This window comes from Endozoicomonas sp. OPT23, from assembly GCF_009653635.1.
Classification (GTDB): domain Bacteria; phylum Pseudomonadota; class Gammaproteobacteria; order Pseudomonadales; family Endozoicomonadaceae; genus Endozoicomonas_A.
The window spans coordinates 1-57,671 of record NZ_PPFD01000010.1 but is presented as its reverse complement, the minus strand read 5'-3'; the positions used below and the strand labels follow the sequence as shown (position 1 = coordinate 57,671).

The following is a 57,671-nucleotide window of genomic DNA, read 5'->3' as shown; positions in this document are numbered from 1 at the left end:
GATTACGAACGACAGATTGAACACTGCCAAAAACCACCTGTTCAACAGCTTCTTTCTTGCCTAAACCCGCACTGAAAATCGATGCCTTCAGGTCGTAGCTTTCATATTTGGCGTGGTTCTGTTCTACCAGTTCTTTTACATGAGCCAGAACCAGCACCCGGCCTCTGGCAATACGACCAAGCTCGCTGATCACCAGACTTTTACCCGCCCCGGTTGGCAGAACAATAAGAGCAGGATCGTCGGACAGACGAAAATGGCTGATAACGCTGCGAACGGCATCTTTTTGATAGGGGCGCAGCTGAAAAGGAATGTGTTTAGAAGGCATGAAGCAGATTATATCTGCCGAGAGGTATGAGCGGGAAGGGCAAAGCAGAGCTTAGGCAATACTACCTGGTGCTCTGCTTCGTGAAGCTAGGTTGCCTGCTAAACGTCAGGCAAGTTCCAGTTCATTCAAAAGGTTTGGCAGTAGGCTGGAAGCTCCAAAGCGGAACTGCTCGGACGTAATCCAGTCTTCTCCCATAATACCGGTGGCCAGAGTCAAATAGCGGTGTGCCATTTCAGCATCACGAACACCACCTGAGGCTTTGAAAGCGACACTTTTATCCTTTTCACTGATGACGGTCAGCATGACTTCCGCGGCTTCCAGTGTCGCATTTTCAGGTGTTTTACCGGTGGATGTTTTAATGAAATCAGCACCGGCATCGATGGAGATTTCGCTGGCTCTGCGAATCAGTTCCGGAGTCTTTAGTACACCGGATTCAATAATGACTTTCAGGTCAGCATCACTGCCACAGGCTTCTTTACAGGCTTTGACCAGTTCATAGCCAATTTTTTCATCACCGGCCATCAATGATTTGTAGGGGAAAGTGACATCTACTTCGTCGGCACCATAGGCAACAGCAGCTTTGGTTTCTGCAATGGCAATGTCGATATCAGGGTTACCGTGTGGAAAGTTGGTAACGGTGGCAATACGGATATGCTCGGCACCGATTTCTTTCAGAGTCTTACGAGCAATAGGGATGAATCTAGGGTAAACGCAGATAGCGGCAGTGTTTCCAGCCGGACTTTTAGCGTCATGGCAGAGTTGAATAATAGTGTCGTCAGTATCGCTATCATTCAGTGTGGTCAGGTCCATCAAATTGATGGCTCGTTGTGCAGCAGCTTTATAACTACTCATAACCTGTCTCCCGGTGTGTACAAAAAGCTTTGTAAGAACCCAAACATACAAATTCAAAAGTTGGACTCGCTGATGGCGAGCAAACAGCCTCTAAATATTTGATGAAGTGTGTCCGCACACTTATGAATCGGGTCCCAAAGCTTGATGCGGATTTGATCATGTCATAGTCTCCCTCGACAGCCACAGACCCGATAAGTTGATATATAACAGATGTCCAAATACGAGCAGCTTGCTCATGATCTGAAAGCCCGAATCGAGCAGGGCGTCTGGCAGGGCGGCGATAAGCTGCCTTCGTTGAGGCAGACATGCAGTGACTACGGCCTCAGCCTGATGACTGTTATGAATGCCTATCAGTTGCTGGAAAGTCAGGGTGTGATTACAGCAAGAGAGAAGTCAGGCTACTTCGTTGCGCCAGGGCACGAAACTCTGACCTATCCACAACACCATGATCGTATGTATCTGTCAGACAGCACCGACATAAACGACTTTGTTTTTTCAGTGCTGCAGTCAGCAAAACAACCGTCAATTATTCCCTTTGGTTCAGGTTTTCCCGACCCCACTCTTTTTCCACAACAGGATATGGCGCGTTCATTGGCGAAGGCTGCTCAAAAACTACCAACAACCTTTGCTGCGGATAACCTGCCACCCGGCAATCTGGGTCTTCGAAAAGCAATATCACAGCGATACGCCAAAGTAGGGCTGTCAGTCTCCCCTGATGAAATATTGGTGACCTCAGGGGCAATGGAATCACTGAACCTTTCTCTGGAGCTTCTGACCAAGGAGGGGGATTATGTTGTTGTAGAGTCACCTGCTTTTTATGGGGCGCTTCAGGCCATAGAGAGGTTAAAACTGAAAGCCATTGCAGTTGCTACTGACCCTCAGACAGGTATCGACCTGGATGCCCTTGAAGAGGTGCTGAAAAACTATCCGGTGAAAGCTTGCTGGATTATGAGTCGCTATCAGAATCCGCTTGGCTGCAGTATGTCGCGAGAAAACAAGGAGCGGCTCTATCGTCTGGTTCAGCAATACGATACCTGCTTGATAGAAGACGATGTGTATCAGGAGCTTTACGAAAGCAACAGTGATGGCGTGCCGGTTAAATACTTTGATGAAGATGGGCGAGTGTTGCATTGCAGCTCATTCTCCAAAAGCCTTATAGCGGGTTATCGAGTTGGCTGGGTAGCGGCAGGCAAATACGCCGTAGATCTGCAAAAACTTCAGCTAATGTCGACGCTTTCAACTAGCGCGCCTATGCAGCTGGTGATTGCAGACTTTATTCAATCCGTAAAATATGAGCGCCACCTTAAAGGCCTGAGAAAAAAGCTGATTGAGCGGAAAGAGGTCATGTATCAACAACTCAGAGCACGATTGCCTGACACTGTTAAGGTGAACTACACAGCAGGTAGCTACTTTCTATGGCTGGAGTTACCAAAAAATGTGGATGCCACCAAACTCTATTTTCAGGCAATTGCCAAAGGTATCAGCCTTGCACCAGGAAACATGTTCAGTACTGAGCAGCAATATAATCACTATATCCGGCTGAATGCTTCCTACCCATGCACGGATGAAATAACAGACGCTATTGATACAATCAGCGAGCTCATTCAGGAAATCACCAAAAACCATGTAACTTGATGATGGTTTCCTGAGACTGATTGGTTAGAGTAACTGCCAATAAACAATAATAAAAAGGCATTGAAGCGTATGGCTAGAGTTGAAATCATACTTCCTGAAAGTTTTTCCTTTGAGACTGATGTTGAAATCCAGATTACCCAGATTAATCTGGCAAAGCATTTAGGCAACCATGATTTGGTTGGAATCCTGAATGAGGCCAGAACCCGGTATTTCCATTCAATTAATTATCAGGAAACAACGGGGCGAGGGCTGATCAATGCAGATCTTGCTGTCGTCTACAAAAGTGAAGCGAAATACGGTGAAACTCTGAAAATTAAGATAGCGACAAGCGACTTTCAGAAATACGGCTGTGATTTTGTCTATAGAGTGTCTGATAAAGCTACAGGAAGGCTGGTGGCTGAAGCGAAAACAGCCATGCTGATGTTTGATTATGAAACAGGCAAGCTTGCCGAGGTTTCTGCAGGTTTCAGAGACATATTCATGGCCGGTCAATAAGCCCTGCATGTATACTGGCTGGCTTTTAACGCTGAACTTTTCGAAGAAATATGTCTAACGCTTTTGCTCGTCGATTCCAGCTGGTTGTGGATCAGCTGGCCCAGGGAAACAAAAAGCAGTTTGCCGAACTGACGGGTAAATCTGCTTCCCATATTTATAAAATCTGTCGTGGCATTAGTCGACCATCCATGACGTATCTGGAATCACTGTACGACGGTTATAAGGTAGACCTGAACTGGCTGCTGACCGGTGAGCAGAGTGAAGGCGGGCAGGTTGCCGGTTCGGCTCCGGGCCGTGAAGTGGTCTATGCGCCTATGTTTGATGTGCAGGCCAGTGCCGGTACTGGTGCTTCTGTCAGCTCGGAAGATATTTCCGGTTACTTCACCTTTGATAAAGTCTTTCTATCCCGTCAGCTCGGTGTTTCCGGTGAGGATCTGGCCTTTGTGACCATCAGTGGTGACAGCATGCTGCCTACGTTTCAGGATGGTGATCAGGTGCTGGTGGATATGTCAGCCAGAGAGGCTAATTCCGAAGCAGCTTACCTGCTGAAGACTGACGATGGTTTGATGGCGAAACGACTGAAGCAGAGTAATCATAAACTGAGCGTAAACAGCGATAATCCGGACTATCCATCCTGGACCATTAACCTGAAAGAACAGGAAGATAACCCGGTATTGGGGCGTATTGTCTGGTGTGCCAGGTCTGTTTAATGAAGCTCTCCCTCTGTTAATGTCAGACTCATTGATAGAGGACCTATTTGAGGGGTTTGACCAGGCTCAAAAATGATGGTTCTGGAAAGTTTCGCTGGTGGACCATCATTGAACTGCACTGCGCTTACAGCACCATCTAATGGCGACATAAAAGTCAGCGTTGCTTCCAGAGAGTGAGTGACGGTTACAGTATCACCATTGCGAGTGACAGTGACTCTCTTACTTTGGTTAGCAGGAGAGGGAAAGCCCCATTCGGGTATAGTCTGTTGAAGGCTATTGGTGAGGCCTATAGACATATCCAGTTGCTCGATCTGGCTGAGTCTGGCAATAATCTGCATTTGTTGTTCTGGCTCCAAACCTTGAAGAAAGCCTGTGACTTTTCCTTCCTGAGCATTCGCAATCATATTTCTCTGCTCTGAAGATACTTTCCCCATGTCACTCAGCGTATTCATACTGATTAAAGCAGGCTTTGTGTCGTAGGTTTGCTTTTCCCCATTAACAAGGCTTATAGGTGTTCTGAGAATGTCGCTTCTACTCTGTGTGGGAAAACTTATTTTTCCTTGAGTGGCAAATTTACTGCGCATTTCATCCAGCTCTTTATTAAGTTTGCTTTCAGTTTCGAGTCGCTCTTTTGTTGTTACTTCTTCTGGAGGAGGAGGCAGATGAATTTCCTGATTAGGAGAAACCATTTGTCTCAAAGCCATATCTTTACAGAGCTGGCCGAAACTCTCCTGTGATAAAGAGTCATCAAATAATTCTGTACTTTCCTTCGCTTCCTTGTTGAACATCATCCAGCTGGATATTTTGTCTGTGGCGAGGCTGCTGGATAATCCTGCTGATGCCATCTGATAAGTTTCATTTGGCATGTGTTGAGTAGCCATTACAGCAGCAGTATCAACCAGATAAAGAATTAGGCTTTCAAGTTGAGCGTGATTTACTGAAGGAGACAGTTGTTCATTTTCTAAGGCTTGCTTGAGAGATGTATACAGCTGGATAGATTCGTGAAGAGAGTCTCTGGATGGTCCAGCCAAGTCAGATAGTTGTTTGATCTCAATAAGTGATGATGAAATGCTTTTCCAGTCAGATGGAGTATAGGAACCTTTTGCATTGTTATCTTCAAGCTTTCGCTGAAGAGAACCTGACAGTTTTTTACGCTTCGCTGCAGCCTTTTTTTGCTCAGGTGTTTTGGTCTTGGCTGTAACTTTTTCTTGCTCTGGAGTATTTGTGTCCGTAAATGAAGTTTCTTCTTCACTGCTAAATCCGCTGTCATATGATTCTGACTTGAGGAAAGAGGAAGGTTTATTGGTTGAAGCTATCCGGTCTCGAAGATTGGTTTTTCGAGTTTTGGATGGTTCATTGGAGGTCTGTGGTCTTCGGCCTTTAGAACTGTCCTTTCTTGAGGGTGAAGGTGGTGTTGTAGGTGAAGGCGGTGTTGAAGATCCAATTCGATCGCTTCCAGACATGATATGTCTCCCTGACATTTCTTTATATCTAGTTTAGAAAACTCTGGAATAGTTGATCGAAAATATAAAAATGATGAATTTCTGACGGTTTAAGTTGATTCAGATACTGCCTTAAACGCAGCTTAAGGGTTTAAGTATGCAGGTGTTGCCAGAGTCTAATTGTCATTCACCCACGTGCGGCGGGAAAATGACATATAAATTATGTTCTCAGCTATGCGTGCACATGATCTGCAGGATAAATAACACCAATACGCTGTCTGGCTTCAGTAATGATTCTGCTAACCTCACGTGTTTTTTCCAGATCTTCATGGTTGAATTGGCCACTTCGAATCAGGTCAGCAAAAACATCCGCTTCATAGCGCATCACATTTTCCGGTTGATGAACCGTAAGGTTCTCTTCCGGCTGGTTGCGTAACTTAAGGTTCACTCCCTTGAACTCTGAAATAAAGTCGATGATCAGGGAGCCATTCTCACCTTGTATTTCGCTGGGAATAAATCCGTCACTGACTTTTGAGTGAGTAACGATCACCTCAAAATCAGAGTATTGCAATATTAGAGAACCATGGGCATCAACACCGGATTCCAATAGTTTGCCGTTCGCAGAAAAACTGGAAGGTGCACCAAAAAGCTCAATAGCGGCACTCAATGGATAGATTCCGATGTCTATCAGGGAGCCGTTGGAAAAATCTGGGTTGAATGTGTTCGGATTTTTACCGTCCAGATATTGTTGATAACGGGAAGAGTACTGGCAGTATGAAAAATAGACTTTGGTTAACGTGCCGAGTGAGGGCAAAGCTTCCTTAGTGCGTTCGAGATTAGGCAGGTAGCGGGTTTTTAATGCTTCAAAAAGAACCACATTCTGTTGTTTTGCAAGTGAGATCAACTCATCAAGTTCTGTGACATTAGACGCCATAGGCTTTTCGCATATAACGTGCTTGCCCTGTTCTATGAACAACTTCGCCTGAGATGCATGCAGCGAATTAGGACTGGCTATATAGACGGCATCAATACCACGACTCTTTGCCATTAACTCCAGATCATCAAAGCACTGAGTTACCTGATATTGACTGGCAAAAGCGTGTGCCGATTCCAGTGTTCTTGAGTAGACCGATACCAGCTGTAACTTTTCGGTGTCGTGGGCAGCCTGACAGAAAGAGTGACTGATCCAGTTGGTTCCAATAACGGCAAATCGAATCATGTTTATCCTGTCTGAACGAGAAGAATGAGGGACGTTAAATAGCCTGACGAAGGTGGCTGACTAACTTGATAAAAAGAAACAGTGAGTCAGACACTATATAGGTGATGAAGCCTGCTGTGTCTGACTCACTGTTTCAAAGACGGGGGCCTTTGCTACGTTGTCTGATTATGACTGTTCGAGAGCAGTACAGGCTGCTTCGGCGTTAAGCCCGGCGAGCAGGTGTATCAACTGGCCATTGATCATCATGGCTGAGTCAAAACCGGTACCGGCCAGATATTGGCTGATGTCTGCAACAGGGGCTTTAAGCTCAACTCTAACCCGGGTATAAGCACAAGGTTTAATACTGGCAATATTATCCTTACCACCTAGTAAGGAAATGACTTTAGCCGTATCAAAAACAACAGGTGTCGCTGTTGGTTGCAGCAGGGGCTCGCTGGTTTGTGATGTTACAACGGGCTGTTCTGCTTCATTCTTACCAAACAGTTTGCTGAAGAATCCCATTATTTATCTCCCCAGGTTTTAGCCAGTACACGAACATCGTCCGCACCATCAAGTGTCAGTGCTTTCTGAGCCAGTTCCTTACACGCTGTAAGGTTCAGTTCTCTTACTTTGGCTTTCACTTCAGGAATGGATAGTACGCTGACGGACAGTTCATCAACGCCCAGTCCCAGCAGCATAGCGACTGCATCGGTATCACTGGCGAGACCGCCACAAACACCGACCCACTTACCTTCAGCGTGAGCAGCATCAGCCGCAAGACCGATCAGGTTCAGAACAGCAGGGTTCATGGCATCAGCACGTGAGGCCATTTTAGGGTGACCTCGGTCCATGGCCAGCGTGTACTGAGTCAGGTCGTTAGTACCCACGGAGAAAAAGTCGACTTCCCTGGCAAACTGTCGAGCCATCAGAGCAGCCGATGGCACTTCAATCATGATGCCCAGCTCTACGGATTCAATACCGAGGTTTTCCTGCTCTTCCTGCACCAGTTTCTTAACGGCACGGAATTCATTCAGGCAGGCAATCATAGGCAGCATGATACGTACACGACCATGCTTTGATGCTTTCAGGATGGCACGAATCTGACGACGGAGAATGGATGGACGATTAATACCGACACGAATACCACGTTCGCCCAGAAACGGGTTTTCTTCTTCCGGCAGAGGCAGATACTGGAGAGGCTTGTCACCACCGACATCCAGAGTACGAATAATGATCGGACGATCAGGGCCCAGCACCTTAACGATTTCGCTGTAAACGTCAGTCTGCTCGTCTTCAGAAGGTTCGGTGGCACGATCCATATAGAGGAATTCGGAACGCAGCAGGCCAACACCTTCACCACCCAGTTCGATGGAGTCTCTGGCGTCTTTGGCGCTGCCGATATTGGCAACTACTTCAACATTGTGGCCATCAACCGTCGTGGCTGGTTGATCAGCTACCGTCAAGTCAGAAGCTTTTTTGGCTTTGGCTGCTTCCTGCTGGTTGTGAATACCGGCAATCATTTCATCGGAAGGCTGCAGGCGAATGCTGGCCTTATTAGCGTTCAGAATGACTCGCTCGCCGGTGTTGATTCGATCAACCTGCTCACCAAGACCCACGGTGTAAGGCAGGTCCATAGAGCGGGCAATAATAGCGGCATGAGAAGTAGAACCACCCTCACGGGTTGCCACACCGATTACACGGCTCATGTCCAGAGTGATGATATCGGAGGGTGTAATATCATCGGTGATCAGAATACAGCTTTCAGGCAGCTTACGATCCTGATCACTGATTCCCAGCAGATGTTTCAGAACACGGTTACCGACGTCTTCCAGGTCGATGGCACGGCCTGCCAGCAGCGGGTTATCCAACCCTTTCAGCGCTGCAGACTGTTCTGCAATGCTGCTGTGCCAGGCGAAAGATGCGCTCTTGCCACGGACAATCATTTCCATGGTTTTATCGGTTACTTCCGGATCTGAGAGCAGACCAAGATGTGCTTCAAAGATTTCTACCTGGCTGTCATGACCTTTAGTGGTCAGGTCAGACTTCAGGGTTTCCAGTTCAGTGCGGGCAGAAGTCAGAGCCTTGTTCAGACTGTCTACTTCAACACTATCGCCTTTGCCCTGTTCAGGAATATCAGGACGACTGTTGTCTACTTTAAAGACTTCACCAATCGCCAGACCACCTGCGGCTTTAACGCCGGTCAGAACCATTGGGTCAGTATTGTGCTGGCCTATCAGCGGCGCTTCTTCTGCAGAGGCTTGCTGAGTAGCAGACCCTTTTTCTGCAGTGACAGCAGAAACGTCTTCACCGAGGCCATTTTTGATGGCTTCAAGTACACCAGCCAGAGCTTTCTCTGCATCATCACCTTGAACGGTAACAGTTACGATACTGCCCAGCTTTGTGTTCAGCCCAAGCAGGCCGGTAATGCTGGTGGCTTTTGAAGATTTACCATTCAGGGAAAGCGTTACTGTGCTGGTGTAGCTGCGGGCAACACTGGCCAGAACCGCTGCAGGGCGGGCGTGAAGGCCAACCGGGTTAGGAATGGTGATATCTTCAGAAACAGTGATGCCAGTATTTTGAACTTCTTCAATGCTGTCATTACTGACGGTATCGTCACCCTTAAAGCTGACATTCAGAATGGTACTTTTGGCGGCTTCTACTGCGCCACTCTCAGGTTTGATGATCAGATCTTCATGCTGGCTGGTGATCACCATCATAGTGAGCAGGCTGATGGCGTTTTGAGCGATATAATCAGCATCAAATTCAATCAGTTTCTGACCTGCAGTGACTTTGTCGCCTTCTTTGACCAGTGGTTTGAAGCCTTCGCCTTTCAGCATCACGGTATCGAGACCGATGTGAATCAGCAGTTCGAGGCCGGTTTCGTGACGCAGCGTCAGAGCATGGTGAGAATCATGAAGCTGAGTGACTTCGGCAGAAAACGGAGCAGTCAGTACAGTATTGACCGGATCAATCGCAATGCCGTCACCCAGCATCTTCTGGCCGAAAACCGGGTCAGGCACATCGGTGATTGGGAAAACAACACCGCTTAGAGGGGCAATAAATTTCATAGGACTATTCACTAACTCCTGAAAAATGTTTTCACTGAAACTGTCGTCTGGTCAGTGGCAGTGAAAGCACTCTTTAAAAAATTAAATGAGAGCCGCATCAGCAGCTCTCACTGTTACTCATACGATCAGGCTGGAACGGCTGTAGCTGCTGCTCCGGAGTTGATCAACTCCTGCATGTCTGTCTTGATGTTGTCAGATTTAGGACCAAAGATGGCCTGCATGTTCTGACCCATCACCAGTACGCCGGCAGCGCCCAGAGACTTGATGCGGTCCTGATTAACCAGCTCAGGCTTGTTAACAGTGACACGCAGACGAGTGATACAGGCATCCAGGTTCTTGATGTTGCCAGCACCACCGAAGGCAACGATCAGATCGCTGGCCAGACCGGAAGAGGTTTCAACAGCAACATTCATTTCGGTTTCGTCTTCACGACCTGGTGTTTTCAGATTGAACTTGCTGATAGCGAAGCGGAATACAATGTAGTAAACAGCGGCGTAAACCAGACCCAGAGGAATCAGCCAGAAGGACTTGGTACCGATGCTGGAGAACAGGGTGAAGTCGATCAGACCGTGGGAGAAAGAAGCTCCCATTTTGATTTCCAGCAGGTTGGTGATCATGAACGCCAGACCAGCCAGTACAGCGTGTACGGCATACAGAACCGGAGCAACGAACAGGAAGGAGAATTCGATAGGCTCGGTGATACCGGTCAACATGGAAGTCAGGGCTGCGGAAATCATGATACCGGCAACGCGCTTCTTGTTTTCAGGCTTGGCACTGTGCCACATGGCGATGGCTGCAGCAGGCAGACCGAACATCTTGAACAGGAAGCCGCCAGCCAGGAACCCGGCAGTCGGGTCACCAGCGAAGAAACGTGGAATGTCGCCATTCACGATATCACCAGTTGCAGTAACGAACTCGCCCATTTCCATCTGGAAAGGTACGTTCCAAACGTGGTGGATACCAAATGGAATCAGCATACGTTCAACCAGACCGTATACGAAGCCCATGGAAACCGGGTTACCGTGAGCAGCGTAGTCACCGAAAGAGTCGATAGCGCTACCAATTGGAGGCCAGATGAAGGCCAGAATAATACCCAGAACGATGGCACCGAACGCTGTTACGATAGGAACAAAGCGTTTGCCAGCGAAGAAACCCAGGTATTCAGGAAGCTTGATCTTGTAGTAACGATTGAACATCACGGAAGCCAGAATACCGGCCAGGATACCGCCGAACACGCCGGTGTCGATGGAAGTGATGCCCATGATGGACTTGGTTTCAACGCCCAGCTGGCCTGCCATAACGCCCATAGTGCCGAGCATTACAACGTAACCAACGATGGCCGCGAGAGTGGACACACCGTCGTTATCAGTCAGGCCAAGAACGGTACCAACAGCGAACAGCAGTGGCAGGTTGCCAAAGACTGCACCACCGGCTTGAGCCATGGTCTGGCTTAACAGTGTTGGCATCCAGCTGAAGTCTGCTGCACCTATGCCCAGCAGAATACCTGCCACCGGCAGGATGGCCACAGGGAGCATAAGCGCCCGGCCTATTTTTTGTAGCAATCCAAAGAGATTCATGTGGTAGTTCCCCCAGAAAAAAGGTCAGTAATACAAGTCGTTAAACGCTTTATTTAAATCGACTGAGTCGCTGGTCGGACGTCATCAGTCGGATATTTCAGTACTGTCTAGTGGCTCGCTTTTATAGCGGTAGCCAGCTGTTTCGCTGCCTGTTCGGCACTGACAGTTGGATGTTTGAAGAAGTAATCCAGTACTTCGAAAAAACTGCGTTGCACCCTTTCATCCACAGCCATTGAGTGCACCATGCTGGGCACCAAGGTGGCTTGTTGATCGCTTTTTTTGAATGCGGCCATACTGGCCTGTGCGCATTGGTCGAACAGTGCGGATGAAATGTCCTGCCTGATGGGGATCGAGCCTTTTTTCTGGTTAAAGGCTGTCTGGAATTCAGCTTCCATCATGGTTTTGGCAAATTCATTTTGGGCTTTGACTTGTTTTGAATCCGTAGAGGGGAACATCACCATGGTGTCCACGGTGTAAATGAAAGCATTGACTGTCTGAGGGGCTGGCAAACACAGGATGTCTGTACCTGGTTGCTTGCCGTAGTAACTTATTTCGCCTTTGACCCAGTCTCCGGAAAACTGGATGGCAGCAGTGCCATCAATAAGCTGGCGGGTAGCGGAATCCCATTTGCGGTCAGCAGAGTTTGGCGGTAAAAATGCGCGAATTTCTGACAGCAGTTCGAATACATCAACCATCTTTTTGCTTGAAAGTGCATCGTCGTTCAGTTCTACCAGAGCTTTCCGATAATAGTCGGCGCCCTGTGTAGCAAGCAGAACATTTTCAAACAGCATGCTGTACTGCCAGTCTTCATTGCCCAGAGCCAATGGCTGGTAGCCTTTCTTCTGCAAAAGAGAAGCAGCGTCAATGAGCTGCTGCCAGGTTGCTGGAACAGGCTTGTTGATAGCGGCAAACGGTTTCGGGTTTACCCACATCCAGTTGATTCGATGAATATTCAGAGGGGCCGCAACGTATTTGTTATCGAACTTCAGGCTGCTCTTGAGCGACTCGGGCAGTAAAGCATCCCATTGGTTACTTTTGGCTATCTGATCGACATCAGCAATCAGATTCAGGTTGCTCCATTTCTGGATAGTCGTGCCTTTGATTTGTGCTGCTGCAGGGGGGTTGCCGGAGATAATTCGGGACTTGAGGACGTTAATGGCTTCACTGCCACCACCGCCGATAATGGCGAAGTCTTCCCACTGATAACCTTTGTTATCCATCCGGGTCTGCAGTTCAGCCAATGCCTGCTTCTCACCGGGGGAAGTCCACCAGTGCAGCACTTCCAGCTCCGATGCGCTGGACTTTAGCCAGGGCATGAGCAGAAAAGGTACTGTTAAAAGAAGTTTGGTTGAGGCTTTCATTTTGCTGAAGCTCCTGAAAAGAAGCTATAAATCCATGAATAATCAAATGTGACGAAATCTTATCAGTGGTTAACATCCGAAGGGGTAAGCTATTCCATCAAAATGTAACAAAGTCTATTGGGTGTTTTTGAAGCTAATTTTATGCAGTTTAAATACCTCTTTCTCCTGAATAGACGTCCAGGGCAATGGATTGAGGACATAAGAGTTGAAGTAGCTGAAAGTCAGTTGTCTGACACCTGCTCTGTGCGAGACTTTGTTACATTACCTCTGATTGATTCTGTGATTAATTCTGAGACTGAGTGCATTGGGTGAATAATTGATCTATATCGAAATAACACCAGATGAGCATAGTTTAACGTTTAAAATATTGTATATTCCGCCCGAACAACCAATGACTGGAAGTACTTGATGTCTGAAAAGGGCAAGATCTTTGTAGTGGACGATGACGACTCTATTCGTGATCTGTTGTCCGGCTACCTGCGAAAAAACGGCTTTGAAGTTATCGGCTTTGCTGATGGTGAGAGTTTTCTGGAGGCGTTCCCCAAACAGCAAGGTTATCAGCTGGTGGTTCTGGATATCATGATGCCTGGCATCGATGGTTATGAAGTGGTGCGCAAGCTCAGGGAAGTATCAAAGATTCCGGTCATTATGCTGACAGCCGTTTCCGATGAGATAGATCGAATCATCGGTCTGGAAATGGGGGCGGATGACTACCTTGCCAAGCCGTTTAACCCCAGAGAACTGCTGGCTCGAATCAAGGCCATTATGCGACGGGTTGAAACTCAGGAAGCGCCCGCCAGCGAAAGCCAGAGTCAGCGTTATTGCCATTTCAATGGTTATTGTCTGGACACGCTTACGAGAAACCTTCACCGACCTGAAGAACAGGTAGAGAATCTGTCAGGTGCTGACTTCAACCTGCTGATGTTGCTGGTAGGGCGTGCTGGTCAGGTGGTCAGCAGGGAAGATATTGCTCGATTGACCCGCAGCCGTGAAGTGCAGCCAATGGATCGTTTTATTGATGTGCAGATCAGTCGTCTGCGTCATCAGTTAGGCGATGATGCACGACATCCGGTGGTTATCAAAACAGTTCGGGGCAAGGGTTATGTGATGGCGACAGAAGTAGATTTCAGTAATGCTGTCTGACTTCTACCGTCGTGTAGCTACAAAATACGCTCAATCTTTTATGACCCGAACTCTCGGGCTGGTGGCCGGCAGTGTACTGCTGGCACAGCTGATTGTCTGGGGAATCTGGCAGGCGGAGTGGCGAGCAGAATCTTCCATGGCGCTGAGAGAAGTAGCGACCAATATGGCGCTTCGAGTCTCGGCAACAGTGGATTATTTCAACTCCCTGCCAGCGAAATACCGCCATATCGTGCTCGACCAGCTGAGGGAAATGAGAGGAGGCAGTTATTTTGTTACTTTGAACAGAGAGTACATTGAAATAAATCCTCTGCCGGAGAATGATGCCAGAAAACTGGTCATTGAAAGCTTCTCCAACGTCCTGCAAAAAGATTCCACGGTTGCCAGAGAGCTGAATATCCAGTTTGCTGACCCTGAAACACTCCATGTCTTTAATAACAAAACCCTGCTGAGAGATTTGCCTAATTACTGGGACACTCATACTCAGCTGATACAGCCTTACAACCTGCCAATACTGGTACTGCAGATTCCTATCAGTGAAAAAGAGTGGCTGTATATAGCAACAACGGTTCCCAGCTCACTTCTGTTGGGGGAAGTTGCTAGAGAAAGCCAGAGATTAAGGGTTTTTGGTGCTATTTTGTTGATTCTTTTGCTGTATTTGACGGTTCATAGAGTCAGGGAAATCATCAAGCCATTCTCAAATCTGGCAAAAGCGGCTGCAGCTTTTGGGCGAGACCTGAAACCAGTACCTCTGCCGGAAAAGGGCAGTATGGAAGTGATAGAAGCAATCCATGCCTTTAACCAGATGCAGGACAATGTTCGTCAATACATGAACGACAGAAAGGCACTGTTCAGCGGTATTTCTCATGATCTGAAAACACCTTTAACCCGGCTTCGGCTCAGGGTTGCCATGATGGACGACGATGATGAACGGGAAGCCATGGAGCAGGATCTCGATTACCTCGACCTTATGGTGAAAAGCGCTCTGCAGACAGTGCGGGATACTGAAGTGCATGAAAACTCCACCCGTATTCGTCTGGATACAGTTCTGAAAGATATTGTAGGAAGCTATCCGGAAGGTAATGAGCTGGTTTCATTGAATGCAGCATATAGTTCTAATTCTCAGCCAGAAATAGTCGCCAAGCCATTAGCTACCAGAAGGTGCCTTGAGAATGTGATTGATAACGCAATTCGTTATGGGAACAAGGCAAGCATTAAGCTACGGCAAGAAGGTGATTTCTGGGTTATCTCCATTCTTGATGAAGGACCAGGTCTGCCTGCAGGTATGGAGAAGGAAGTGTTCAAGCCTTACGTTCGCTTAGGGCATGGTAAGAAGAGCAACCCTGATGGGAGTGGATTAGGGTTAATGACTGCACGGCACCTTGCCAGAACCCATGGGGGGGATCTGGTGCTGGTGAATCATACAGAAGGTGGTTTGGAGGCTAGGCTATTGTTTCCGGTCTTGATGTGAACCTTATCGAGAGTCTGGCTTTCTGATTCCAGGCAGTTGATGGATACAGGCCCTGACCAATATTTGGTAAGGGCCTGAAGCTGTTACTGGTAGGTTGGGTAATCGGTGTAACCCTTGTCAGTGCCACCGTACATAGTTGCAGGATCCACATCATTCAGTGGGTGGTTGTGCTTGATACGCTCAGGCAAATCCGGGTTAGCAATAAACGGACGACCGAATCCAAACATGTCGCCATGACCTGCTTTCAGAACTTTTTCGGCTTTTTCCGGGGTGTATCTTCCAGCATAGAGAATACGACCGCTAAAGTGTTCACGAGCACCCTGATAAAAATCCTGTGGTAAATCCGGAGCATTATCCCAGTCGGCTTCGGCCAGAGAGAGGTAAGCAATACCGGCATTGTTCAGCAACTTGATAGCTTCGATGTAGGTTTCGTAAGGGTTGCTTTCAACCAGTCCCAAATAAACACGCAGTTCGTCTGTGCTCTCGAATAAAGGCGCAAAACGTACGCCAACCTTATCTTCTCCAACGACTCCGGATACAGCTGCAACAATTTCTTTCAGGAAGCGAAGACGGTTTTCCAGACTGCCGCCGTATTCGTCAGTACGCTGGTTGGTGTGTTCGGAGATAAACTGATTTACCAGGTAGCCATTGGCACAGTGGAGTTCGACTCCGTCGAAACCTGCTTCCATGGCATTTCTGGCAGCCTGAGCATAAAAGCCAACGAGTTCTTTTACTTCTTCTGTCGAGAGAGCTCTTGGCTCAGTTGGATCAGCCAGATCACCCTGTCCCGGAGCAATTTCAATAAATGATTTCACTGATGCGGGCGCTCTAATGGCTGATGGTGCAACCGGTGCACCACCATCTGGCTGTAGAGACGAGTGAGAAATACGGCCAACATGCCAGAGCTGAGCAAAAATAATATTGCCTTTGTCGTGCACAGCCTGAGTGACTTGTTTCCAGCCTTCGATCTGTTCCTGAGAGTGAATGCCAGGTGTCCAGGCATAGCCTTGTCCGCGAGGTTCAATCTGAGTGCCTTCGGTTACCATAAAGCCGGCACCAGTCCTCTGACGGTAATAATCAGCCATCAGATCATTGGCAATATTCCCTGGCTGAGTACTTCTGGAGCGAGTCAGTGGCGGCAGGAATATTCTGTTTTTCAGGGAATACTGGCCAAGTTGTACAGCATCGAAAAGAGAGGTTTCTGTTGAAAATACTTCGGACATATTAATGGCTAAATTCTGTATTAAAAAATTCTGTGTACTTTTATATTGCTTCTTGGTCGTACACTGTGTGGTAAGCGGTTCACCGAGCATTAATAGTTGCTGGTAGGGATGTTTAGCAAAGCTGTTTTTCCTACAGTCAAAAGCTCAGTGGTACTGAAAAGTTTATATGGCGATGATAAGAACTGCGCCATAAAATCAGAAACAACTATTCCTTGTAAGTGATATCAGTGTGAGCAGTCTTGACCGGCTTGATCTCAAGCAGTTGCGTGTTTTTCGTGCATTGCTGCAGGAGCGAAACCTCTCTCGGGTAGCTAGCCAGATGGGGCTGACGCAACAAGCGGTAAGTGGTCATTTGCGGAAATTGAGAGATGTTTTTGCAGATCGGCTTTTTATCAGAAGTGGCCATGGAATGGTGCCCACAGCAAAAGCGGAACAACTGGCAAGTAAACTGGAACAGGTTTTTACAGGTCTTGAATCCTTACTGGAGCAACCAGAATTTCACCCTGCCACTTTCAATGGTGTCTATACCGTATGTGCAACGGATTACGCCCAGAGCGTGGTATTACCAGAATTACTGAGTCGGATAAGAGAAAAAGCACCTGATCTGAAAATCATTGTGCGAAATTTTGAAAGGGATGACCTTGATCAGTTCATGTCTTCAGGGGAAATAGATTTAGCGCTTACTTTTCCGACGTTTATTCCTTCTCATTACCCGTATCAGGTTTTGTTTCAGGAACACCATGTCTGTGTCACAGGAAAAAGATCACAGTTGTCTGAACAAATATTTTCAGTGACGCAGGTTGCTGCTTTGCCTCAGTTGGTAGTATCTCCTTCCAGAGCTAACCTGAGAGGCTCCCATGACAACTGGTTTGAAGAGCGAGGTGTGAAGCGCAATGTTGTTATGTCCGTACCTTTCTTCTCTGCTGCCGCAGACTGTGTGAAAGCGACGGATATGATCGCTTTTCTGCCATCCCGGCTGTTACCTGATGAACGTCTGACACCACTGAAACTGAGTGAGATGCCACCGGGATTTGAGGTGATTGCTGCCTGGCATTCACGCTCAAGCCATGACCCTCTTCACTGCTGGATTCTTGATTTACTATTGGAACTTTTTCCTCAGCCAGTAAGCCAGAAGAAAAATAATTCTGAGAAATCATAGATGAGCTTGTATATGAATCTCTGAAATCGAGTTTTATTCCTCAGGAGTTTCAGAGGTTTGGCTGTCATCTGCTTCCAGCTTGGCACGGTCAGCTTTACTGATGTATCTGGGCTTGTCTTTGTTTGGGGCAAGTTTCGCTTTAGCTCTTTTAGCCTTGGACTTCAGAATCTGATTGCCTTTCTTACGACGGTTCATAGATAACTACTCAGTGAATAAACGGCGGGATGATATCAGCTTGGAAATAAGAACCAAATTGGTATCAATTCAGGTCATGGGAAAGTTGGGGTAATCACGCTTAAAAGTCGCTTTTATTTTTTTCAGGGAATGCTGCTTTCGCTCCGGTATGTCGGCAATAATCTTATTGAAATCTTCCTGATTGATCAGAACCGTCTGGAAAAAAGGGTGTTTAAGAGCTTCGGAAGCAGTCAGACGTTGCTCTCTATGACTGGTTGTAAGTTCATTAACCAACTGACCAAAATAGTTTATTGCCTGTCTGGCTTCTGCATCTGGTTCCATCTCATGGTGGGATAAGTCCAGTCGGTTCTGTGTAATCAGGGGTGGTGCATTTTTGGGAGTTCTTGGTAGAGGCTGGCCTTTGAAATGCCCTCCTGCATCGGTGAAAGACTTGATGTACTTATCAAACCTGGCTCCTTTTCTCTTTCTCATGACACTTGGATGGTAGGTGTGAAATGCATCACTGAGTATTACTCCCAGAGCATAACTATCAATAACGGGAGAGATCTCCGTATCCAGGCCTTGCATTTTTTTCAGTACTGCTACCGGGTCGGCATAAAGTTCATGACCAACAGCTGCATGCTCACCTGTTGTAGATGCAAGCCCAAAGTCGATCAGCTTTAAGCTGTAATCGGGTTCGACATCAGTACTGTCTGGTAGCTGTCGTTGAGAAATGAGGAGGTTGTCTGGCTTCAGGTCACAATGCACCAAATTCTGTTGGTGAATATGGCTTAAAACACTGCAGGTCTGGTGAGCAAGCTTTTGAATACAGCCCCAGTACTCTTTTATAGAGGTTAACTTCCTTTTTTCTTCTGCGTCACCGGCATCCAGAGGTTGGTTATTAAAGGTAAGAGCTAATGCGTTTATCAGTTCATCTAACGAGGGGCCACTTACCTGTTCGAACACCAGACCAATAGAATCATCCAGAATCAACTCGCCATAACACTGAACAATGTTCGGATGATTTCCTGCTTGTTGTAAAGCAGCAAACTCTTTTGAATGAAGGGGGCTACAAGAGGGAGCCTGCTGGAAATCACTTGTTCCACTATTAGCAGAGCCTGTTGAAGAAGGAGACAGTGACTCAGGCAGCCAGTCATCAGCCTGTTCGTCATCACTGGGTATATGTTGTTCTGTGGAGACTCCTATCGACTGATGATTTTGAACTTCCCCGCCATCGGGGACTTCCCAGTATTTCGGTAAGTGATCCATACTTTCTTCCGGCTCCAGTAATGTTTTGAAGACCAGATTCGTTGCTTTACCGTCAGACGTTAACTTATACACAGATGAGTAACTGCCCGAGCCAACCATCTTGCCTGTTGCCAGTGAATCAATATCAAAAGGGAGAGGAGGGAAAGCTGTGGATAGTTTGAAAGCAGTGCGGGAGCCGATTGAACTACCAACACCAGAGTCGCTACTGCTACTACTGTCAGTCAGGCTACTGTTCAGAAAAGAGTCGAGCTCTGTGATGTAGATTTTGCTGTTACTGCCTGCTTCAGCATCAGGCACTGACTCCAATGAGGCGTCTGAATTATTGCCTGTGTTGTTTCCTGTATTAGCAGGAGGAATCCGAGAGCCACTGTCCATGTGCAAACTCATCTAACGGTTTGAACTTATTATAGATAAAGGATGAATAGCGCAGGGGAACTGTTCAAAAAGCTGCTTAGGAATAATGCAGATACAAAAAAAGCCCCGGAGCATTTCTGCTTCGAGGCTTTCTATATATGGTGCCTAGAGACGGAATCGAACCATCGACACGCGGATTTTCAATCCGCTGCTCTACCAACTGAGCTATCCAGGCAATGCACTTGTGTGAAGTTCTTTAGAGAAAGAATGGTGCCTAGAGACGGAATCGAACCATCGACACGCGGATTTTCAATCCGCTGCTCTACCAACTGAGCTATCCAGGCACTTCACATGTTCTTGCACAAGAACGTGGTGCGAGGCGTATTAAACGTATTTCGACAGTAGGAGTCAAGTCAGGTTAACCCCTTTTATGCTTAAAATTCAGTTCTATAGTACTGAACAGAAAGCGGATTAACCGGTCTTGACCGAAATTCAGTCTACCTTAACGAAAGATCGGCTTATTGGAAGACGACGTAGTCAGCCTGTTCTTCCAGACTATCGATTTCAAGGATCTCTTCGATCGGGGCCTTGCCCTTCTCTTCCTTGAAGGCCTGGTAGGCTTTGGTATCTACAACAATATCACCGTTTTCCTCTTGAAAAATTACAGAGTGATCGGTGATAGCAGAGAGAATCTGCTTCTTTTTGTTGTTGGAGATAGCGATATCTATGATGTTCATTCAATGTCAGTTGTCAGAGTGTGAGCACTGATTATATGCAGGATAGGGAGTTCATAGAAGAACTCCCTGAACTTTCGCAAAAGTACCCGTTACTCGACGTGGCCTTCAGCCTTGTCAAATTCTTCACCGGCAAAGTATTTATCCATCTGCCCGGTCAGGTATTTGCGGGTATCAGGGTCAAGCAGGTTCAGATGCTTTTCGTTGATCAGACGAGTCTGGTGAGCCTGCCATTCTGACCAGGCTTCCTGGGAAACATTGTCATAAACCCACTGACCTTTCGGGCCGGGAAGTGGTGGCACAGCCAGACCTTCGGCTTCTTTTTTCAGTTTCACGCATTGTACTGTACGGGCCATTGGTGTCCCCTTTATAGGCTGGGTTTAAAATTTCACGCTTGTTCGGTGAAAGTAAATGAGTACCTGCTGTTGAAGGGCATGGTACTACAAATAGAAAGTACGAATAATCAGCTGGAACAACTGACTTCCAGCTTCCTGCCCCATTCGGGAGGTTGCTGGGCAAATCGTTCCAGGTCTGGATGCTCATCAAACGGTGACTGAAGAACTACCATCAATTCTTCCAGCTCGCTGTAATCACCCTGTTCTGCTTTTTCGATGACTTGCTGAGCAAGATAGTTTCGCAGAATAAACTTCGGGTTAACCTGTTTCATGTTCTCTGATCTTTGTTTATCTGAAGTCAGGTTTCGTTTCAGTCGTTCAGCGTAGAGTTTCAGCCATGGCTGAATGGCTGATAAATCAGGGAATAGATTCAGCAGCTTGTCGTTTTGCTGATCTGGTTGGTAGTCAGAAAGTGCTCTGAAAAAGAGTGTGTAATCACAGTGAGTATCGTGAAGTAATTGCAGAAGCTTCTGTACCAGTTCGCCGTCTTCCTCCTCTTCACTGGTCAGCCCCAACTTTTCAAGCATCAACTGTTTATAAGTATCAGAGTAAAGTTGCGGATAAGCATCCAGAGAAGGCTGCATATCTTTCACATCCATCAGTGGCAACAGAGCCTGAGCGAGTCGGGCACAGTTCCAGTAGCCCATTTCAGCTTGTTTACTGAAGGCGTAGCGACCACTGTGGTCAGAATGGTTGCAGATAAAGTGCCAGTCAAAGTCATCCTGAAAGCCGTAAGGTCCGAAATCAAAGGTGTCGCCCAGAATACTCATATTGTCGGTGTTCATCACACCGTGAGCGAAGCCGGCGACCTGCCATTTGGCGATCAGCAAAGCAGTTTTCTCAATCACTTGTCGAAAGAATAGGCTGTACTTGTTTTCTTTGTCTGTCAGTTCAGGAAAGTGCTGCTCAATGGTGTGATCAGCCAGAATTTTGAGTTCATCGTGCTGCTTTGTGTAGTAAAAATACTCGAAGTGGCCAAAACGGATATGTGTTTTAGCCAGCCTTAGCAGGGTTGATCCTCTTTCTTCTGTTTCACGGTAAATCGGTGTATCGCTGGTGACTATGCAGAGCGCACGGGTCGTTGGAATACCCAAATGATAAAGCGCTTCAGAAGCCAGATATTCACGGATACAGGAGCGAAGGACTGCACGGCCGTCACCAAAACGAGAATAAGGCGTTTGGCCTGCGCCTTTCAGATGAAGGTCCCACTTTTCACCTTTGCTGTTTCTGACCTCCCCTAACAGCAAACCACGGCCATCGCCCAGCTGGGGGCTATAACCACCGAACTGGTGCCCTGAGTAAACCATGGCCAGTGGGTCGAAAGGCTCTAACGCTTCTTGCCCGGAACAGACTTGAGCCAGTTGCTCTTTAAGCTCATCGGACAGGTTTAAATCAAGTAGCTCTGCGGCTGATTTGCTGACCGTGACTAACCGCGAGTTTTGAAGGGGCGTAGCTTGAAGACGGGTATAAAACGCTTCAGGGAGCTGCCCAAAAGAGTTCTCGTACTGAAGATCAGCAAGGTCAGAGAATGTTTGATTATTGGTTTTGATAACGTCACCTGATCCAGCAATTCCATAGGAATAATACTTGAGTATTTTACTATGAAATTGCTGCCAAGTTCAGCCTGAGTAGATAGGGAAATTCTGATTCATACATTTCTTCATAGAGTATCCAGCTTATACAGCGTCCTTTGTATCAGACGATTGTATGTTTCTCTTGGAACTATCCCTTGTTTTCCAATAGATGAAAATTCGCTTGTAAGGTCTTCGTATAGCCGTCTTTCGTGACCTGACATGTAGGTGTACATCATGAGATGGGATATTACATGTTCAAAAACTTGATATAAGTCATAGCCAACATTTAGGGTTGCGCTGTTCTGATCCGGGTGGATTTCGGCGTTATCGAAATCAACCAGCTTAACATTTCCATGAGCGTCGAACATGAGATTTCCGGAGTGCAAATCAGTATGGGAAATATTTTTGGAATGCATGAGGGAAAGCCCTTCAAGGAACTGTTTTGTTATTCTTACCAGAGTTTTCTTCATTATAGGAACTCCCTTTTCCCGAGCCTTGTTCGTATATTTCCACACGTCAGACTCATGGCTTTCCTCCAATATCATAAAAGCCTGGTCGAAGGAGTGTGTGGTGGAGATAACATGATGTATCTTTGTCACGATAGGGTTCGTTTTCAGCTCGTTATACACATCGAGCTCTTTTTTCAACAAAGCATTATCTTCGGGTTTGAAAATTTTTAGCCCCATTGTTTTTGTCTTGCTGGCATCACCTCTATCTCTTACCAGCAGAAATCTTTCACCTACCTGTTTGATCAGACATAAATCATTTAAGTCAAAATGTTTCCAGTCTTCACTATCTATGGAGTAGCTGTTAATAGTTGAAGGGTTTGCTGGCAGGCTATCAAGCTGCTCACGGACATTGCTGTCAGTAAGAATAGAAATACACTGATCATCCGTGTTGATATTATCAGGATGAGTGTTACCGTCTGATTTAGCGTAAAAGCTCATCAGAAATAAACCGAGCCAGAGAGCTGAGAACTTAGGGGTTAGCTGTGTCATCGTAAACATATTGATACTTCCTTATATAAATATGTGTACTGATTGGACAAGGCGTAGTGACGATGATTCCCCTTATGTTGGTGCCACTAACCCTATTGTTATTATTGTGTGCGAGTACTGATAGAGTGAACTATACAAGTACGTGGCCCCGCTGTAGCAGAGCCCTGGTTTAGGAAAGGCGAGAGTAATCCTCTTGGTTGAGTCGAAGTCAGTGATTAATCAGCGGAAAATTTCTTAAGTCGCTCGTCTTTTTCCTCCCAGATATTGTTAACCCAAACCTGAAAGTCCTTTCTGAAGCGTTCGTCCTGCTGATAATCACGACCAGAAAAGTCCGCTGGAATCTCCGATTGCTCAATACGAACAGTGACTCTCCTGATACGTCCGCAGAGCAAGTCCCAGAAGCCAATCCGCTTATCGTGATAGTAGATGGTGATGTTCAACAGAGTTCTGATCTGCTCACCCAAAGCGTTCAGAACATAGCTGATACCGCCTGCTTTTGGTTTCAGCAGGTGCTGATAAGGAGATTCCTGCTTTTGGTGCTTGGATACTGTGAACCGCGTGCCTTCCAGATAGTTCACGATCGAAACCGGCATGGTTTTGAACTTTTCGCAGGCTTTCAGCGTACTTTCAAGGTCCTTTCCCTGCTTTTCGGGGTGTTTCTTAAGGTACTCCCTGGAGTAACGCTTCATAAACGGGAAGTCCAGCGCCCACCAACAGAGACCGATCACAGGCACATAAATCAGCTGCTGCTTCAGGAAGAATTTCATAAAAGGAATGCGACGGTTCAGCAGATGCTGCATCAGCAGGATATCGGTCCAGCTCTGGTGATTGGCAGTCACGAGGTAGTAACCATCTCGCTTGAGGTTATCGAGACCGCTTACATCCAGCTCGAGATTCAGCAACAGTTTCATCCACAAGGAGTTAATGCTGATCCAGAGTTCTGCTGACCGAACAGCCATCCTTCCCATTAAGCGACGGAATACAGGTATGGGTATAAGCAGTTTCAAAATGGCAAAAGAGAGCAATGGAATACTGATAACAACGGTATTCAGTGCCAGTATCAAAGCGGCCAGAACACCGCGCATTGATTCCAGAGTCGTTCGTAACATTGGTATGTCATTCTTTTTAGGAGCAGATAAGAGGATTTTAGCGACAGTTTATAAAAAATAAACGACTGTTTGAAAAAAACGTTATGGAAAACGTTGAGGTGTGGATCAGGAAACAGTTATTGATGAATCATTCGCCCGCCTCAGGCAGGCAAATGAACACTACACAATCATTTATAGGCTTTGTTTTATTTTCTTTAAAAGCTTACTGACGGGAGCAGCCAGACCAAGCTCAGAAGGTACATCCGGCTGGAACCAGTGCCAGCGATCTCCGTCGTTTACTGCTGAGGTGTTTTCTACAAAAGCTTTTACCGGAACAATATCCAGATGGTAATGGCTGAAGGTGTGTCGAAAAGAGTCCCACTCTTCATAGCCATTTAGCTCAAGCTTTGTGATTCTTCCTGCCTCTGTTTCCAGTTCGTCATCAACCTGAATTTCAGGAAAGCTCCATAAACCACCCCATATTCCGGTGGCAGGTCTTTTTTCCAGCAGAACCTCACCGTGTTTGTTAACCACCATCAGCATTCGGACCGAACGTTCAGGTTTATCTTTCTTTGGTTTTGAGCCCGGATAGAGCGTTTCTTCACCACGTCGGTGAGCTTCGCAATCCTGTTCCAGAGGGCAGAGCATGCAGGAAGGTTTTGTGCGAGTGCAGATCATTGCACCAAGGTCCATCATGACCTGAGTGTAATCAGCTACTCTCTCTTTTGGCATCAATTCGTCAGCAATGGCCCAGAGTTCTTTTGCCACCGATGATTTACCGGGCCAGCCAGGCACTGCGTTATATCGAGCCAGTACCCGTTTAACATTTCCGTCCAGAATGGGAGCTTGAATCCCCATGCTGATGGAGGCAATAGCACCTGCTGTGGACTGACCTATGCCTGGAAGCTCCATTAACTGTTCAACGGAACGGGGAAACTCGCCATCAAATTGATTGATAACCATTTGAGCGGCTTTATGAAGGTTTCTGGCACGGCTGTAATAACCAAGCCCACTCCAGAGATGCAGAACATCATCCTGTTCAGCATTTGCCAGATCAGAAACTACAGGAAAGCGTTCCATAAATGTCTGAAAATAGGGAATGACAGTGGCAACCTGGGTTTGCTGGAGCATTATTTCACTGATCCAGACTCGATAAGGCGTGATGCCTTGTTGCCATGGCAGGTGCTTACGACCATGTTCATCAAACCAGGTCAGAACCTTGTCGCTGAAACTGCTGTCGAAAGAGGGGCTTATCAATGAAGGTGCTTTGGTCATTCGCTGCGCGTTGTTCATTATTGGATTGAGTCATTATCAGGCAACCGAATACTGAAAAATACTGGCTTGTTCATTCTTTTGAAAGTTTTACAGTGAGCGTTTGTTTTCCGCTTGGATTTGAAAGGAAGTGAATGTGAATAATGGCGGGTTGAAAGGAGTCAGAAACAGCTTGGCTCGAGTCCCGACTCCACTGGGAGGTTTAGCTCTGGGAATCAGTAGCCTGGGAGCAGTCTGGTCTTTAATCGTTCCTGACTATGCTGCAGTGCCTAAGCTGGCTGGTGGATTGATTGCAGCCATTCTGGTGTTGGTACTGATCATCAAGTTTTTGTTGAACCCGACCATGGTCAAACAGGATCTGTCTCACCCTGTCGTCAGTAGTGTTATGCCGACTTGTGCAATGGCGACCATGGTTATTGCCCAGGCGTTATTACCCTTATCTGAGCCTTTTGCCAGAAGCCTCTGGCTGATAGCTGTGGCTCTGCACCTTGGCCTTTTAGCAGGCTTTATCTGGCACAGAGTGAAGGATTTTCAACTGGAGTTAATGGTTCCAAGCTGGTTTGTGCCACCAGTAGGAATTATTGTTGCATCAGTCACCAGTGTCGGAATGGGGCATGATGAACTGGCCTACGGTTTGTTTTTATTTGGCCTGACCTGCTACGCAGTTAAACTGCCGGTAATGCTTTATCGCTTACTCTTCAGAGATCGCTTATCTAAAGATGTGCTGCCTACTTTTGCCATAATGGCAGCACCCGCAAGCTTGTCTCTGGCGGGATACCTGACGATTACCGGGCAACCCTCATTGATTCTGATAGCAGTGCTGGCACCTCTTGCTCTGATCATGACATTCTCTGTTTATATCGCTTTTGTCCGATTACTCAGGCTGCCATTTTCTCCCGGATACGCTGCTTTCACCTTCCCTATGGTCATTGGTGCGACAGCGTTATTAAAGCTTGAAGTAGTACTGGCCGGAAACTGGGCGCTGCTGGCCGGTTACCTTGGGCGACTTGAGTTGATGGTCGCTACGACTATGGTCTGCTATGTTGCTTACCGTTATATTCACTACTATTTTGTAGCGGAAACACAAAGCTAAGGAGAAGCTGACTATGGGTGCTGACCTGTTTGCTCATAAAGCTGCTGGCTATGAGCAGGAAAAACGTCGAACTGATGTTGTGACCAGTATTGCTGAAGCAATTCTTGAGTCAGTTCCCTTGAACCAGAATATGCACCTGATGGATTTCGGTTCAGGTACCGGGCTGCTTCTTGAAAGGGTTGCTACCAAGGTTGGCAAGATTACCGCTGTGGATATATCTCCAGCCATGAATGCTCGGCTTGAAGAAAAGAAGCCAGCGCTACCCTGCGAGCTGGAATTGATGCCAGTTGACCTGGCCGAAGTGATTCCTCAGGCCCGTTTTGATGGGGTTATATCTTCCATGACGTTGCATCATGTTGAAAACCTTCCGGTGGTTTTATCCCGTTTATATACAGTGATTGCTGACAAGGGCTTTTTGGCACTGGCTGATCTTGAGCTTGAAGATGGCAGCTTTCATGACGAAGCTGATGGTGTTTTCCATAAGGGATTTGATTGCCGTAAAATCATGAAACTGGTGAGCGTGGCAGGCTTTAAGGACGTGGAATTGAAAAGAATTCATTCCATTCCAAAAAATGGCAAGGACTATCCGGTTTTCCTGTTAACGGCTAGAAAATAATTATTAACATCTGTTTAATCTAAACGACATTGTACTGTTGTTTATTTATACTGCTCCGCTTCCATCACAATGTAGTTCTTCCAGGGAAGTGGAGTCATGAAAAAAACCATAAGTGTCCTGTCTCTTGCTGTGGCTACCGGTGTACTCATCGGTCCCAAGTTTGCCGGTGACTCTTTTCAAACTCTGCTTGAGCAGCAGGTTGAACAGATCAACCAGATACCAGGTTATAACGTTGAACTGACCCGGTATGAAAAGAACTGGTTCAGCTCTGCGGGTATTGCCAAAATAAGCATTGAACCTTCTGCCATCGCTCCTGAGGCTTCTGATCTGTCTGCTATTCAGTTTGAAACAGAGATCTCTGTTGATCACGGCCCAGTTACGCTGAATAACGGTTTTGGTCTCAATCGTATCAGCTGGCAGCAGGAAGTTATTAATTCTGCTGAACTGCAGGAAAAACTCGGAATTACTGAGTCTCTGTACTCTTCGAAAGGTCAGGTAAGTCTGTTCGGTAGCCTTTCATTTATGGAGGTGATTCCGGCTTTCGTTATCAAAGATGACGCTACAACCATCAATTTCAGTGGTTATCAGTCCAAAGCATGGACTGGAAATGATGGGCAGCTGGTGTATGAAGGCGTGACAGATGCTTTGGTGATCAAGGATGTTGAGCAGGACGTTTCGTTGTCGGATCTGACCATGAATATGACCGCAGATATCGATCTGGAGAAAATCAGGGAATACCTGCTGTACGATGGAGAAGTTGAGCTGAACATTGGTACGGTCCATGCTGCTCTCAATGATGAAAGCCTCTTCAGTGCCAGCAACCTTAATGTTTCCTACCTGTTTGAAACCAGTGATGATGACAGCAAAGGCGATATGACCATGCAGTATGGCGTTGATGCTGTTACTGCCAGCAACCTTGACCTGACTGACGTTAGCTTTGATCTGACCTTGCTGAATTACAGCACTGAGTTTAATAAAGTGTATAACCAGGAAATGATCAAGCTGATGAATCATGACAGCCGTTTTGATCCGGCGCAGATCAACCAGGTGATGACTGATTCTTTACCTTTGTTCCTGGCTGCCAAGCCTGAATTCAAGATCGATAAAATTCACTTCTCTCTGCCAGAAGGAAGCTTCGACTCAAATATGTCTTTGAAGCTGACAGACTACCAGCTGGAGCCTGCACAAATGCTATCTTCTGCATTCTGGATGAACAACATTCAGCTGGATGCAGCAGCCAGTGCTGACAAGAAGCTGGCAGAAAAACTGGTGGCTCTTGTTGCCGCTCAGAAAATGAAAGGAAAGCGTGGCATTACCAGTAGCAAAGTTAATGAAATGGCAGAGCAACAAGCTCAAATGATGCTGGGAATGTTCTCTGCTCAGGGCATGATCAAGCAGGAAGAAGACAAGTACACCCTGAACTTCTCCATGAACAATGGTGAAGCCAATCTCAATGGTAATCTGATTCCACTGCCAGCTATCTGATGTAAAATAGCTGCAGGTGATTTCACTTGCAGCTTTTTATCCATATCACTTATCAAACAGACGCCTGCACCTGTAGAGAAGAGCTAAAAAGCCAGTACCATATAGAGGGTCACTCCAAATATTATATATGATTGAAAAAGGTAGTTTGGCACCTTCCTCTAAATAATAGGCCAACTGCTCAATCTCGGATGTGCGCTGATAACCTCTCTCGTAGATAGAAAGATATTGACCATCACTATCGTATGCTTGTGGGTTGTTATATGCGCCTATCGCTTTGCAAATGTATGCAGCCGCATAGAAACTTAGAGTATAAGTTGCGACCACAGTGGCTACTGCAGCAACTCTTCTGCCATAAAAGCTAAATTTGGATTTTAGAGTAGATTCAGGATTGGGAGGAGTCTGAGGAGCAACCTCGTGACTAGCCATTCCCGCAGCTTCTATACCTGCCATAGTACACCTCGCTTAGTTCATATAAATTAAAAAGTATTGATATAAATATCGTTACATCATTAGTTTTTGAAAGCTCTGGAAAGTTCCTATAAAGCTCCTGACAAAGGTGTACAGAACAACTAACAATCTTGTGAGTCCTATTTAAGAGTTTAGGGCAGGTTGTAATATTTCTTACGATCATCGACGTATAGTAAGTTGTACTATCTTGTCAGCTATTGGCACCGACGTTATTCTTCCCGCCGTTATTTTTCTGCATATAAATTGATTGATTACAGGAATACCAATGGATACCGACCAACCTCCAAGTAGATGGGTAAGGAGTGGATAGCCAGTCTGACGGTATTTGTTGAGCATTCACCGAAACCGTTCGATGTTTCGGATTTATCTCCCTTCACTTCTTACACCCCAAAATCCAGAAAGAGTAAAACTCAAATATCTGAAAGCTTGCTGACCAGAAGTATCTGGGCATACGAATTTATGTGCTGTATCTCCGCCGATGGCGGAGATACAGCTCTTTAATATTCAATTACGTGTTCCCAAACACTCATGAGGCTGCAAGTAAACCTTGCTTATTAAGGGCCGTTTGCCCGACAGGGGGAATCGATATGACTGCATTCACTGCACCTTCAGCTTTGGCAGCATTCGAACAACCAGCATCTGTGGATTGCGACTTTGATGCCGTTCAGGCATCTGAATTTATGGCTAACCTGCCGATCGATGAAAAGGCTGAGTTTGTTGTAGGGCTGACGTTGAATCAGTCTGTAGACGTTTTATCAGAAGCACCGTTTCGAACCGTTAACGATATTCTGGAAGTGCTGGAAGAAAACGGTAATGAAGTTCGTGCCCGACAAATCAGTATGGCGCTTGGACTGATCAGCAGTGAAGCGGAACCTGCCGGTGATTATCTCGACAACAGTGTGCTGTCGCATGTTCGGGAAAGAGTTGGCTGGATTATTGGTTTGGCCTTTATGGGCATTGTTTCCGGTCTGATCATTTCTCATTTTGAAGATACTCTGCAGTCGCTGGTTCTGCTGGCTATTTATATGCCGGTTGTGGCTGCTGCTGGTGGTAATACGGGCTCACAGGCTGCAACACTGGTTATTCGGGCTCTGGCGACCGGTGATATTACTCTCAAGGACTGGACAAAGGTTCTCTGGAAAGAGTTCAGGGTCTCGCTGTTCATCTCCGCAGTTCTGGCAACGGTAGTGATGCTGCGAGTCGTGCTGTTTGGTGGCGATCAAATTTTACCGGAAGGTATAACCCTTGGTATGACGGGCTTTGCTATTGGCGCTGCCATTGCTCTTCAGGTGATTATCTCTACGACACTGGGTGGGTTATTACCTCTGATTGCCCGAGGTTTCCGCCTTGACCCAGCGGTTCTGGTCAGTCCGGTGCTGGCATCCATCGTCGATATCACCGGCATGCTGGTTTACTTTGGAACAGTGGCGAAGTTGCTGGGTATCTGAATTATTGGAGAATAGAAGTTGACCCTTCTATTCTCTTTATCAGGGTCAAAATACTCAGATATACATGGTCGAAAAAGCACCAAACTGTTTAATCTGTCTGAATTTTCTTTTGGTGTACTTGCCGGGCGAATTGAACCGGTAATAGAAGTCGTGAGAACCTTTTTCCAGCTCTTCACTACTCATAAGCTTTGGTTCAAAAACAGCATGAGTTCCATCGTATTTTGACCAGTCTCTGGTGAGAATTCGACCTTCCTTATCCATTTGCTGGAAGACCCTTGAGCCAGGGAATGGAATCATAATGGCAGGGACACAGACATCGATTCCTACATCGTTAAAGAAGTCGGCGCTTTCTTTGAAAATACGGGTGTCGTGTTCGTCAAAACCGAGAATGGCTGCTGAGTCGACAATGATTCCGTGCTGATGAAGCCTGTCAATTTGTGCTTTGACGTTATCCGCCTTAACAAACCCTTTGCCTGAATACTTCAAAGCCGATTTGGAGGGTGTTTCAATACCGACCAGCAGGTACCTGCAACCGGATTTTGCTGCTGCTTCAAGCAGTTCCGGGTCGTCAGCAATCCTGATGGTGGTTTCACCGACCCAGTTAATGTTTAACGGCTCGAGAGCCTTAAACAGTTCAAGGGCGTATTCTCTATTTTCCGTCAGGTGGTCTGCATGCAGTTCCATCCAGTCGGTTTCCAGTCGAGATATCTCAGCGACAATATTCTCGATTGGCCGGTAACGGGTTTTTCCCAGCATTTCAGGTACCAGACAGAAGCTGCACTTATGCTTGCAGCCACGGCTGACTAGCACAGACCAGAAACCGTCGTATTTTGCATGGGAGATGAGATGTGTCGGGTATGGCGCGACTTTATCAAGATCAGCCGATGTGCCCTGATACAAAGGCTTCAGTTGTCTTCTTTCTGCATCTGACAGCACTTCGTCCCAGACATTCTCACATTCACCGGTAATAACAGCGTCTGCATATTCAGCTGCTTCCTGAGTCATAAAGGTTACATGAAGTCCTGCCAGTACGACCTGTCTGCCTCTATTACGAAGCTGGGAGGCAAGTTCATAGCCTCTCATGGCATCAGGCGTAGAGAAGAACAGAACTATCAGGTCTGCCGTTGCCAGTTGATCAATATTGACCGCCTGAACGGTTTCATCAAACATTTCAACGGAATAGCGGGAAGGTGTCGCCGCTGCGGCAGAGAAAATAGATTGTGGAGGACCACCACGCTTTTTTTTGTAGTCCTTGAAGTCACTGGGAGCAGATACTTTAACCAGGGCGATTTTCATAAAACAGACTCCGGGAAAGTCAGGAAAATTGTCTGATTCATACGGTATCACCAACAATCTATACAAACGTCTCCGAGATTGCGGAATTAGTCAAAGCCTGAGAAGTGGATAGACTGGAAGTGAATTACCGGGGTGATTCATAGGCTTTAAACCGATCAGACAGCAGCTGAAAGAATGCATGTTGATCAATTTCCATAGCAGCAGTCAGATTAGGCGTTTCAGTCTTTGGATAGAGCAGAGTATTGCCAATGCTTGGACCTGAATTGTGATCAACCTTGACCAGATGAGGGCGAAGAGTGAACAGTTCCGGCTTCAGCAGGCAGGCAATCACGCAGGCGTCATGAATTTTGGGTTTCCAGCCCTTTCTGAGACCAAAAGCCAGCATCTGTTCCACTGCAGCGTACACTTTTCCTGTACCGGAGCTCAGAGTTTCGAGCCACATATAGGGGACATTGGTTTTGTTGGTCACGTCCAGCGGAATCATTGTGAGATCAAGCCCTGCGTTTATTACGACATAAGCGGCATGGGGATCGACATAGATATTGAATTCTGCTGCTGGAGAAAAGTTCCCGGCGATATTGAAGGCACCTGCCATGGTAATCACTTGTTTGATGCCAGCTCTGATTTCAGGACATTTAACCAACGCCATAGCCAGATTGGTTAAAGGCCCTAATGTGCAGATAGTAATCGGTGTTTCCAGGCTCTCCATACACTGCTGAATAATGAAATCCACAGCATGAAGACAGCTCTGAGGGGGCAGGTTTTCAGTTTGATAATTACCCAGGCCTCCAAGGCCGTGAATGTGTGCAGCAGTCTCCAATGGAATGACCATAGGAGTTTCGCACCCTTTGTACACTTCAATATTCTGGTCTGCCAACTGAACCAGTCTTCGAGCATTGTCGTAAGCCAGTTCCTGAGTGACATTTCCCGCTACTGTGGTGATTCCAAGTATTTCAAGTTCCGGGGAAACCATGGCCATTAACAGGGCGATAGCATCATCTACACCCGGGTCAGTATCTATGATGATGGACGTTCGGCTCATGACTGCTACTGCCTGAGAAGCTGAATGAAGTATCGAATATAGCAGGTGGTCAGTTGGAGAGATGAAGAACTAAAGAGTCGGGAAGGTAATCAGAAGACTACCTTCCCCTTATCAGAGGGGCAGAAGTGAATTACTTGAAAAGGCCTTTAAGAACATCTTTCAAAGGACCGGCTTTGTCTTCCAGTTCCTTTTCAATGCGTTTTTTGGCTTCCTGTTTCAGTAAGGCTGCAATGGTGTTGCCCAGCCTTTCAGTATCAATGCCGCATTGTTGCTGCCCGATCACACCGTGGCAACGAACAGGCCAGGTTACGTCCCGATAGTCTTCGTTCACCTGACATTCAGGGTCGCTGTTTTCTGAACTGCTGCCACTGATATTCAGGCCCAGATGGTAATCCAGTTTGCGGTTCACCAGGTCAACGTCACCATCACCTTTCAGGCTCAGGTTAGACAGAGCTGCTGCCAGGTCTTTGTTGCTTGCTACACCATTTCTAATGACAAAACTGCCACCCAGTCTGGTGAAGTGCGTCGCCTGGCCCCAATCGGTTTTGGTCAGTTTCTTATTACGTACTTTGGCGATACCTTCACAAACCATCTTGTCGAAGTTAGCTTCGGTGAAAGCGCCTTTTGCGATGCCGAAATCGACTTTACCGTTCAGGTTTCTGGTCAGAACACTGAGCAGTTGGCCTCTGGTAGCTACATTAAGGTCTGCGTTCACGTCACCTTCAACGGTTTTCAAAGCTGGAATTACCGTTGCCAGAGAGGGCAGATTAATACCTTTCAGGGCTGCATTGGTATCAATCTTTGGTGTTCCAACAGTACGAACATCCACAAGAGTGTTCAGGCTGATGGTGCCCTGATAGAAACCGGAAGTCAGCTTAACGCGATCACGCGCGTTGGCTGCATTGATCTCAACCGTTGGTTTGTCAAAAGTCAGCTTGGCAACGGTTAAAGCGGCCAGTTCCAGTGAGCCCTTTATGTTCAATGAGCGCAGCATGGCTTCAGGAATCAGAGGCTGTTCTTTTGCCGAAGCAGAGGCTTTTGCTGGTGTAGACGAACTGCCTGAAGCCTTTGCAGTTTCAGTTTTTTGCTCGCTGCTCTGCTCTGATGCGGCAACGGGTTGTGCTGCTGGTGGCAGGTAGTGATCCAGGTTCAGCTCATTACCTTTAAACTGAAAGACCATGTTCTGCTTTTCAAGATCAAGGACTTTGAAGTGACCGTTGATATTGAAAGCGTCGAGAGTCAGGTCCAGTTTGTCAGCATTGAAGCTTTTACCATCAGTGCTGAAATGACTGTTGAAAGAAAGGCTGCTCATGGCTTTTTCGTTCGCCATGGCCGGTAGTTCAACATTGAGTTGCTTTAACAGTTTGCCTGGGTTGAACTCGGTAACATTCAAACTACCGGACACTTTAAGAGGTGTCTGATTAACGTCGAACTGTCCTGTCAGTTGCAGGGTTTCAGAGTTCTTTCCAGCTGGTGTGGCCGATGCTTTCAGTTTATTCAGTGCAAACTTACCGTTATTCAAATCAACCGTCAGCATACCGCTGACTTGTGTCATCAGCGTCAGCTTATCTTGCTTGCTGTTAACACGTGCCTGAAGGTTGAAATCAAAAGGCTGGGCGCTGCGAATTGCGCCAGTTTCCAGACCGGCCTGGTCAATGGTGTAGCTCTGACCTGAAGTCAGGTCTTTATAACGAAGAACCAGACCTTCGACAGAAACACTGGAAATGTCGAGATTCAGAGCAGGAGCTGAGCCAGAGGCTGGCTCGGATTTCTCAGCAGGTTTGGGTGCTGAAGCAGTTGTAACGGCTGCAGGAGCTTCCCAGTTGCCACGGCCATCTTTATTTTTGACCAGATCAAGTTCCAGTCCTTTCAGGTGTGCTGTTTTAACTTCTACCTTCATACCCAGCAGAGGTAATAGCTTAACGTTGACTTCTGCTGCGCCCAGTTTTGCCAGCTGACTGTTGTCTGAACCTTTTACATTGACGTCTTCCAGAGACAGTCCCAACCATGGAAATACCGACCAGCTTATAGGCCCGTCAATCGCCAGTTGCAGTCCGGTACTATCATGTACGGCTTTGCTTATGTCACTTCGGTAGTCATTCGGATCTATTACTTTGGGCAGAATAAGGGCTGCGGCAACGGTAATTACAACCAGTCCTGCCAGAATAGAGGCGAACAGTTTGAGTATGCGGTTCATGGGAGTAGGCCTGCGGGCTTAACGAGCAATTATTGTTGATGAAAAGAGTTTACCAGTTGGGAGGGAATAATTAACTATCCTGAACCTGCAGCTTCTTCAGTGAATTAACTGGCCGTGTCCATGGGTGCAGTACCCTGACTGCATCCTGCAGCTGAGGTGACTTGATGGCAGCAATGGCATCCCTGCTGCTGGTAAACTGTCCCTGAAGGAGAACATACCAGTCTTTGTTGTTCTTGCGATAGTGGGCAGTGACTGCAGAGTTTAATTCCGGGAAGCGCTGCTTCATCTTTTGAATAGCACTTGGGTTATTGGCAGCAAACCACTGAATGGTATAAGTGCCTGAAGGGCCTCTGATTATATTGTTCAGCGGGCTGGAAGCAGTTACTTTTCTAACGCTCTGCTTTTCAATTCTTCCCCTGACCATAACCCGAACCTGATTGACCGGCCTGACTCTTGGAGAGAGGCTCGTTGCCATTCTCGACAGTTTTGGATTATCCAGAGCGTACACGGCTTCTGATTTACTGAGATAGGTATCGCTGACCAGCATGTACCAGCTGCGTTTTCCTTTCTTATAGTGAATAATCTCGGCATCGGCGAGATAGGAATAACGTCGCTTGGCTCGTTCGAGAGACATTCTTCTTGGGCCAGACAACCATTGAACGGTATAGCTGCCATCAGGCGCATTCAGAATGCTACTGTCGTAGTTTTCTGTTCTGTCATTGTTTCTGAACCGACTCTTTCTGCTGGAATAGCCGGAGTCTGAATTATCATCCCTGCGGTAACGCTTGGCTTGATAACGTGCTCTGGAGCGGTCATCCGATCTGGCTCTATCTCTGACTCTTGAAGATGACCGTTGTTTTGAATCGTATCGGTAATTTTGATCAGAGGTTCTGTTCCGGTAACGATCTGAGCCGTAGGTAGACTGATCCCGGTCCTGATATTGCTGTTCAACAGTTGCAAACGGGTCCGAGTTGTAATCAATGTTCTGTGGTTCTGGTTCTCTCACCTGTGGATAAGCCGGAGCAATACTGGCAAACAGTCGGTCGCTTGACTGATTGACAGGCTCGGCATACTGCCTTTGTTCTATGTATTGTTGACGCAGGTAAGGGTTCTGTTGAGCAACCGCTGGCTGGTCATAGCCGGGTTGCTGGATTTCTCCCGGCATTATCAGGTTCAGCTTCTGGATACTGGCCATAGAACGCGTCCATGGATAAAGCTTGTCGGCAATGAACAGCCTTGGTGGGCTGTTTAATGCACTCATGGCGTGTTCGCGATTCTGGAAAGGGCCATCAAGCAGAACAAACCAGGTTTTGTTGGCGCGCCTATAGGGAACAATGGCTGCATTTCTGAGAACAGGAAAACGATTTTGAAGTTGTTTCAGGGAATCCTGATTATTGGTAGCCAGCCATTGCACAACATAACTGCCATGCCCTGCATTTAATAACTGCAGCATCCTGTTTTCTGAGGGCTGAGGTTGATTCGATGCGGCGTAGTTGTTTCTACCATAACTGGCTTCTCTTGAGCCGTTCTGGCTGTAGCTTTTTTCATTGTAGCGAGGCTGGTTATGAACAGCTGGTGTCGCATAATCAGATTGACTGTAATAAGTAGGTTGAGCGGCTCTTGGCTGAGACCTGTAGGCTGGTTGAGCCGGTCTTTCTGGCTGGTACTCGGGCAGGTCAAAGGCGGGCTTCAAGTTCTCTTGCTGCCTGCTGACTGAAACTGTTTCGAGAGATTGACTGTATTCTTCAGCCTGATCTTTTCGACAGAGCCAGTCGCTATTAGGCCCAGCCTGACAATCCCATGAAGAACTGAGTGTCAGCGGTTTTGGAGGCAATAGGAGAGCCTCCGCAGAAAATACGGTGAGCGTCGTCAGGGAAGCAACAACCCCAATCCTGAGCGGTTTATCCTTAAACAGCTCTGAACCAGACATGAGTCAGATCCTTCTGATCATTTAATGATCTGGAAGATCATTGCTTTAAACTAATCAGGTTTGAAAAATAATTGCAAGTATTGTGCAATAAATAATCAGACAATACTAAATGTAGTGGTGTCTGAATTACTGGTTTTGCTGTTTTTTACTGTGACTGCTAACAAATTCATAGGTAGCCTGTTGCAAATCTCTGGCTGCGGTAGCGTCATAGGCTTCACTGTATTCCTGCATATCAAACGCATGACGGTTGTAATAAGTCTTCAGAGTAAAGGGATGCATTGAGTTTAGATTCCATCCGTAAGCTGGTGCATACGCTTCAATACGATTAGCAATGTGTTTGCATCTAGAAGGATTAACAAATTCATCGTGGTATGCGATGGCCATAAATACTGGAATATGTTCCGGTATTATTTGATGCTGGTTGAAGTAAGTTCCAACACCGCAGTTGGGATAGTTGACACTGACTGAGCGTATACCCGCCAGAGGCGATGGCGATTTCTTTTTCATCGTTGGTGGTACTTCACCGATGGCTTCCATCGTCAGCGCATCGAGAATAACCGTACCACCGTGTGAAAAACCGATCAGATGAATGTTGTCGTGATCAATCATTTGATGATGCCGTGCCTGATCAAGTGCCAGATGCAGGTCAGCTATTCGTTCCGCAGGCAGGAGGTAATAGCCGTTGGTAACAGCTTCCAGCATTTTCAGATGGGCCTTGTGATGAGTCTCCTCAGGTAAACTGGCCAGAGTCTGGTTGTTGCTCTGTGCGATGAGAGCCTGATCATAATCGACGCAGAATTTCTTATCGCCAAAACAATAATCAATGACCCTTGTTTCAGTGAAACTGTCCAGAATCATCACGGCATAGTTTTTCTTAAGCCAGTACTCCCTTCTTGCTTGCATGCTATTGGTGAACGTTCCTGAACTGCCCGAAAGTAGAATAATCAGAGGAAAAGGTGCCAGATTTTTTTCCTCAGGTAACTGGACGTGAGACTGGCTGAACGCCAGCAATTCCTTCCGGTCTTTTGCTTCAAGGCATGCAGCTCGCTCGAACTCGGTCAGGGTCTGGCTGGCAGTGGTGCATATTTGCTCCATAAACGTGCAGTTCTGGCAGGATCCGCCATACATATACAAAGCTAATGAGTACTGATTTTCCGCTGAGAGGAGAAGTTTTATCAGGGGCACTAGCCAGGAAGCAGCCATCTTCAGGTTACCTAAGGTGAGCTGAAAGGGAATAACTATGGCACAGCATTTAACGACTATTATGTGAACTGGTTTTTCCTGTTATCTGACACCGATTCTGCGTTTCATGTCGGTACTGATCTAGAGGTGGGTACAATGCTGGTTTCGGAGCGGCTGAAGAAGAATATTGGCAAGGCGGTTGTTATTACCTGCTCTGTTTTTGGGGCAGCAACCGCTAATCTGGGCTGGGCTGAGCAGTCGTGCTTCCCCACAATAGATTCAAAGGAGCCACAGTACATCGTTGCCGTTGGTTCCCTGATGCAAACGGCAGCCAGAAATAAAAAACTCAATAAGTCGGAAATAGAGTTTCCCGTCTGGGTTCGAGGGTATGAGCGGGGTTGGTTTGGCAGGAATTTTAACAGGCCTCCCCAACGAACAATGCTGGCGGTGAGAGCTGAGCCTGGAAAAAAATTTAATGGCTTGCTGCTGCATTCTACAAGCGGTGTTATTTCTTCGATTGATAGAGGTGATCTCATCACCTGTCGGGAAAAAATTGACCCGCGAAAGCTTCAAAGCATGACTTCGGAGAAACTGCCCGATCGAGGCCAGTTCTGGATATATACGGTAAAAAAACCAAATAATCGTAAAGCGGCCAGTAAATTTCCGATTCAACAGTCAGAAGTCGATATTTTTCTAACCGGGTGTATCGAGCAGGCTAAACAGTTCAACTTGCCTGAGTTTGCTAACCAGTGCGTAAAGAGTACTTATGCCTGGTCTGAGCACTGGAATAATGATCGTGAGCGACCAGTTGCCAAATTGGTGACTGCAAAACGACCACAAGTTGACAAGCTTCTGGAGCAGCTGGAAGGAGGACTCTTCGATCGAATCAGGGAAGACTGATTGAGAATGCTCGCCTGACTCCTGAAGCATACGTATAATGCGCAGAAAGTATCTGAGACATGCGAATTTAAGTTATTTGCCCGCTAAATGCGGGCAAATGGCGATTAAATGCTCAATTAAGTATGTCTACAGACTTATTGCTGCCTGCTTTACAGGCTGATCATAAGAAGAAGCGGAGAAAACCATGGCCGAGCGCAAAGCCAGTGTTGAGAGGAATACGCTGGAAACCCGTATCCGTGTGGATGTGAATCTGGATGGAACTGGCAAGAGCCAATTCGATACGGGCGTGCCATTTCTGGATCATATGATGGACCAGATTGCCCGCCATGGTTTGATTGATATCACCGTCAAGGCTGACGGTGATAATGAAATTGACGATCATCACACCGTTGAAGACATTGGTATCACTCTTGGCCAGGCATTTTCCAAAGCACTGGGCGACAAGAAAGGTATCACTCGCTATGGCCACTCTTATGTGCCACTGGATGAAGCACTTTCAAGAGTGGTTATCGACTTCTCCGGTCGCCCGGGATTGGAATTCAACGTCGATTTCACTCGTGCCATGATCGGCCATTTTGATGTTGACCTGTTTTATGAATTCTTCCAGGGCTTCGTCAACCATGCCAATGTCTCCCTGCATGTTGATAACCTTCGTGGACGTAATGCTCACCACCAGATTGAAACTGTTTTCAAAGCCTTTGGCCGTGCTTTGAGAATGGCTCTGGAGCTGGACCCACGTATGGCTGGACAGATGCCTTCTACCAAAGGTTCACTCTGATCAATTCTGCAGTACGGAGTAAAGCATTATGAATACCGTTGCAGTGATTGATTACGGTATGGGCAACCTTCACTCTGCCAGTAAGGCGTTGGAGCACGTTGCCAGTCCGAATACTCGGGTTGTTGTTACTTCTGATCCGTCAGTCATTCAGAAAGCCGACCATGTGGTATTACCAGGCGTTGGCGCTATTCGTGATTGCATGGCTGAAATTCGGCACAAAGGTGTTGATGAAGTAGTGCGGGAAGTTATTCAAAGCGGCCGACCATTGTTGGGCATCTGTGTCGGCATGCAGGTTATGCTGGATCACAGTGAAGAAAACGGCGGCGTTGATTGCCTTGGTTTGTTACCGGGTAAAGTGAAGTTTTTTGGTCGCAACCTGAAAGATGAAAAGGGTGAGAAATTGAAAGTGCCGCACATGGGCTGGAGCCCAGTGAAGCAGCATCGACAACACCCACTCTGGCAGGGAATAGAAGACAATTCCCGCTTTTACTTTGTTCACAGCTATCACGCCCATATGGAAGATGACTCAATGGCTGTCGGCCAGTGTCATTACCATGTGGATTTCGATGTAGCTCTGGCCAAAGACAATATCTTTGCTGTGCAGTTTCATCCGGAAAAAAGTGCCGATAATGGTTTGAAACTGTTGCAGAACTTTTTGGAATGGAATCCCTGAGAGCTGGAGATAAATCATGGAAAAAGATCCCCTGTATGAACTGATGAGAACACCTGAACCAGATGAAAAGAATCTGGCCATGCTGGCCCATCTGCTCTCATTTACGGGGTTTCTGATTCCGGGAATGAATATTGTTGCCCCCCTGCTGATCTGGCTTAACAAACGTGATTCATCACCGTTTGTAGCCATGCATGCCAGAGAGTCGCTGAATTTTCAGATTTCTGTCGCCATTTTTGTCGCGATCTGGGTCATGTTGAAAGTGATGCTGGTGGGGTTTCTGCTGCTTCCTTTGGTTCCCTTCGCCATTATTGCCCTGCTTATTATTGTTATTCGGGCAGGCCTGAAAGCCAGCAGTGGCGAAGAATACCGTTACCCACTCTGTTTCCGTTTCGTGAATTGAAGCAGTTGTAAGTTCCGGACGTTTAAGCGTTTGGTACTGCAGAGTGTGTGCTAAAGAGAGATTGTCATGGGTTTAGCGAAAAGAATAATTCCCTGCCTGGATGTTGAGAATGGTCGGGTAGTAAAAGGCGTCCAGTTTGTAGACATTCGTGATGCCGGAGACCCTGTAGAGGTCGCTCGTCGATATAATGAAGAAGGTGCTGACGAAATCACCTTTCTGGATATTACTGCCAGCCATGAAGAACGTGATACGACTGTGCATACCGTTGAACGTATGGCCAGTGAAGTCTTTATCCCTCTGACCGTTGGCGGCGGAATTCGCAAGGTTGAGGATATTCGTACCATGCTGAATGCCGGTGCTGACAAAGTCAGTATCAATACGGCAGCGGTCTTTAATCCTGAGTTTGTTCAGGAAGCAGCGGATCGTTTTGGTTCTCAGTGTATTGTTGTTGCCATCGATGCCAAGAAAGTCAGTCTGGTGGGTGAGCCGGATCGTTGGGAGATCTTTACTCATGGTGGTCGTAAGCCAACCGGGCTGGATGCGGTTGAATGGGCTGTGAAGATGGAAAAGCTGGGTGCCGGTGAAATTCTGCTGACCAGTATGGATCAGGATGGTGTTAAGAATGGCTACGATGTTGGTGTGACCAGAGCTATTTCTGAAGCCATTGATATTCCGGTTATTGCATCAGGTGGCGCAGGAAATCTTGATCATCTGGTAGATGGTGTGAAAGAAGGAAAGGCTGATGCAGTACTGGCTGCCAGTATTTTCCACTTCCGTGAATACTCTATTCCGGAAGCTAAAAAGTATATGGCTGACCGTGGCATTGAAATGAGGCTGTAAACGCTTAAAGGGACAGAGAAACGTTTCTCTGCCCCTATTACTATCTAAATTCTTTCCTTAAGCTCTCTCCATATCCCGACTGATATCGTAAGCCTGCTGTTGAATGGCTTTAGTTTGTTCATTATCCAGATGAACCACTTCAACAATGTCTTCATCTTCCTGGAATGCTTTGACTTCCGGCATTTTCGGCAACCAGTTCAGCTGCTCCCTGAGCATGTAGACCTTATTAATATCAGGCAGACTGGCTAACATCATGGCGTTACCTGCAGCACTGTCAGACTGGAATGGATGCTCTTCGCCAGGGAAATCAAGAATCCCGTCACTGAGACAGAAGCCAAGCCCCATCTCAAGGCTGGCAATATTTTTCTCATCTACAACACGGTTCAAATACTCAACCAACAGCGCACAGCTCAAAGCATTTACGGCAAAACTGTCACTGTCCAGGCTGCTAAAACGTATAAAACAGGTGCCGTCTGGTGTGTAGCTGATCTCACCCTCATACTCATCCGCCGCTCGTTCAATGGCATCGATATGAGTCTCAACAATAGTGACTAGGTCATTAGGAGAAAGTAGCTGACGCAGACGGTTCAGGTTTTTGGTTCGAATACTGACAATGGCAGCCGTTTCTTCCTTTTCCTCTTCTTCAGCCTGTTCGGGCACTGAGCTTTGTCGCATCTTTTCAGTCAGCTGTTGTTCGACCAGGGCGGACAGTCTGACCAACTCATTACGGCTGTGTTTCTGATTGGCAGGCGCTTGAAGAATAGTGTGTAACTGACGTTCGATCAGCGACACCTGTGAAACCATTCCTGACACATAGACATGAATCAGCAGCAATCCTGACAGCAGCATAATTCCGCTGATGCCAATGATTAGAGTAAGCGCATCGTTGGGGTTCTGTCGTAATAGTTTCTCGTCCAGTTGCAGGCGAACATAGCCGGCTATGACATCCTGATAGTGAACAGGAGAAGAGAAGGACTCGCCACGTTTACCAATCTTGTCGCTTTCTGCAGAGGCTATCTCACGGTTATCAATACTGAAAATAGCGGCACGGGCAACATAAGGATTTTGTACCAGTTGTCCAAGAAGAACGCTCAGTCCCAGTCGGTCTCCCGTCACCATCATATTGGTTGCAGCTTTGGCAGTCTGCGAGCTGAGCAGGTTACCAATAGTGTCAGCCTGATGATCGTTGGCAGACTTCATCTGGCTGTAAACAAGAAAACAGGTTGAAATGGCCAATGCTGAAAAGAAAAAGCCGAACAGCAACATCAGCTGAATCCGCAAAGAGAAAGCATTGGATTGTTTAAACAGCCGATAGCTGAATGTTTTCGGCGAAGGCAAGGCCGAATCTCCTGAGATAAAATTTGAATGACGATTGTTTCAATAGTACCTGATCGTAACTCATAACGACGAATAACAGGTCTCCCTTTATGGCTATCTAACCATTTGAAACAGCTCTATCGTTCAGATCACCTGCCGCATTCGCTACAATAGCCGCAGCCAAAACCATAACAATTCAGGTGTACTGTGAGCCATACTCTTCTGATCAACATTACCGGGCCGGAATCCAGGGGCCTTATTGCTGCTGTTACACAAGCAGTAGCAGGCCACGAATTGAGCATGGAAAAGCTTGATCAGTCGGTTTATCACGACACTCTGCTCTTTTCTGCACAGCTGTCAGTACCTGCTCAGGAAACAGCTGCTTCTGTTGTGGAAAAGCTCTGCGCCCTTTGTGATGAACATCAGCTGACCTGCAGTTCTGAAATTTCTGTAGCAGGCTCAGAACTGACAAAATATGCAGTGACGCTGTTATCGCAGGAAGTCACCGAAGAACAGGTTGTAAGAGTCAATCAGGTTCTTGCAGAGCACGGTGCCATCATTACCGGCGCTAAGGATCTGACAAATGATGGCGCTCTGAATCCGGAAAACGCTAAGAAACGTATCTCATCATGTCTGGAGTTTCAGGCGAAAGCGATCTCTCTGGATACTGATCAGTTGAAGAAAGCTCTGCTGGAAGCATCGACTGAATTAACCATGGATGTGGTTGTTCAGCAAGAGTCTGTTTACCGCCGTCATCGTCGTCTGGCTGTATTCGATATGGACTCTACCCTGATCAAGGCCGAGGTCATTGATTTGTTGGCTGATGAAGCCGGAATTGGTCATAAAGTGGCTGAAATCACTGAACGAGCCATGCGTGGAGAACTGGACTTCAATGAGAGCTTTCGTGAACGTCTGGCCATGCTGAAAGGTCTGGATGAGTCAGTACTGGCTGGAATCGCTGATAACCTGATCATCATGGATGGCGCAGAACGGCTGATCAGTAGCCTGAATAAGCTGGGCTATACGACAGCTATTTTATCCGGCGGGTTTACCTACTTTGCAGAGTATCTTCAGAACAGGCTGGGTATTGATCATATCTACGCCAATGAACTGGAAATTGTTGATGGTAAGGTGACCGGTGTCGCAAAAGGTACGATTGTTAACGCTGAAAGAAAGGCTGAGTTGCTGAACCAGCTGACAAAAGACGAGGGCATCGAACTTGATCAGACGATAGCTATCGGTGATGGTGCCAATGATCTATTAATGCTGGCTGAAGCAGGTTTAGGGGTGGCATTTCACGCTAAACCACTGGTTCGACAGAAAGCCAATTATTCCGTATCAACACTGGGACTGGACAGCGCTTTGTATTTGCTGGGACTCAGTGAAAAAGAAATCAGGGCCTTGCACGGGTAAGGTCAGGAAATAATGATGAAAAAACAATTTGGACAGACTTTACTGGCTGCAAGCCTATCTGCAGGTTTTGCTATCAGTGCCTCTGCTGCAGCACCTGTATCTGCAGCATCTACATCAGCAATAATGCCCTGGTCAGAGATACAGACTCAGGCTAAAGGCCAGACGGTGTATTTTAATGCCTGGGGCGGCAGCCAGCAGATAAACGACTATATTGGCTGGGCTGCTTCAGAAATTAAGTCCCGTTACGGCGTTAACCTGAAACAGGTAAAGGTTGATGACACGGCAAATGTCGTAAGTCGTATTCTTGCTGAAAAGAAAGCCGGGCGTGACCAGAATGGCTCTGTCGATATGGTCTGGATTAATGGTGAGAACTTTAAATCCATGAAGCAAAACAATCTGCTTTACGGACCATTCACCAATAACCTGCCTAGCTATAAATTCATTGATGCTGCAGAAAAACCCACCACAGAGCTGGATTTTGGTGAACCGGTAAATGGTCTGGAAGCGCCATGGGGTATGGCTCAACTGGTCTTTATTTATGATCAGGATGAGGTGAAGGCGGTTCCTCAAAGTGCTGGCGATCTGCTGACCTTTGCCCAGAGAAATCCTGGTCGGGTTACTTACCCGCTGCCACCTGACTTTATCGGTACTACTTTTCTGAAGCAGCTATTGCTGGAGTTGAGTGAAGATACCACTACGTTAACGTCTTCTGTGGATAAAGCGGACTTTGGAAAGGTAACCGCTCCGCTCTGGGCTTATCTCGATAAGCTACACCCTAGCTTGTGGCGTGAAGGTAAAGCCTTTCCAAAGAGCAGCCTGGCTTTGACACCTATGCTGGATGACCGTGAAATCATGCTGTCTATGACGTTTAATCCATCCTATGCAAGCTCTGCGATTGCTGGTGGCGAACTGCCGGAAACCGTCAGAACCTATGTTCATGAAGAGGGTACGGTTGGTAATACTCACTTCCTCGCTATCCCATACAACGCAAAAGCCAAGGCGGGGGCTCAGGTGGTCATTAACTTCTTGATGTCTCCCGAAGCACAGGCTCGCAAGGCTAACCCTGAAGTCTGGGGTGACCCAACAGTATTGTCTATGGGTAAACTGGATAGTCAGGATAGAAACAGTTTCGACAAACTGCCTCTTGGTGTGGCGACATTGAGTGCTGCGAAACTGGGTAAAGTACTTCCTGAACCGCATAGTTCCTGGGTAGCAGCTCTGGAGCAAGAGTGGCAGAAGCGCTATCGTCAGTGAACGAGTTGATGAGTGATTCAGTTTCTTTGATGAAACAACATGCTGCGACACTTGTCGCAGTTTTGTTTTTAGCACCAGTGGTCGTTGGTGTCAGCGGTGCTTTTTTACCTGCTTTCGGCTATATCCCTGAACTTGGTCATCATGAGTTCAGCCTGAATGCCTGGCGACATTTAATTGAAACGCCGGGTCTTGCCAAAATGCTGGCTCTGACTCTTACGTCAGGTGTAGGTGCAACACTCCTCTCTCTTATTCTTGCCTTCTCGTTTGTCAGTGCGGCCTGGAATAAACGTTGGTGGAGGCAGGCTGAACGCTGGCTATCGCCGATTCTCGCTGCACCTCATGTTGCTTATGCGGTTGGTTTTTCATTTCTGATCATGCCTGGAGGTATGCTGGCCAGAATGCTGGCCTCTCTGACAGGGTGGACTTCCCCTCCAGGCTGGGAAACGGTTCAGGATCCGGCTGGTATCAGCCTTATGTTGATTCTTGCCCTGAAAGAAGCGCCTTTTCTGGTGTTGATGCTGATGGCTGCAGTGAACCAGATACCTGTGAATGACAGTTTACGAACGGGTCTTGCTCTTGGTTATCAGCCCTGGATGGTTTGGGTAAAAATCATCTGGCCACAGTTGTATAAAAGGATTCGTTTTTCACTGCTGACCGTGCTCGTTTTTTCTCTGTCTGTTGTAGATATCGCTATTGTTATGGGGCCTTCAACGCCTCCGACCTTTGCTGTTCAGGTGTTGAACTGGTTTCGAAATCCTGACCTTGATTTTCAGTCACTGGCCTCCGCAGGCAGCCTGTTGTTAATGTTGATCGTGCTGACAGCGATTTCAGTTCTGTATCTTGTGGAGAAAGGAGCTGGCCATATTTCTGGCTGGCTGACTAATGGCCATAGAGGTCGTTTAGGTGAAGTCTGGAATCGTATTGCTGTTCTCAGCTGGAAAGTAACCGTTATCAGCTTCGCTGGTAGTGTACTGATGCTGTTGGTCTGGTCGTTTGCCTGGCGCTGGCGATTTCCTTCACTATCGCCTGAAAAATGGTCATTTCGGAGTTGGGAAAGAGCCTGGCCGCAGCTGTCTGAGCCTCTATGGAATTCACTGATAATTGGGCTTGTGTCAGCAGCTTTAGGCGTAGTTATAGCCATTCTGTTATTGGAGGCAGGTAAGCGAACCAATAAATTACTGAGCAGGTTGATGTATTTACCTCTATTGCTGCCACAACTGACATTCCTGTTTGGTATTCAGGTATGGATGATCAGGTTGGATGTGGAGGGGTACTGGTTCTCAGTCGTATTCATGCATCTTTTGTTTGTACTGCCTTACTGTTATCTGAGCTTGTCCGGACCTTGGCGTTACTATGATGATCGGCACTCTAAACAGGCGTGGCTATTGTCTGGTTCGAGAGTAAAAGCGTTTGTTCAGGTTAAGAGCCGTGTTTTGCTGAAACCCGTGTTGGCCAGTTTTGCCTTAGGCTTTGCCGTCAGTATTGCTCAATACCTGCCAACAGTTTTTGCCGGAGCAGGCCGGGTAACAACTGTTACAACAGAAACGGTGGCACTGGCTGCCAGTGGTAATCGTCGACTGATTGGTGTCTATGCTCTGGTTCAGATGCTTTTGCCTTTGCTGATTTATGCACTGTTTACTTTTATGGGGCGCTGGCAGTTGAGAGAGTGGAAATTAAGCAGGAGGTTTATATGACGCTGGAAGTAAGTGAACTGTGCCTCTCGCTAGCAGGAAAACCGCTGGTCCAGAAGCTCAGTTTTGTTGCCAAACCGGGGCAGGTTCTGGGCATCATGGGGCCAAGTGGTTGTGGCAAATCTTCGATACTGGATTTTCTTTGTGGAACACTAAGCTCGTCGTTTAGCTCTAGTGGTCAGATACTGCTCGATGGTAAGGATATTTCATCACTGCAGGCATATCAGCGGCGAGTTGGTTTACAGCTTCAGGATCATCTGCTTTTTCCGCACTTAACCGTGACTGAAAATCTGAAGTTCGGGCTGCCTGTTTCCTACAAAGGAAAAAGCAGAGAAGAGAAGGTTCAGAAGGCTTTGCTGGATTGCCAGCTACCGGATATTGGTCATAAAAACCCTGCCACCTTATCGGGAGGGCAAAGAGCCAGAATCAGTCTGATGCGAACATTGCTTTCAGAGCCTAGAGCTTTGCTGCTGGATGAGCCTTTTTCAAAGCTGGACCCTGAGTTGAGGGGGCAGTTTAGACGTTTTGTATTTGAACAGGTAAAAGGGCTGGATATTCCGGTAGTGATGGTGACCCATGATCAGGGTGATCTGCCAGACAATGTTCAGATGGTTGTGCTTTAGAAGGTAGTCAGAAACAGGTTTGTTCAAAGGCCTGTTTCTGATGAGATATACACAGTTAAGGCTTTAGTTTGTAGATGCACGCAATTGAATATTAAATCATTCTCTGCCGGCCTCCGGCGGACAAAGAATGTATGAATTCATATGCTTGTGTGCTTATTAACTGCTGAAATCGTATGTCATCGATTCCATAGGCGGTTGTAGATAGTAACCCTGAACATAATCCACGCCCATCTGCCAAATGCTGGTGAGTGTCTGGGCGCTTTCAACCTTTGGCATAATGATGACTTTGTTGAGTTTCTTGAGATTGTTGGAAACCTTTTTCAACTGAGAGTCATCATTGCGTTCCAGCTTTTCAGTAAACAAAGAGTCCAGTTTTACGAACGGGATATCCAAGTGCTCCAGAACCTTCAGTGAGCGGGGCTCACCGGAGAACTGAACCATGGCAAACTTGCAACCAAGCGGTTTAAGTTGTTCTACAAACTTTATGACCTGTTTCAGGTGTTGCTGAACCATGCGCTCCGTCATCTGTAGAGTCAGCATGTGCCCTGGCAATTCAGCAGCACTTAAGAGTCTGGCCAGCTGTTCGGCAAACGCCTTGTCTTCAAGGCTCGCCTGACTTATGTGAACCATCATTCGACTGTTGTCGCCTTTGCGAAACTTTTTCGCCAGTTGTTTGATAGCGTTACGAACTACCCAGCGATCGATAAACGGCATCATGTCGCTTTCTTCTGCTGAAGCAATAAACTCGGCTGCTGGAATTTCCTTGCCGTTTTGATCCAGCATGCGAAGCAGTACTTCGTAGTAATTTAACCCTTCACCGGTAACACTGATAACGGGCTGGAATGTCAGCCTGAAACTGTCATTCTCAAGAGCCTGACGAATCAAGGCCAGCATGTCACCGTTACTGGCCTTCTTAACATCAATAGCCTTTTGAGAGAAAGTTTCGATGCGGTTGCCACCATGCTCGATAGCAAGCTGACAGGCAAATTGAGCCCTTTCCAGAAAGTTCTTTTCACTGTCGTCCTGACTTTTCTCTGCCAGGCCGATACTTGCTGTCGTATAAATGGTTTGAGAACCAGCGCTGATCAGAGCTTTATCAATAGTCCCCAGTAAAGGCGTTAAAGCGGCCAGTTCATTCTGATTGACAGCGATCAGGTAAACCTCATCACCGTAATGTGCCACCTGACTTTCAGTAAGCTGAGAAGCGAGTAGTTCAAGAAGAGTATCCTGAACAGCGATGCTTCCCTCTATACCTGTGTTCTTCCGTATTTCGTCGTAGTTTTCCAGTTGCAGGTAAGCCAGAATCTCTGGTGCCTGGTCTCCCGACTCCAGCTGAGCAAGAAACTCATTACGGGAAAGAGTGGGTAGGCTCTCTGACGGAGATGACAGATTGGTTGGTTGTGCCGCAGCCTTTACCAGGACCTGAACACAAGGCTCATCCTCAAAAACTGCTTCGGACAGAATGACTGTCGCTTCGAAGCTGTCACCACTGGTATCTATCAGCTGGCAGTTAACAGCAGGCTGTTCCTGTCCTGGCTTGAAGTGTTTGATCAAACTCTTAAATAGCGGTTGATCACCAGAAGTCACCATGTCAATCAATGGCATACCTGCGAGGTCATCAGGGTCGTTGTAACCGAACAATTCCAGATAAGGTTGGTTGGCATCGATATGCATGCCTTCATGGACGTAGGCAATGGCGTGACTGGCATTATCCATGAGTAGCTGACAGCGTTGCTCGGTGTCTAGAAGGTTTTTCTTCAGACCAAGAATCTGCTCCCGACACCCCAGGCTCGTGATCTCACGAAGAATGGCATGCAGCATATGTTCTTCATGATTAGTGTGAATAATGTCTGCAGCACCAAGATCCAGCCAATGTTTGACGACTTCAGAATTTTTTTCTTCGACTGACAGGATGACAGGAACGTCGAGTTTGAGTCGCTTGATGCAGGCTATGGCCTGATCCGCTCTAACCATAGGTGTTTCTTCTACGCTCAGAAGAAGGTCCCAAAGGCCTGTAACCAGAGCTTCTTCCAGTTCCTCAACAGAGTTGATCTGTTGTACACGGGCAGGTTTTCCGGCTGCTCGGAACAGCTTTACCCATCGCTCAGCGTCATTTCTGGACTTTTCCAGAGTCAGTAATCGAACGGGCCTTGTCGTATTGTTCATGAATTGGCACTTCAGGTATTCGGATTATGGGACAATAATACCAAGGTTTGTTCTTATACTCTTTGCCTGATGTATCAAACTGACTACAAACTCAAAACAGGCTCTTCCAGTAACCTGAAGTTAATCATCGACACTTTTGAGTTATGCCGGAAGACTTCTTTTGTTACCCCTCGCTGAGTCTCGTTTTTGTTCCTGATAAAAAACTTCATGCCATTCTGTAAAACTTCATTGCAGAAAAGCACTGGCGAAGGCTTATCCGCTGGAGAGGCCAGAATAGCCGGACTGAAACTCAGCTCAGAGGATACTTTCGTCACCGGACTGATTTGACAGGGGCTTACTTCAGCGGAAGTAAGCTCTACACCCATAATAAGCTTGTTTTGTGCTGATTTTTTCCACCTGATAAAACCAAGCAACCAGCGCTGTTGCCGTTCTTCCTGAATGATAATAAGAGTTCCAGGTTTGGACATGTCTGAATCATTTACATCCATTATAAGGCAGTAGCCGTTTGCAGAACTGTTTACCGTTTTGGCTTGTAGAGGGTGGAGCTCTTTACGAGAGTAAAGACCAGAAAACTTGAATTCTATGCTATCAGGGTTAGCATTCCCGATACTGCTGGCAGGGGCTGCATCGTAAGCGGATGACCATATATCTTCTGAATCTGCCTGAGAATTATCCAGAGACGCAGCCACAGATGTAGCCTCAGTACGTTTACTGGCTTTCGATAAAGCCTGATAAATAGCCTCAAAACCCAGATGTATCTGACAGTTAATGCTATTGGGGTAACGTTTGAATGTACGTTGTGAAGTGACCCCCCATTTTTTTAGTAGAAGGCTAATGAGCTTAGGTGGTAGTACAGAGCTTTGTTGTTGTGCTGAACTTGTCTTTAGTTTTCTGAGATGTGCTATCAGTACACGTACATCCAAAGACAGTTGGAGACCAGTTTTTGAATGTCTCGAAGGGTGATTAAACTGAAGGCCCGAGTCTGAATTCAGGTCAACAATAAAATAACTGTTACTTTTATCGGAAGACGTCAGTCGTGTGTGTGGAACCCACAGACAAAGAGCCTTATTGATCAGCTTGATTTCCTGAAAAGAAAAGCTCTCTGTCTTACTCAGCAGCAAAGCCCTTTTGTATACATCAACGATGGACAGCTGACGAGTCTTGATTACCGTGCTATCAGACAATGTGTAGCGAGTGACATCATTTTTGACAGCCAGTTGAAACAGCTGATGCATTTCACGCCATAATCCCTTGGTATGAGCTGTAACAGGGGTCAGGTAGAGTATTTGAGCAAGCTCTGTCATACAGCGATGAAGTGATGCAGGCAGTGCGTCTGTTGTTACCTGAATAGATGTGTTCGAAACCTCACTGAGGACAGCTTTATAGCAGTCAGCCAGAGCTCTTAGCAGTCGAATGGGCTGATTGATACAATCCGAATTTTCTTGCTGACACTTACATTCGAGCAAGATGCTATTGATTAGCAGATAAACTTCAGAGCGAAGCAGCTCTATCAGCTCCCACCGGTTCACTGAAGATGTCTTGAGTTGTGAAATTTCAACCAGAGCACTATGAAGCTGGTTAAAACAGTGTTGATTTCGCTTGGTTTGCTGATTCAACCAGTCCCTGACACTTTCTGGGGTGCTTTGACAGAATGACAAGCTATCCAGTGTCGGTTCAGGCGGCTGCAGTTGAATCCTTTCAATCTGCGAGTTCATGTTATCTTCCTGAATACATAACCCTTAAAGGTGTTTGACTTGTTTTACCTTTTAAGTCGCTAGTCAGTTTATGACGGCCGTCGTAAATAATCCAGACCACGTCTTTTGCTGATTTATTTAATTTATTACTGTTTTATGCCGTTTATAGCTTAAGTAAGGAGCTAAGAGTACTCCATAAAATTAGTGGTTTTGTGAAGTGGGTCACATGAAAAACCATAGTAGCGACTCACTTACTACGTATTTTCGAAATGTCAGACAGTTGTTCTAATGGTGTTTAGATAACTGAAATGACAGGGGGCAGAGAATAATGCAGCAATCTGAATATAAAGAAGTGGAACCCCTGAATTTTAGTACTGCAACAGAATCAGAACTTCGAGGTTGGTTGACCAGACTTCTTAAAATCGATTTTCTTGCTGCTCTCAATTATCTCTGTGACGCTCTTGATGAGCTTGTCTGGATAGATCTTAATGCTGAAAAACGCTGGTCTCTGGTAGAAAAATTCCGAGCGGTATCTTATACCTTATTGACTCGCAGGCTTAATGTCATAGACATACTGACTGAAGAACAGTATCTGGTATTTGAGCAGACTCAGCGGGCATTAATGAGCCTGCAAATGGTCAACAAGGCTATTGTTAAATCGGCAAAAGAACAGCCAGAGCAGGACAAGGCATTGCCTGCAAAAGCCTTGCATCGTGCTATGGCCGATAGCACTACCTTGCTAATGCTTTGTTATACCCGTCACCAGCCTGTTCCGGAAAGCCTGTGGCATGAAGTTCACCTGCAATACAAACAGGCTAAAGCCCTGAAGATTGAGGGTTTTAAACTGGAAGACAAAACGGTTTCCAGAGACAAGATCCTGTCGATAGAAGAGATTTATAAGCGGTCTTTGTTGCTCAGTCGTTCACGACATAATCAACTCAGTTATCAGGATATACGGTTGATTAATAGAGCGCTTGCTCACTGGGTACAGCATATTCAGTTAGTCGCTATGGAAAATCATAGCTCTTGCTTTATCACTGACCTGGATTCGGATGTTGGCCTGTCTTTCACAAACTCGTTTAATACTGAAGACGACAGGCACCTTCTTGTACTGGATGCTTCCTTTTTATACGACAAGATTAAAAAGTTAGCAGCCATTCCAAGTGATAAGCGCAGTATCTCTTTACCCGATAGAATTTTGAAGCATCTCGTTGAAGCCTGGAACCTGTCCACAGGACGTAAGCACCGGAGAGTTCCTGCTGCAGGGGGGATTGAAATCTGTGTTGGCTTTGAAGCTGTTTTTTACCATTTGAATGGCGAACAGAGTCTTGAAAACTATCTGGCAGAGGTTGCTGATCCTGCCGATGAGATGGATCAATTTTCACCGGATAAACACGATGTCTGGTCAATGGCTCATGGTGTGGGTAATAGCAGTAGTGCTCTTATGGCAGATATGCCGATAGAGTTTGCTGTGCCAAGAAAGAAAAAAGTTATCAAGCAGCATCACCCGATCTATGTATGCAATATCGTCAATACCTGTGCTGGTGGCTACTGCCTCAGTGCACCCGTATTGACCCAGAACCAGCTGCGTTCGGGGGAGCTGGTTGCAGTGCGAGAAAAAGGCCGAAAGGACTGGATGCTGGCAACCGTTCGATGGACTCAGGTAAAAGGGGTAAGAAACCTTGAAATGGGATTGGAGTTGTTAGCTTCCGGTTCCAAGCCTTGCGTTATTGTACCCAGAAAGAAGGGTGGAAATGAGCGGGAGTATCAACACGCGTTTTTGGTGCCGAAAGTTCCTGCTGTAAACAGTGAGCCGACATTGATCACACCCAGAGAAACTTTCCGCGGAGGCTTAAGGTTTGTACTTCTCTACGATGACAAGGTCAGAAAGGGGCAACTTCTCGAATGTGTGTCCAGTTCACCAGGATTCAGCCAGTTTCAGTACCATGCTCAATCCGGACTGTTGTCCTGAAAGCAAGGGACGCTTCGCGCCCCATTAAAATCAAACTGATATTGACGTTTTTCCAGGTTCTCCGGCAATTTCCCTTACTAACTTGGGTACGAGGTACCCAGGGCATTGTGCCATCAGCTCTCTCACAATGTTCTGTGCCTTTTGCTCACTAATATCAAAATGAGCGGCGCCCTTTACCTTGTCCAGAAGGTGAAGGTAATAAGGTAAAACGTCAGCCTGAAACAGTTTGTGGCTGAGGTTGGCCAGAGCATCTGCGCTGTCATTAATTCCTTTCAGTAACACAGTCTGGTTCAACAGCGTGACACCGGACCGCTTTAACTTTCTTAAAGCAGAAGCGACGTTGTTATCTATTTCGCTGGCATGATTTGTATGCACAACTATAACCGGCTTCAGTCGTGTGCCAGTTAACCAGTTCAGCATTTCAGCAGTGACTCTGTCAGGAATCACAATAGGAAGCCGTGTATGAATCCGAATGGTTTTCAGATGTTCTATTTCAGCTAGAGCTTCAACAAGCTTTTTCAGACGTTTATCTGACGCTGCCAGAGGGTCTCCGCCGCTGAGAATCACTTCATGGATATCTTCTTGCTTCTTTATATAGTCGATGGCTTGTTGAAAGCTTTCGCCAGCGAGCTGGTTGTCACCATAAGGGAAGTGTCTTCTGAAACAGAAACGGCAGTTAATGGCGCAGGCACCACTGACAATCAGCAGCAGGCGCCCTTTGTATTTATGAATCACGCCATTAGAAGGGTTACTGTCCTGTTCGGAAAGTGGATCCATGGTGAAACCGGATACATCCAGCGTTTCATCATCAACCGGCAAGACCTGTTTTAATAAAGGGTCGTTTGGGTTACCGGATTCCATACGGGATATATAGGCATAAGGAACGCGAGTTTTAAATTCAGCGTCGCCTTTAAGAGCGCCAGCCAGAAGTCCCCCCGGCAGATCAAGAATAGCCAGTAACTCGGAAGGGTGGCTGACAGCTGTTGACAGCTGCTCCTGCCAGGTTTTTGAATTTATATCTGAAGCTATTTGGTTCGTCATTGGTCAGTCAATTGAATTGTCAGTCTGCACACCGGAAGCGGATCAGGTTATCATAGAGGTTTACATTTTTGCTGGTAATGTCTGATGGCTAGTTATAGCACCAACGAGTTCCGTTCAGGTCTGAAATTAATGCTGGAGGGAGATCCCTGCGCCATTATCGAAAATGAATTTGTTAAGCCAGGTAAAGGTCAGGCCTTTAACCGCGTCAAATTCCGTAACCTGATGAATGGCCGTGTCTGGGAACGTACTTTCAAGTCCGGTGAAAGCCTTGAAGCAGCTGATGTCATGGATTATGACATGGAGTACCTCTATACCGACGGTGAATTCTGGCATTTCATGATGACAGATGGCTCTTTTGAGCAGCATGCCGCTTCAAAAGAGGCCGTTGGAGATACTATCAACTGGTTGAAAGAGCAGGGAGAGTACACAGTGACTCTTTATAATGGCAACCCATTGTCTGTCTCTGCACCTAACTTTGTAGAACTGCAGGTTGTTGAAACCGATCCTGGTTTGAAAGGTGATACTGCTCAGGGCGGCTCCAAGCCAGCCAAACTAAGCACGGGTGCTTCAGTTAAAGTGCCACTGTTTATTGTTGAAGGTGAAATGCTGAAGATTGATACCCGTACTGCTGAGTATGTGGGTCGAGTGAAGTAAGCTTTGCTTTGATGATCGAAAAGGGCTGCCAGCGTGCAGCCCTTTTTTATTACTGCCCCATCGGAAATACTGGCGTTAAGGTGATCTGTATTGGAACAGAAGTTGATCGATCTGTTGTCAGAGCCGTGTAACCAACAATAGAACCATCTATATAGGCCATCTCAGCTTGCCCTTTAAAGAAAGCGGGAACGCTCTTTCCTGCTTCGCCGCCCCACTTAAATGAAATGTTACTTCCATCGCAGGCAGGTTTTGGTCTTGGAGGTGGCGAAAATTCGAACCCATCCTGAGGTGGGTGGTTCCAGTTATGGTGAGGAGGTGGGTGGCCACCATGAAGCCGACCCTTTCTATGCCCTGGTCCTGGACGCGCATAAAACTCTCTGTCATCACTGACATTCGACAGATCTCTTAAGGCTGACAGGTGGAAGGCAGGCCTGCCATGCAGCATATAGACAGAGAATATGTGGGACTCATCACCAAATTGAAATGGCTGAGACCGATAAATATTGTCTGGAATAGTGCAAGTGTTTTTGTGGTGCGGTGGAGGCCCGTGATGGCGGCCTTGGCAGCCATGATGACCTTTATGATGCCCCTTATGGTGCCCTTTGTGACCTCTCTCATGACAGGCTTCGGCAGAGTCGGATATCAAAAATAGGCAGGCAATAAAACTGGCAAATACGGCTCTCATCATGATGACTTCCTTGTGGAGTGACTTCTAACCATCCAGTATAGAAATTACTTTTCTGATAATTGCCTGTCTGGAGCTGTAGCGAGATGCAAGTTGACGACTGGATGCCTTCGGCTGATCTGATGAACCTGAAAAGGCGTGCTGATCTGTATCGATCAATCCGCCAATATTTTGACGAGCAGTGCGTTCTTGAGATTGAAACCCCTCTATTATCTGCTGCGGCGACTGTTGATCTACATATAGAAAGCTTCAAGGCCGAATTTCTGCCAGATGGTGGACTGCCAGCTGATTATTACCTTCAGACCTCACCTGAATTCCCCATGAAAAGGCTGCTGTCTTCAGGAAGTGGTGATATCTACTCTCTTGGAAAAGTATTTCGGAACGGAGAAGCGGGAGGGCGGCATAACCCTGAATTCACCATGCTTGAGTATTACCGACTTGGTATGGATCAACAGCAGTTAATGAGCGACCTCAGTAACCTGCTAGCAAGAGTAACTGACTTCTCTGAGCAGAGCAGATTCAGTTATAGAGAAGTGTTTATTCATTATCTTGGTGTTAACCCTCATCAAGCTACAATCCAGCAACTTAACGAGCTGGTTCAGCAGCATGTTGATAGGCACCTTTGCGATCTGGAAAAGAATGACTGTCTCGATCTGTTGTTTTCAACAGTGGTTGAGCCAAATCTGGGTATAAAAGGAAACAGCCAGCTTAATGGTGTGTTTGTTTACGACTATCCGGCCAGCATGTCGGCACTGGCGAAACTGCATACTAATAAAGAATGTGAAAAGGTAGCTGCCAGATTCGAACTCTTTATAAATGGTGTTGAGCTGGCAAATGGATACCACGAGCTAACGGATGGCGATGAGCAGCAAGTCAGATTTGAGCAGGAAAGAGATAAAAGGAAAGAGTTGAACAGAAAGGACTACCCCCATGATCAGCGAATGGTGAATGCCCTGAAGCAGGGGATGCCGGACTGCGCTGGTGTGGCCATGGGAATAGATCGATTATTAATGTTGATATTGGGAACACGAAACATATCTGATGTACTCGCGTTTGATTTCAGCAGAGCCTGATCGCCTTATTAAAGAAAGATCCAAATAAGTGCTAACCGAGGGTTGGCACACCCCACTTAACTGCGTATAGTTCGCCACCTCAACGGCACATCGCTCTTAACGAGCAGCCAGTTAGGCAGTTATCAAATGCTTCTTTCCTCTCCTAATAAAGAGAACGAAAACAGCGATTGACAACAACGGCTGACACGGTAGAATGCGCCGCCGCTGACCAAGAAAAGTTCTTCGC

50 protein-coding genes and 2 tRNA genes (1 of these 52 running past the window's edge) are annotated in these 57,671 nt (G+C 46.7%); 22 read left to right on the top strand and 30 right to left on the bottom strand.

All coding sequences use genetic code 11. The features are described 5' to 3' along the window. Window positions 1–325 carry the 5' portion of a DEAD/DEAH box helicase gene (locus EOPP23_RS21120; RefSeq protein ID WP_153767978.1) on the bottom strand. Its footprint begins 1,463 nt before the window's first position, so only the first 325 of its 1,788 coding nucleotides appear in the window; its start codon is at window positions 323–325; its stop codon lies off the left edge, out of view. Between the two features lie 105 nt (window positions 326–430). Beyond that, window positions 431–1,177, bottom strand: coding sequence for a deoxyribose-phosphate aldolase (gene deoC / locus EOPP23_RS21115; protein ID WP_153767977.1), 747 nt, complete (start codon window positions 1,175–1,177; stop codon window positions 431–433). 210 nt (window positions 1,178–1,387) lie between these two features. Between deoC and EOPP23_RS21110 the strand changes: the two genes are divergently transcribed. The 3 genes from EOPP23_RS21110 (at window position 1,388) to EOPP23_RS21100 (ending at window position 4,017) form a co-directional block, all read left to right on the top strand. Then, window positions 1,388–2,812 (top strand): PLP-dependent aminotransferase family protein, encoded by a 1,425-nt coding sequence (locus EOPP23_RS21110; RefSeq protein WP_153767976.1) that lies wholly within the window; start codon window positions 1,388–1,390, stop codon window positions 2,810–2,812. A 69-nt stretch (window positions 2,813–2,881) separates the two neighbouring features. Further along, a complete protein-coding gene (locus EOPP23_RS21105; RefSeq protein ID WP_153767975.1) occupies window positions 2,882–3,307 on the top strand; it encodes a thioesterase family protein in 426 nt (141 codons plus the stop codon). Window positions 3,308–3,357: 50 nt separating this feature from the next. Further along, window positions 3,358–4,017 (top strand): XRE family transcriptional regulator, encoded by a 660-nt coding sequence (locus EOPP23_RS21100; protein ID WP_153767974.1) that lies wholly within the window; start codon window positions 3,358–3,360, stop codon window positions 4,015–4,017. Here EOPP23_RS21100 and EOPP23_RS21095 read toward each other — a convergent pair. From EOPP23_RS21095 to EOPP23_RS21070, 6 genes are all read right to left on the bottom strand, one after another. After that, a complete protein-coding gene (locus EOPP23_RS21095) occupies window positions 4,014–5,480 on the bottom strand; it encodes a hypothetical protein (protein ID WP_153767973.1) in 1,467 nt (488 codons plus the stop codon). The genes EOPP23_RS21100 and EOPP23_RS21095 overlap by 4 nt on opposite strands. A 211-nt stretch (window positions 5,481–5,691) precedes the next feature. Next, on the bottom strand, window positions 5,692–6,678 hold the full coding sequence (locus tag EOPP23_RS21090; protein ID WP_153767972.1) for a Gfo/Idh/MocA family protein: 987 nt from the start codon (window positions 6,676–6,678) through the stop codon (window positions 5,692–5,694). A 165-nt stretch (window positions 6,679–6,843) separates the two neighbouring features. Continuing rightward, the gene (locus EOPP23_RS21085) at window positions 6,844–7,179 is read right to left on the bottom strand and encodes a PTS transporter subunit EIIB (RefSeq protein ID WP_153767971.1); all 336 of its coding nucleotides are present in this window, start codon (window positions 7,177–7,179) and stop codon (window positions 6,844–6,846) included. Further along, entirely contained in the window at window positions 7,179–9,725 is a 2,547-nt protein-coding gene (gene ptsP / locus EOPP23_RS21080; protein WP_153767970.1) for a phosphoenolpyruvate--protein phosphotransferase, read from the bottom strand. The genes EOPP23_RS21085 and ptsP overlap by 1 nt, the downstream gene beginning before the upstream one ends. A gap of 125 nt (window positions 9,726–9,850) precedes the next feature. Further along, on the bottom strand, window positions 9,851–11,302 hold the full coding sequence (gene ptsG, locus EOPP23_RS21075) for a PTS glucose transporter subunit IIBC (RefSeq protein WP_153767969.1): 1,452 nt from the start codon (window positions 11,300–11,302) through the stop codon (window positions 9,851–9,853). 107 nt (window positions 11,303–11,409) lie between these two features. Then, complete coding sequence (locus EOPP23_RS21070) at window positions 11,410–12,663, bottom strand: ABC transporter substrate-binding protein (protein WP_153767968.1); 1,254 nt, start codon at window positions 12,661–12,663, stop codon at window positions 11,410–11,412. A gap of 408 nt (window positions 12,664–13,071) precedes the next feature. On the opposite strand from EOPP23_RS21070, the gene EOPP23_RS21065 reads away from it, so the two are divergent. Together EOPP23_RS21065 and EOPP23_RS21060 are read left to right on the top strand one after the other, a co-directional pair. Beyond that, window positions 13,072–13,806 carry a response regulator gene (locus tag EOPP23_RS21065; RefSeq protein WP_153767967.1) on the top strand — a complete coding sequence of 245 codons (735 nt, stop codon included), beginning with the start codon at window positions 13,072–13,074 and terminating at the stop codon, window positions 13,804–13,806. Then, window positions 13,796–15,274 (top strand): ATP-binding protein, encoded by a 1,479-nt coding sequence (locus EOPP23_RS21060; protein WP_153767966.1) that lies wholly within the window; start codon window positions 13,796–13,798, stop codon window positions 15,272–15,274. The genes EOPP23_RS21065 and EOPP23_RS21060 overlap by 11 nt, the downstream gene beginning before the upstream one ends. A gap of 83 nt (window positions 15,275–15,357) precedes the next feature. On the opposite strand, the gene EOPP23_RS21055 is transcribed toward EOPP23_RS21060, so the two are convergent. After that, window positions 15,358–16,497, bottom strand: coding sequence for an alkene reductase (locus EOPP23_RS21055; protein ID WP_153767965.1), 1,140 nt, complete (start codon window positions 16,495–16,497; stop codon window positions 15,358–15,360). Window positions 16,498–16,726: 229 nt separating this feature from the next. Between EOPP23_RS21055 and EOPP23_RS21050 the strand changes: the two genes are divergently transcribed. Then, window positions 16,727–17,656 carry a LysR family transcriptional regulator gene (locus EOPP23_RS21050; protein ID WP_370514849.1) on the top strand — a complete coding sequence of 310 codons (930 nt, stop codon included), beginning with the start codon at window positions 16,727–16,729 and terminating at the stop codon, window positions 17,654–17,656. 33 nt (window positions 17,657–17,689) lie between these two features. Here EOPP23_RS21050 and EOPP23_RS21045 read toward each other — a convergent pair whose 3' ends face one another. The 10 genes from EOPP23_RS21045 to mutY form a co-directional block, all read right to left on the bottom strand. After that, a complete protein-coding gene (locus tag EOPP23_RS21045) occupies window positions 17,690–17,851 on the bottom strand; it encodes a DUF2986 domain-containing protein (protein WP_153767964.1) in 162 nt (53 codons plus the stop codon). Window positions 17,852–17,920: 69 nt separating this feature from the next. Then, window positions 17,921–19,474 carry a protein kinase gene (locus EOPP23_RS21040; RefSeq protein WP_194842705.1) on the bottom strand — a complete coding sequence of 518 codons (1,554 nt, stop codon included), beginning with the start codon at window positions 19,472–19,474 and terminating at the stop codon, window positions 17,921–17,923. 138 nt (window positions 19,475–19,612) lie between these two features. Further along, window positions 19,613–19,688 (bottom strand) — tRNA-Phe (locus EOPP23_RS21035). Window positions 19,689–19,721: 33 nt separating this feature from the next. Beyond that, window positions 19,722–19,797, bottom strand: a tRNA-Phe gene (locus EOPP23_RS21030). Between the two features lie 174 nt (window positions 19,798–19,971). Beyond that, complete coding sequence (locus EOPP23_RS21025) at window positions 19,972–20,190, bottom strand: hypothetical protein (protein WP_153767962.1); 219 nt, start codon at window positions 20,188–20,190, stop codon at window positions 19,972–19,974. A gap of 89 nt (window positions 20,191–20,279) precedes the next feature. Further along, window positions 20,280–20,543, bottom strand: coding sequence for an oxidative damage protection protein (locus tag EOPP23_RS21020; protein ID WP_153767961.1), 264 nt, complete (start codon window positions 20,541–20,543; stop codon window positions 20,280–20,282). A gap of 107 nt (window positions 20,544–20,650) precedes the next feature. Beyond that, on the bottom strand, window positions 20,651–22,132 hold the full coding sequence (locus EOPP23_RS21015; protein WP_370514850.1) for a YdiU family protein: 1,482 nt from the start codon (window positions 22,130–22,132) through the stop codon (window positions 20,651–20,653). A 110-nt stretch (window positions 22,133–22,242) separates the two neighbouring features. Next, window positions 22,243–23,163: a protein kinase gene (locus tag EOPP23_RS21010; protein WP_153767960.1), complete on the bottom strand. Its 921-nt coding sequence runs from the start codon at window positions 23,161–23,163 to the stop codon at window positions 22,243–22,245. Window positions 23,164–23,369: 206 nt separating this feature from the next. After that, entirely contained in the window at window positions 23,370–24,263 is an 894-nt protein-coding gene (locus tag EOPP23_RS21005; RefSeq protein WP_153767959.1) for an acyltransferase, read from the bottom strand. 171 nt (window positions 24,264–24,434) lie between these two features. Next, window positions 24,435–25,535, bottom strand: a complete 1,101-nt coding sequence (gene mutY / locus EOPP23_RS21000; RefSeq protein ID WP_228550830.1) for an A/G-specific adenine glycosylase — start codon at window positions 25,533–25,535, stop codon at window positions 24,435–24,437. A 151-nt stretch (window positions 25,536–25,686) separates the two neighbouring features. Here mutY and EOPP23_RS20995 point away from each other — a divergent pair, with 151 nt between their 5' ends. The 3 genes from EOPP23_RS20995 (at window position 25,687) to EOPP23_RS20985 (ending at window position 28,708) form a co-directional block, all read left to right on the top strand. Next, window positions 25,687–26,607: a TDT family transporter gene (locus tag EOPP23_RS20995; RefSeq protein WP_228550829.1), complete on the top strand. Its 921-nt coding sequence runs from the start codon at window positions 25,687–25,689 to the stop codon at window positions 26,605–26,607. 13 nt (window positions 26,608–26,620) lie between these two features. Beyond that, entirely contained in the window at window positions 26,621–27,223 is a 603-nt protein-coding gene (locus tag EOPP23_RS20990; RefSeq protein WP_153767958.1) for a class I SAM-dependent methyltransferase, read from the top strand. A gap of 96 nt (window positions 27,224–27,319) precedes the next feature. Then, complete coding sequence (locus tag EOPP23_RS20985; protein WP_153767957.1) at window positions 27,320–28,708, top strand: YdgA family protein; 1,389 nt, start codon at window positions 27,320–27,322, stop codon at window positions 28,706–28,708. A gap of 45 nt (window positions 28,709–28,753) precedes the next feature. Here EOPP23_RS20985 and EOPP23_RS20980 read toward each other — a convergent pair whose 3' ends face one another. After that, the gene (locus EOPP23_RS20980) at window positions 28,754–29,158 is read right to left on the bottom strand and encodes a hypothetical protein (protein WP_153767956.1); all 405 of its coding nucleotides are present in this window, start codon (window positions 29,156–29,158) and stop codon (window positions 28,754–28,756) included. A gap of 605 nt (window positions 29,159–29,763) precedes the next feature. Between EOPP23_RS20980 and EOPP23_RS20975 the strand changes: the two genes are divergently transcribed. Beyond that, window positions 29,764–30,624 carry a magnesium transporter gene (locus EOPP23_RS20975; protein ID WP_228550828.1) on the top strand — a complete coding sequence of 287 codons (861 nt, stop codon included), beginning with the start codon at window positions 29,764–29,766 and terminating at the stop codon, window positions 30,622–30,624. Window positions 30,625–30,678: 54 nt separating this feature from the next. On the opposite strand, the gene EOPP23_RS20970 is transcribed toward EOPP23_RS20975, so the two are convergent. From EOPP23_RS20970 to EOPP23_RS20950, 5 genes are all read right to left on the bottom strand, one after another. Then, a complete protein-coding gene (locus EOPP23_RS20970; RefSeq protein ID WP_153767955.1) occupies window positions 30,679–31,920 on the bottom strand; it encodes a radical SAM protein in 1,242 nt (413 codons plus the stop codon). 124 nt (window positions 31,921–32,044) lie between these two features. Beyond that, window positions 32,045–32,962 (bottom strand): nucleoside hydrolase, encoded by a 918-nt coding sequence (locus tag EOPP23_RS20965; protein WP_153767954.1) that lies wholly within the window; start codon window positions 32,960–32,962, stop codon window positions 32,045–32,047. Window positions 32,963–33,092: 130 nt separating this feature from the next. Further along, a complete protein-coding gene (locus tag EOPP23_RS20960; RefSeq protein WP_153767953.1) occupies window positions 33,093–35,159 on the bottom strand; it encodes an AsmA family protein in 2,067 nt (688 codons plus the stop codon). 70 nt (window positions 35,160–35,229) lie between these two features. Then, window positions 35,230–37,089 carry an SPOR domain-containing protein gene (locus EOPP23_RS20955; protein WP_153767952.1) on the bottom strand — a complete coding sequence of 620 codons (1,860 nt, stop codon included), beginning with the start codon at window positions 37,087–37,089 and terminating at the stop codon, window positions 35,230–35,232. Between the two features lie 126 nt (window positions 37,090–37,215). After that, on the bottom strand, window positions 37,216–38,292 hold the full coding sequence (locus EOPP23_RS20950; RefSeq protein WP_228550827.1) for a dienelactone hydrolase family protein: 1,077 nt from the start codon (window positions 38,290–38,292) through the stop codon (window positions 37,216–37,218). Between the two features lie 135 nt (window positions 38,293–38,427). On the opposite strand from EOPP23_RS20950, the gene EOPP23_RS20945 reads away from it, so the two are divergent. From EOPP23_RS20945 to hisF, 5 genes are all read left to right on the top strand, one after another. Continuing rightward, window positions 38,428–39,171: a hypothetical protein gene (locus tag EOPP23_RS20945; RefSeq protein ID WP_153767950.1), complete on the top strand. Its 744-nt coding sequence runs from the start codon at window positions 38,428–38,430 to the stop codon at window positions 39,169–39,171. A gap of 184 nt (window positions 39,172–39,355) precedes the next feature. Next, window positions 39,356–39,949, top strand: a complete 594-nt coding sequence (gene hisB / locus EOPP23_RS20940; protein ID WP_153767949.1) for an imidazoleglycerol-phosphate dehydratase HisB — start codon at window positions 39,356–39,358, stop codon at window positions 39,947–39,949. A 28-nt stretch (window positions 39,950–39,977) separates the two neighbouring features. After that, window positions 39,978–40,622 (top strand): imidazole glycerol phosphate synthase subunit HisH, encoded by a 645-nt coding sequence (gene hisH, locus EOPP23_RS20935; RefSeq protein WP_153767948.1) that lies wholly within the window; start codon window positions 39,978–39,980, stop codon window positions 40,620–40,622. 16 nt (window positions 40,623–40,638) lie between these two features. Further along, window positions 40,639–41,022, top strand: a complete 384-nt coding sequence (locus EOPP23_RS20930) for a DUF4870 domain-containing protein (protein WP_153767947.1) — start codon at window positions 40,639–40,641, stop codon at window positions 41,020–41,022. Between the two features lie 66 nt (window positions 41,023–41,088). Then, window positions 41,089–41,862 carry an imidazole glycerol phosphate synthase subunit HisF gene (hisF, locus tag EOPP23_RS20925; RefSeq protein WP_153767946.1) on the top strand — a complete coding sequence of 258 codons (774 nt, stop codon included), beginning with the start codon at window positions 41,089–41,091 and terminating at the stop codon, window positions 41,860–41,862. 57 nt (window positions 41,863–41,919) lie between these two features. Here hisF and EOPP23_RS20920 read toward each other — a convergent pair whose 3' ends face one another. Then, a complete protein-coding gene (locus EOPP23_RS20920) occupies window positions 41,920–43,200 on the bottom strand; it encodes a hypothetical protein (RefSeq protein ID WP_153767945.1) in 1,281 nt (426 codons plus the stop codon). Window positions 43,201–43,386: 186 nt separating this feature from the next. On the opposite strand from EOPP23_RS20920, the gene serB reads away from it, so the two are divergent. Genes serB through EOPP23_RS20900 form a run of 4 tightly spaced genes read left to right on the top strand, consistent with a single transcriptional unit; the run spans window position 43,387 to window position 48,160 of the window. Next, entirely contained in the window at window positions 43,387–44,592 is a 1,206-nt protein-coding gene (gene serB / locus EOPP23_RS20915; protein ID WP_370514848.1) for a phosphoserine phosphatase SerB, read from the top strand. A gap of 12 nt (window positions 44,593–44,604) precedes the next feature. Next, on the top strand, window positions 44,605–45,846 hold the full coding sequence (locus EOPP23_RS20910; protein WP_228550826.1) for an ABC transporter substrate-binding protein: 1,242 nt from the start codon (window positions 44,605–44,607) through the stop codon (window positions 45,844–45,846). Beyond that, a complete protein-coding gene (locus EOPP23_RS20905; protein ID WP_153767944.1) occupies window positions 45,822–47,540 on the top strand; it encodes an ABC transporter permease in 1,719 nt (572 codons plus the stop codon). Before EOPP23_RS20910 ends, EOPP23_RS20905 begins: the two co-directional genes overlap by 25 nt. Beyond that, the gene (locus EOPP23_RS20900; RefSeq protein ID WP_153767943.1) at window positions 47,537–48,160 is read left to right on the top strand and encodes an ATP-binding cassette domain-containing protein; all 624 of its coding nucleotides are present in this window, start codon (window positions 47,537–47,539) and stop codon (window positions 48,158–48,160) included. Before EOPP23_RS20905 ends, EOPP23_RS20900 begins: the two co-directional genes overlap by 4 nt. A gap of 156 nt (window positions 48,161–48,316) precedes the next feature. Here the strand turns inward: EOPP23_RS20900 and EOPP23_RS20895 are convergent, their stop codons facing one another. Further along, on the bottom strand, window positions 48,317–50,326 hold the full coding sequence (locus tag EOPP23_RS20895) for a sensor domain-containing phosphodiesterase (protein ID WP_153767942.1): 2,010 nt from the start codon (window positions 50,324–50,326) through the stop codon (window positions 48,317–48,319). A gap of 83 nt (window positions 50,327–50,409) precedes the next feature. Further along, a complete protein-coding gene (locus EOPP23_RS20890; RefSeq protein WP_153767941.1) occupies window positions 50,410–52,041 on the bottom strand; it encodes a hypothetical protein in 1,632 nt (543 codons plus the stop codon). 307 nt (window positions 52,042–52,348) lie between these two features. On the opposite strand from EOPP23_RS20890, the gene EOPP23_RS20885 reads away from it, so the two are divergent. Next, complete coding sequence (locus EOPP23_RS20885; protein WP_153767940.1) at window positions 52,349–53,992, top strand: hypothetical protein; 1,644 nt, start codon at window positions 52,349–52,351, stop codon at window positions 53,990–53,992. 30 nt (window positions 53,993–54,022) lie between these two features. Here the strand turns inward: EOPP23_RS20885 and epmB are convergent, their stop codons facing one another. Then, complete coding sequence (gene epmB, locus EOPP23_RS20880; protein ID WP_153767939.1) at window positions 54,023–55,033, bottom strand: EF-P beta-lysylation protein EpmB; 1,011 nt, start codon at window positions 55,031–55,033, stop codon at window positions 54,023–54,025. 84 nt (window positions 55,034–55,117) lie between these two features. Here epmB and efp point away from each other — a divergent pair, with 84 nt between their 5' ends. Continuing rightward, window positions 55,118–55,687, top strand: coding sequence for an elongation factor P (gene efp, locus EOPP23_RS20875; protein ID WP_153767938.1), 570 nt, complete (start codon window positions 55,118–55,120; stop codon window positions 55,685–55,687). Between the two features lie 49 nt (window positions 55,688–55,736). On the opposite strand, the gene EOPP23_RS20870 is transcribed toward efp, so the two are convergent. After that, window positions 55,737–56,375 (bottom strand): hypothetical protein, encoded by a 639-nt coding sequence (locus EOPP23_RS20870; RefSeq protein WP_153767937.1) that lies wholly within the window; start codon window positions 56,373–56,375, stop codon window positions 55,737–55,739. Window positions 56,376–56,458: 83 nt separating this feature from the next. On the opposite strand from EOPP23_RS20870, the gene epmA reads away from it, so the two are divergent. Next, on the top strand, window positions 56,459–57,445 hold the full coding sequence (gene epmA, locus EOPP23_RS20865; protein ID WP_153767936.1) for an EF-P lysine aminoacylase EpmA: 987 nt from the start codon (window positions 56,459–56,461) through the stop codon (window positions 57,443–57,445). Window positions 57,446–57,671: the final 226 nt, after the last annotated feature.

Coding starts and splice junctions, on each gene's coding strand:
- deoC (WP_153767977.1), bottom strand. CDS start 1,177: ATGAGTAGTTATAAAGCTGCTGCACAACGAGCCATCAATTTGATGGAC.
- EOPP23_RS21110 (WP_153767976.1), top strand. CDS start 1,388: ATGTCCAAATACGAGCAGCTTGCTCATGATCTGAAAGCCCGAATCGAG.
- EOPP23_RS21105 (WP_153767975.1), top strand. CDS start 2,882: ATGGCTAGAGTTGAAATCATACTTCCTGAAAGTTTTTCCTTTGAGACT.
- EOPP23_RS21100 (WP_153767974.1), top strand. CDS start 3,358: ATGTCTAACGCTTTTGCTCGTCGATTCCAGCTGGTTGTGGATCAGCTG.
- EOPP23_RS21095 (WP_153767973.1), bottom strand. CDS start 5,480: ATGTCTGGAAGCGATCGAATTGGATCTTCAACACCGCCTTCACCTACA.
- EOPP23_RS21090 (WP_153767972.1), bottom strand. CDS start 6,678: ATGATTCGATTTGCCGTTATTGGAACCAACTGGATCAGTCACTCTTTC.
- EOPP23_RS21085 (WP_153767971.1), bottom strand. CDS start 7,179: ATGGGATTCTTCAGCAAACTGTTTGGTAAGAATGAAGCAGAACAGCCC.
- ptsP (WP_153767970.1), bottom strand. CDS start 9,725: ATGAAATTTATTGCCCCTCTAAGCGGTGTTGTTTTCCCAATCACCGAT.
- ptsG (WP_153767969.1), bottom strand. CDS start 11,302: ATGAATCTCTTTGGATTGCTACAAAAAATAGGCCGGGCGCTTATGCTC.
- EOPP23_RS21070 (WP_153767968.1), bottom strand. CDS start 12,663: ATGAAAGCCTCAACCAAACTTCTTTTAACAGTACCTTTTCTGCTCATG.
- EOPP23_RS21065 (WP_153767967.1), top strand. CDS start 13,072: ATGTCTGAAAAGGGCAAGATCTTTGTAGTGGACGATGACGACTCTATT.
- EOPP23_RS21060 (WP_153767966.1), top strand. CDS start 13,796: ATGCTGTCTGACTTCTACCGTCGTGTAGCTACAAAATACGCTCAATCT.
- EOPP23_RS21055 (WP_153767965.1), bottom strand. CDS start 16,497: ATGTCCGAAGTATTTTCAACAGAAACCTCTCTTTTCGATGCTGTACAA.
- EOPP23_RS21045 (WP_153767964.1), bottom strand. CDS start 17,851: ATGAACCGTCGTAAGAAAGGCAATCAGATTCTGAAGTCCAAGGCTAAA.
- EOPP23_RS21040 (WP_194842705.1), bottom strand. CDS start 19,474: ATGGACAGTGGCTCTCGGATTCCTCCTGCTAATACAGGAAACAACACA.
- EOPP23_RS21025 (WP_153767962.1), bottom strand. CDS start 20,190: ATGAACATCATAGATATCGCTATCTCCAACAACAAAAAGAAGCAGATT.
- EOPP23_RS21020 (WP_153767961.1), bottom strand. CDS start 20,543: ATGGCCCGTACAGTACAATGCGTGAAACTGAAAAAAGAAGCCGAAGGT.
- EOPP23_RS21010 (WP_153767960.1), bottom strand. CDS start 23,163: ATGTTTACGATGACACAGCTAACCCCTAAGTTCTCAGCTCTCTGGCTC.
- EOPP23_RS21005 (WP_153767959.1), bottom strand. CDS start 24,263: ATGTTACGAACGACTCTGGAATCAATGCGCGGTGTTCTGGCCGCTTTG.
- mutY (WP_228550830.1), bottom strand. CDS start 25,535: ATGAACAACGCGCAGCGAATGACCAAAGCACCTTCATTGATAAGCCCC.
- EOPP23_RS20990 (WP_153767958.1), top strand. CDS start 26,621: ATGGGTGCTGACCTGTTTGCTCATAAAGCTGCTGGCTATGAGCAGGAA.
- EOPP23_RS20985 (WP_153767957.1), top strand. CDS start 27,320: ATGAAAAAAACCATAAGTGTCCTGTCTCTTGCTGTGGCTACCGGTGTA.
- EOPP23_RS20980 (WP_153767956.1), bottom strand. CDS start 29,158: ATGGCAGGTATAGAAGCTGCGGGAATGGCTAGTCACGAGGTTGCTCCT.
- EOPP23_RS20975 (WP_228550828.1), top strand. CDS start 29,764: ATGACTGCATTCACTGCACCTTCAGCTTTGGCAGCATTCGAACAACCA.
- EOPP23_RS20970 (WP_153767955.1), bottom strand. CDS start 31,920: ATGAAAATCGCCCTGGTTAAAGTATCTGCTCCCAGTGACTTCAAGGAC.
- EOPP23_RS20965 (WP_153767954.1), bottom strand. CDS start 32,962: ATGAGCCGAACGTCCATCATCATAGATACTGACCCGGGTGTAGATGAT.
- EOPP23_RS20960 (WP_153767953.1), bottom strand. CDS start 35,159: ATGAACCGCATACTCAAACTGTTCGCCTCTATTCTGGCAGGACTGGTT.
- EOPP23_RS20955 (WP_153767952.1), bottom strand. CDS start 37,089: ATGTCTGGTTCAGAGCTGTTTAAGGATAAACCGCTCAGGATTGGGGTT.
- EOPP23_RS20950 (WP_228550827.1), bottom strand. CDS start 38,292: ATGGCTGCTTCCTGGCTAGTGCCCCTGATAAAACTTCTCCTCTCAGCG.
- EOPP23_RS20945 (WP_153767950.1), top strand. CDS start 38,428: ATGCTGGTTTCGGAGCGGCTGAAGAAGAATATTGGCAAGGCGGTTGTT.
- hisB (WP_153767949.1), top strand. CDS start 39,356: ATGGCCGAGCGCAAAGCCAGTGTTGAGAGGAATACGCTGGAAACCCGT.
- hisH (WP_153767948.1), top strand. CDS start 39,978: ATGAATACCGTTGCAGTGATTGATTACGGTATGGGCAACCTTCACTCT.
- EOPP23_RS20930 (WP_153767947.1), top strand. CDS start 40,639: ATGGAAAAAGATCCCCTGTATGAACTGATGAGAACACCTGAACCAGAT.
- hisF (WP_153767946.1), top strand. CDS start 41,089: ATGGGTTTAGCGAAAAGAATAATTCCCTGCCTGGATGTTGAGAATGGT.
- EOPP23_RS20910 (WP_228550826.1), top strand. CDS start 44,605: ATGATGAAAAAACAATTTGGACAGACTTTACTGGCTGCAAGCCTATCT.
- EOPP23_RS20900 (WP_153767943.1), top strand. CDS start 47,537: ATGACGCTGGAAGTAAGTGAACTGTGCCTCTCGCTAGCAGGAAAACCG.
- EOPP23_RS20895 (WP_153767942.1), bottom strand. CDS start 50,326: ATGAACAATACGACAAGGCCCGTTCGATTACTGACTCTGGAAAAGTCC.
- EOPP23_RS20890 (WP_153767941.1), bottom strand. CDS start 52,041: ATGAACTCGCAGATTGAAAGGATTCAACTGCAGCCGCCTGAACCGACA.
- EOPP23_RS20885 (WP_153767940.1), top strand. CDS start 52,349: ATGCAGCAATCTGAATATAAAGAAGTGGAACCCCTGAATTTTAGTACT.
- epmB (WP_153767939.1), bottom strand. CDS start 55,033: ATGACGAACCAAATAGCTTCAGATATAAATTCAAAAACCTGGCAGGAG.
- efp (WP_153767938.1), top strand. CDS start 55,118: ATGGCTAGTTATAGCACCAACGAGTTCCGTTCAGGTCTGAAATTAATG.
- EOPP23_RS20870 (WP_153767937.1), bottom strand. CDS start 56,375: ATGATGAGAGCCGTATTTGCCAGTTTTATTGCCTGCCTATTTTTGATA.
- epmA (WP_153767936.1), top strand. CDS start 56,459: ATGCAAGTTGACGACTGGATGCCTTCGGCTGATCTGATGAACCTGAAA.